Annotated in this window: 51 protein-coding genes and 1 pseudogene; 27 read left to right on the top strand and 25 right to left on the bottom strand. The window is 69.3% G+C overall.

What is annotated here, in order from left to right; translation table 11 throughout:
- Positions 1-187 precede the first annotated feature (187 nt).
- The 3 genes from ACFVH2_RS00425 to ACFVH2_RS00415 all read left to right on the top strand — a co-directional run bounded on the left by ACFVH2_RS00425 (position 188) and on the right by ACFVH2_RS00415 (position 3,726).
- Positions 188-820, top strand: coding sequence for a hypothetical protein (locus ACFVH2_RS00425; RefSeq protein WP_378425871.1), 633 nt, complete (start codon positions 188-190; stop codon positions 818-820).
- Positions 821-1,115: 295 nt separating this feature from the next.
- Positions 1,116-3,440 carry an ATP-binding protein gene (locus ACFVH2_RS00420; protein ID WP_378425869.1) on the top strand — a complete coding sequence of 775 codons (2,325 nt, stop codon included), beginning with the start codon at positions 1,116-1,118 and terminating at the stop codon, positions 3,438-3,440.
- Positions 3,441-3,582: 142 nt separating this feature from the next.
- Positions 3,583-3,726 (top strand): hypothetical protein, encoded by a 144-nt coding sequence (locus ACFVH2_RS00415; protein WP_378425867.1) that lies wholly within the window; start codon positions 3,583-3,585, stop codon positions 3,724-3,726.
- A gap of 131 nt (positions 3,727-3,857) precedes the next feature.
- Here the strand turns inward: ACFVH2_RS00415 and ACFVH2_RS00410 are convergent, their stop codons facing one another.
- The 3 genes from ACFVH2_RS00410 to ACFVH2_RS00400 all read right to left on the bottom strand — a co-directional run bounded on the left by ACFVH2_RS00410 (position 3,858) and on the right by ACFVH2_RS00400 (position 5,005).
- Positions 3,858-4,307 (bottom strand): iron chaperone, encoded by a 450-nt coding sequence (locus tag ACFVH2_RS00410; protein ID WP_378425865.1) that lies wholly within the window; start codon positions 4,305-4,307, stop codon positions 3,858-3,860.
- Positions 4,308-4,374: 67 nt separating this feature from the next.
- Entirely contained in the window at positions 4,375-4,590 is a 216-nt protein-coding gene (locus tag ACFVH2_RS00405) for a hypothetical protein (RefSeq protein ID WP_378425863.1), read from the bottom strand.
- A gap of 58 nt (positions 4,591-4,648) precedes the next feature.
- Positions 4,649-5,005 carry a VOC family protein gene (locus ACFVH2_RS00400; protein WP_378425861.1) on the bottom strand — a complete coding sequence of 119 codons (357 nt, stop codon included), beginning with the start codon at positions 5,003-5,005 and terminating at the stop codon, positions 4,649-4,651.
- Positions 5,006-5,215: 210 nt separating this feature from the next.
- Between ACFVH2_RS00400 and ACFVH2_RS00395 the strand changes: the two genes are divergently transcribed.
- Positions 5,216-8,014, top strand: a complete 2,799-nt coding sequence (locus ACFVH2_RS00395) for an ATP-binding protein (protein ID WP_378425859.1) — start codon at positions 5,216-5,218, stop codon at positions 8,012-8,014.
- A gap of 74 nt (positions 8,015-8,088) precedes the next feature.
- On the opposite strand, the gene helR is transcribed toward ACFVH2_RS00395, so the two are convergent.
- The 4 genes from helR to ACFVH2_RS00375 form a co-directional block, all read right to left on the bottom strand.
- The gene (gene helR, locus ACFVH2_RS00390) at positions 8,089-10,311 is read right to left on the bottom strand and encodes an RNA polymerase recycling motor ATPase HelR (RefSeq protein WP_378425857.1); all 2,223 of its coding nucleotides are present in this window, start codon (positions 10,309-10,311) and stop codon (positions 8,089-8,091) included.
- Between the two features lie 291 nt (positions 10,312-10,602).
- Complete coding sequence (locus ACFVH2_RS00385) at positions 10,603-10,842, bottom strand: hypothetical protein (RefSeq protein WP_378425855.1); 240 nt, start codon at positions 10,840-10,842, stop codon at positions 10,603-10,605.
- A 372-nt stretch (positions 10,843-11,214) separates the two neighbouring features.
- Positions 11,215-12,471, bottom strand: a complete 1,257-nt coding sequence (locus ACFVH2_RS00380) for a hypothetical protein (RefSeq protein ID WP_378425853.1) — start codon at positions 12,469-12,471, stop codon at positions 11,215-11,217.
- 60 nt (positions 12,472-12,531) lie between these two features.
- The gene (locus tag ACFVH2_RS00375; RefSeq protein WP_378425851.1) at positions 12,532-13,293 is read right to left on the bottom strand and encodes an IclR family transcriptional regulator; all 762 of its coding nucleotides are present in this window, start codon (positions 13,291-13,293) and stop codon (positions 12,532-12,534) included.
- Positions 13,294-13,361: 68 nt separating this feature from the next.
- Between ACFVH2_RS00375 and ACFVH2_RS00370 the strand changes: the two genes are divergently transcribed.
- The 3 genes from ACFVH2_RS00370 to dmpG are packed head-to-tail and all read left to right on the top strand — an operon-like array spanning position 13,362 to position 16,152.
- Positions 13,362-14,186, top strand: a complete 825-nt coding sequence (locus ACFVH2_RS00370) for a 2-keto-4-pentenoate hydratase (protein ID WP_378425849.1) — start codon at positions 13,362-13,364, stop codon at positions 14,184-14,186.
- Positions 14,183-15,127, top strand: a complete 945-nt coding sequence (locus tag ACFVH2_RS00365) for an acetaldehyde dehydrogenase (acetylating) (protein WP_378425848.1) — start codon at positions 14,183-14,185, stop codon at positions 15,125-15,127. The genes ACFVH2_RS00370 and ACFVH2_RS00365 overlap by 4 nt, the downstream gene beginning before the upstream one ends.
- Positions 15,124-16,152 carry a 4-hydroxy-2-oxovalerate aldolase gene (gene dmpG, locus ACFVH2_RS00360; RefSeq protein ID WP_378425846.1) on the top strand — a complete coding sequence of 343 codons (1,029 nt, stop codon included), beginning with the start codon at positions 15,124-15,126 and terminating at the stop codon, positions 16,150-16,152. The genes ACFVH2_RS00365 and dmpG overlap by 4 nt, the downstream gene beginning before the upstream one ends.
- A 65-nt stretch (positions 16,153-16,217) precedes the next feature.
- Here the strand turns inward: dmpG and ACFVH2_RS00355 are convergent, their stop codons facing one another.
- Together ACFVH2_RS00355 and ACFVH2_RS00350 are read right to left on the bottom strand one after the other, a co-directional pair.
- Positions 16,218-17,378 carry a hypothetical protein gene (locus ACFVH2_RS00355; RefSeq protein ID WP_378425844.1) on the bottom strand — a complete coding sequence of 387 codons (1,161 nt, stop codon included), beginning with the start codon at positions 17,376-17,378 and terminating at the stop codon, positions 16,218-16,220.
- Positions 17,378-18,328 (bottom strand): metal-dependent hydrolase, encoded by a 951-nt coding sequence (locus tag ACFVH2_RS00350; protein WP_378425842.1) that lies wholly within the window; start codon positions 18,326-18,328, stop codon positions 17,378-17,380. Before ACFVH2_RS00350 ends, ACFVH2_RS00355 begins: the two co-directional genes overlap by 1 nt.
- A 172-nt stretch (positions 18,329-18,500) precedes the next feature.
- On the opposite strand from ACFVH2_RS00350, the gene ACFVH2_RS00345 reads away from it, so the two are divergent.
- Positions 18,501-19,109, top strand: coding sequence for a TetR/AcrR family transcriptional regulator (locus ACFVH2_RS00345; protein ID WP_378425840.1), 609 nt, complete (start codon positions 18,501-18,503; stop codon positions 19,107-19,109).
- Between the two features lie 67 nt (positions 19,110-19,176).
- Here ACFVH2_RS00345 and ACFVH2_RS00340 read toward each other — a convergent pair whose 3' ends face one another.
- Positions 19,177-20,067: a helix-turn-helix domain-containing protein gene (locus tag ACFVH2_RS00340; RefSeq protein ID WP_378425838.1), complete on the bottom strand. Its 891-nt coding sequence runs from the start codon at positions 20,065-20,067 to the stop codon at positions 19,177-19,179.
- A gap of 92 nt (positions 20,068-20,159) precedes the next feature.
- Between ACFVH2_RS00340 and ACFVH2_RS00335 the strand changes: the two genes are divergently transcribed.
- The 3 genes from ACFVH2_RS00335 to ACFVH2_RS00325 are packed head-to-tail and all read left to right on the top strand — an operon-like array spanning position 20,160 to position 22,010.
- Positions 20,160-21,386, top strand: coding sequence for a cytochrome P450 (locus tag ACFVH2_RS00335; RefSeq protein ID WP_378425836.1), 1,227 nt, complete (start codon positions 20,160-20,162; stop codon positions 21,384-21,386).
- Entirely contained in the window at positions 21,383-21,535 is a 153-nt protein-coding gene (locus tag ACFVH2_RS00330) for a hypothetical protein (protein WP_378425834.1), read from the top strand. The genes ACFVH2_RS00335 and ACFVH2_RS00330 overlap by 4 nt, the downstream gene beginning before the upstream one ends.
- A gap of 43 nt (positions 21,536-21,578) precedes the next feature.
- A complete protein-coding gene (locus tag ACFVH2_RS00325) occupies positions 21,579-22,010 on the top strand; it encodes a limonene-1,2-epoxide hydrolase family protein (RefSeq protein WP_378425832.1) in 432 nt (143 codons plus the stop codon).
- Between the two features lie 63 nt (positions 22,011-22,073).
- On the opposite strand, the gene ACFVH2_RS00320 is transcribed toward ACFVH2_RS00325, so the two are convergent.
- The 4 genes from ACFVH2_RS00320 to ACFVH2_RS00305 form a co-directional block, all read right to left on the bottom strand.
- A complete protein-coding gene (locus ACFVH2_RS00320; RefSeq protein ID WP_378425830.1) occupies positions 22,074-22,895 on the bottom strand; it encodes an acyl-CoA thioesterase in 822 nt (273 codons plus the stop codon).
- A gap of 126 nt (positions 22,896-23,021) precedes the next feature.
- Positions 23,022-23,864 carry an SGNH/GDSL hydrolase family protein gene (locus tag ACFVH2_RS00315; protein WP_378425828.1) on the bottom strand — a complete coding sequence of 281 codons (843 nt, stop codon included), beginning with the start codon at positions 23,862-23,864 and terminating at the stop codon, positions 23,022-23,024.
- Between the two features lie 175 nt (positions 23,865-24,039).
- Positions 24,040-24,618, bottom strand: coding sequence for a TetR/AcrR family transcriptional regulator (locus ACFVH2_RS00310; protein ID WP_378425826.1), 579 nt, complete (start codon positions 24,616-24,618; stop codon positions 24,040-24,042).
- A gap of 19 nt (positions 24,619-24,637) precedes the next feature.
- A complete protein-coding gene (locus ACFVH2_RS00305) occupies positions 24,638-25,417 on the bottom strand; it encodes an enoyl-CoA hydratase (protein WP_378425824.1) in 780 nt (259 codons plus the stop codon).
- Between the two features lie 204 nt (positions 25,418-25,621).
- On the opposite strand from ACFVH2_RS00305, the gene pepN reads away from it, so the two are divergent.
- Complete coding sequence (gene pepN / locus ACFVH2_RS00300; RefSeq protein WP_378425822.1) at positions 25,622-28,117, top strand: aminopeptidase N; 2,496 nt, start codon at positions 25,622-25,624, stop codon at positions 28,115-28,117.
- 30 nt (positions 28,118-28,147) lie between these two features.
- Complete coding sequence (locus ACFVH2_RS00295) at positions 28,148-29,323, top strand: winged helix DNA-binding domain-containing protein (RefSeq protein ID WP_378425820.1); 1,176 nt, start codon at positions 28,148-28,150, stop codon at positions 29,321-29,323.
- A gap of 31 nt (positions 29,324-29,354) precedes the next feature.
- Here the strand turns inward: ACFVH2_RS00295 and ACFVH2_RS00290 are convergent, their stop codons facing one another.
- The 3 genes from ACFVH2_RS00290 to ACFVH2_RS00280 all read right to left on the bottom strand — a co-directional run bounded on the left by ACFVH2_RS00290 (position 29,355) and on the right by ACFVH2_RS00280 (position 32,006).
- Positions 29,355-29,867 (bottom strand): sortase domain-bontaining protein, encoded by a 513-nt coding sequence (locus tag ACFVH2_RS00290; RefSeq protein WP_378425818.1) that lies wholly within the window; start codon positions 29,865-29,867, stop codon positions 29,355-29,357.
- Positions 29,868-29,967: 100 nt separating this feature from the next.
- Positions 29,968-31,695 (bottom strand): hypothetical protein, encoded by a 1,728-nt coding sequence (locus ACFVH2_RS00285; RefSeq protein WP_378425816.1) that lies wholly within the window; start codon positions 31,693-31,695, stop codon positions 29,968-29,970.
- Positions 31,696-31,877: 182 nt separating this feature from the next.
- Positions 31,878-32,006, bottom strand: a complete 129-nt coding sequence (locus tag ACFVH2_RS00280; protein ID WP_378425814.1) for a hypothetical protein — start codon at positions 32,004-32,006, stop codon at positions 31,878-31,880.
- Positions 32,007-32,362: 356 nt separating this feature from the next.
- Here ACFVH2_RS00280 and ACFVH2_RS00275 point away from each other — a divergent pair.
- Positions 32,363-32,710: pseudogene (locus ACFVH2_RS00275) on the top strand (transglycosylase family protein); the annotation flags it as partial.
- A 210-nt stretch (positions 32,711-32,920) separates the two neighbouring features.
- Here the strand turns inward: ACFVH2_RS00275 and ACFVH2_RS00270 are convergent.
- Entirely contained in the window at positions 32,921-34,432 is a 1,512-nt protein-coding gene (locus ACFVH2_RS00270; protein WP_378425812.1) for an acetyl-CoA hydrolase/transferase family protein, read from the bottom strand.
- A gap of 136 nt (positions 34,433-34,568) precedes the next feature.
- Here ACFVH2_RS00270 and ACFVH2_RS00265 point away from each other — a divergent pair, with 136 nt between their 5' ends.
- The 6 genes from ACFVH2_RS00265 (at position 34,569) to ACFVH2_RS00240 (ending at position 41,391) form a co-directional block, all read left to right on the top strand.
- Positions 34,569-35,036: an FABP family protein gene (locus tag ACFVH2_RS00265; protein ID WP_378425810.1), complete on the top strand. Its 468-nt coding sequence runs from the start codon at positions 34,569-34,571 to the stop codon at positions 35,034-35,036.
- Between the two features lie 43 nt (positions 35,037-35,079).
- Positions 35,080-35,955: a patatin-like phospholipase family protein gene (locus ACFVH2_RS00260; protein ID WP_378425808.1), complete on the top strand. Its 876-nt coding sequence runs from the start codon at positions 35,080-35,082 to the stop codon at positions 35,953-35,955.
- A gap of 5 nt (positions 35,956-35,960) precedes the next feature.
- Positions 35,961-37,640 carry a DEAD/DEAH box helicase gene (locus ACFVH2_RS00255; RefSeq protein WP_378425806.1) on the top strand — a complete coding sequence of 560 codons (1,680 nt, stop codon included), beginning with the start codon at positions 35,961-35,963 and terminating at the stop codon, positions 37,638-37,640.
- A gap of 109 nt (positions 37,641-37,749) precedes the next feature.
- Positions 37,750-38,553, top strand: a complete 804-nt coding sequence (locus tag ACFVH2_RS00250) for an SDR family oxidoreductase (RefSeq protein WP_378425804.1) — start codon at positions 37,750-37,752, stop codon at positions 38,551-38,553.
- Positions 38,554-38,683: 130 nt separating this feature from the next.
- Positions 38,684-39,088: a VOC family protein gene (locus ACFVH2_RS00245; protein ID WP_378425802.1), complete on the top strand. Its 405-nt coding sequence runs from the start codon at positions 38,684-38,686 to the stop codon at positions 39,086-39,088.
- Positions 39,089-39,267: 179 nt separating this feature from the next.
- Entirely contained in the window at positions 39,268-41,391 is a 2,124-nt protein-coding gene (locus ACFVH2_RS00240; RefSeq protein ID WP_378425800.1) for a thiamine pyrophosphate-dependent enzyme, read from the top strand.
- 10 nt (positions 41,392-41,401) lie between these two features.
- Here the strand turns inward: ACFVH2_RS00240 and ACFVH2_RS00235 are convergent, their stop codons facing one another.
- Together ACFVH2_RS00235 and ACFVH2_RS00230 are read right to left on the bottom strand one after the other, a co-directional pair.
- Positions 41,402-42,088 (bottom strand): rhomboid-like protein, encoded by a 687-nt coding sequence (locus tag ACFVH2_RS00235; RefSeq protein ID WP_378425798.1) that lies wholly within the window; start codon positions 42,086-42,088, stop codon positions 41,402-41,404.
- Between the two features lie 46 nt (positions 42,089-42,134).
- A complete protein-coding gene (locus ACFVH2_RS00230) occupies positions 42,135-43,469 on the bottom strand; it encodes an ABC1 kinase family protein (protein WP_378425956.1) in 1,335 nt (444 codons plus the stop codon).
- A gap of 229 nt (positions 43,470-43,698) precedes the next feature.
- Between ACFVH2_RS00230 and ACFVH2_RS00225 the strand changes: the two genes are divergently transcribed.
- Positions 43,699-45,156 carry a DUF4185 domain-containing protein gene (locus ACFVH2_RS00225; RefSeq protein WP_378425796.1) on the top strand — a complete coding sequence of 486 codons (1,458 nt, stop codon included), beginning with the start codon at positions 43,699-43,701 and terminating at the stop codon, positions 45,154-45,156.
- A 37-nt stretch (positions 45,157-45,193) separates the two neighbouring features.
- The gene (locus ACFVH2_RS00220) at positions 45,194-45,679 is read left to right on the top strand and encodes a hypothetical protein (RefSeq protein ID WP_378425794.1); all 486 of its coding nucleotides are present in this window, start codon (positions 45,194-45,196) and stop codon (positions 45,677-45,679) included.
- A gap of 20 nt (positions 45,680-45,699) precedes the next feature.
- Here the strand turns inward: ACFVH2_RS00220 and ACFVH2_RS00215 are convergent, their stop codons facing one another.
- The gene (locus tag ACFVH2_RS00215; protein WP_378425792.1) at positions 45,700-46,167 is read right to left on the bottom strand and encodes an alpha-isopropylmalate synthase regulatory domain-containing protein; all 468 of its coding nucleotides are present in this window, start codon (positions 46,165-46,167) and stop codon (positions 45,700-45,702) included.
- Between the two features lie 326 nt (positions 46,168-46,493).
- Between ACFVH2_RS00215 and ACFVH2_RS00210 the strand changes: the two genes are divergently transcribed.
- From ACFVH2_RS00210 to ACFVH2_RS00200, 3 genes are all read left to right on the top strand, one after another.
- The gene (locus ACFVH2_RS00210; RefSeq protein ID WP_378425790.1) at positions 46,494-47,267 is read left to right on the top strand and encodes a hypothetical protein; all 774 of its coding nucleotides are present in this window, start codon (positions 46,494-46,496) and stop codon (positions 47,265-47,267) included.
- 264 nt (positions 47,268-47,531) lie between these two features.
- A complete protein-coding gene (locus ACFVH2_RS00205) occupies positions 47,532-48,155 on the top strand; it encodes a hypothetical protein (protein WP_378425788.1) in 624 nt (207 codons plus the stop codon).
- A gap of 304 nt (positions 48,156-48,459) precedes the next feature.
- Complete coding sequence (locus ACFVH2_RS00200; RefSeq protein ID WP_378425786.1) at positions 48,460-49,089, top strand: hypothetical protein; 630 nt, start codon at positions 48,460-48,462, stop codon at positions 49,087-49,089.
- Between the two features lie 56 nt (positions 49,090-49,145).
- On the opposite strand, the gene ACFVH2_RS00195 is transcribed toward ACFVH2_RS00200, so the two are convergent.
- The 3 genes from ACFVH2_RS00195 to ACFVH2_RS00185 form a co-directional block, all read right to left on the bottom strand.
- Complete coding sequence (locus tag ACFVH2_RS00195) at positions 49,146-50,153, bottom strand: NAD(P)H-dependent glycerol-3-phosphate dehydrogenase (protein ID WP_378425784.1); 1,008 nt, start codon at positions 50,151-50,153, stop codon at positions 49,146-49,148.
- Positions 50,154-50,249: 96 nt separating this feature from the next.
- Complete coding sequence (locus ACFVH2_RS00190; protein ID WP_378425782.1) at positions 50,250-50,891, bottom strand: YdcF family protein; 642 nt, start codon at positions 50,889-50,891, stop codon at positions 50,250-50,252.
- 95 nt (positions 50,892-50,986) lie between these two features.
- Complete coding sequence (locus ACFVH2_RS00185; RefSeq protein WP_378425780.1) at positions 50,987-53,215, bottom strand: MMPL family transporter; 2,229 nt, start codon at positions 53,213-53,215, stop codon at positions 50,987-50,989.
- Between the two features lie 139 nt (positions 53,216-53,354).
- Here ACFVH2_RS00185 and ACFVH2_RS00180 point away from each other — a divergent pair, with 139 nt between their 5' ends.
- Entirely contained in the window at positions 53,355-55,097 is a 1,743-nt protein-coding gene (locus tag ACFVH2_RS00180) for a cholesterol oxidase substrate-binding domain-containing protein (RefSeq protein ID WP_378425778.1), read from the top strand.
- A 23-nt stretch (positions 55,098-55,120) separates the two neighbouring features.
- Here ACFVH2_RS00180 and ACFVH2_RS00175 read toward each other — a convergent pair whose 3' ends face one another.
- Entirely contained in the window at positions 55,121-55,636 is a 516-nt protein-coding gene (locus ACFVH2_RS00175) for an Lrp/AsnC family transcriptional regulator (protein ID WP_378425776.1), read from the bottom strand.
- 107 nt (positions 55,637-55,743) lie between these two features.
- On the opposite strand from ACFVH2_RS00175, the gene ald reads away from it, so the two are divergent.
- Entirely contained in the window at positions 55,744-56,850 is a 1,107-nt protein-coding gene (ald, locus tag ACFVH2_RS00170) for an alanine dehydrogenase (RefSeq protein WP_378425774.1), read from the top strand.
- The last annotated feature ends 51 nt before the right edge of the window (positions 56,851-56,901 follow it).

The following is a 56,901-nucleotide window of genomic DNA, read 5'->3' as shown; positions in this document are numbered from 1 at the left end:
GGACGTCGATCGGGAGGCCCGGTGCGGGTAGCCGGCCACCGGTGGCGGTGCAGGGTCCTGACCACAGATTTCGCAGGTGGGTCCCAGTGCGGCGGGGCAAAGTCAGGTAGTTCTCACCTATCCGGGTGTGACCCGCGCCACGGACGCTGATACCTGCCCGAGAAACCCCGCGACACCGAGGTGACCGATGTTCGAATCTGTGACCGAGCTCCACCGCGCCTACAACAGCACGGTGATGGACCCCGCCGGACGGCCCGGCCCGCACGCGCTGGAGTGGGAGGAGCGGCTGCTGAGGGAGCAGCCGACCGTTCGTGAGACGCGGGAGTGGTGCCCGACGGAGCCGGGTGAGGTGGAGGCGTCCCTGTGGATGACGAGCGCCGTGTTCCTGTCCAGGATCGTGCGTGAGCTCGGCCATGCCCGCGACGACCTGGGCGGGTCGGCGATCGCCGACCGGGTGACCGCGCTGTGCGTCGACAGCGTCCTGGCCGGGTACGACGGTGACCTCTCGGCCGCCGAGACGCTGGTGGACCGGGCCGGGCACGTGGCGGCACACCACGGTGACCTCACCCTGGCCGCGCTCGTGGCCGAGGCCGCCGCGTACCTGGCCGTGTTCGACGAAGACCTGCGCGGCGCGGTGTACTGCTTCGAGGACTCGCTCGCCTCGTGCCGGGCCTGCGGAGGCGAGGAGCAGATCTCGACGTTGCTGGGTCTGGCGGCGGCATACGCCCTGATCGGCGACGAGCGTCGGTGCCGCGACCGCCGCGCCGAGGCCCTCGCCATCGCCGGGACACGCGGTGACACCGTTCGCCGGGCGGGATAGCCGCCCACATCGACCGATCCGTGACGAGTTCTCCGATGTCCCGCCACACCCCGGCGGAAGCCGACCCCGCCGACGACCCGCGCGCCGCATTGATGATCCGCCGCAGAGCGCACTGCGACATCCGCCTCGCGCCGGATGCGTGGAGGTGCTGCGGCAGATGCGACATGTCGTGGCTGCCGTCCACGGGCGCGGTGCGCTTCACCCACTCGGATCCCGGCGAGCGATACCCTTACTTCGTCAGGTGCGCCGCGTAGCCGCAGCGTAGCGGCGCCGCGATCACGAAGGGACGTCACCGATGCCGTCGGCGGCGCGCGAGCGGGTGGGTAACCTCCCGCACGAGCTCACCAACTTCGTCGGCCGCCGCCGCGAGCTGGCGGAGGTCCGTCGGTTGCTGTCCGAGTCGCGCCTGGTGACCTTGACCGGCATGGGCGGTGTCGGGAAGACCCGGCTCGCGCTGCGGGCTGCCGCGAACCTGCAGCAAGCCTTCGAGGACGGCGTCTGGCTGGTCGAACTCGGCGGGCTACGCGACCCGGCGTTCGTGGCGGACACGGTCGCGGCCGCGCTCGGCCTGCGTGAGCGGATCGGCCGCCCGGCGCAGGTGCTGTTGGCCGACTTCCTGGCCGATCGGCACCTGCTGCTGGTGCTCGACAACTGCGAACACCTGGTGCACGAGGTCGCGACGCTGGCCGAGTCGCTGCTGCGCGCGGCCGCCGGACTGCGAATCCTCGCGACGAGCCGGGAGGCGCTGGCCGCCGGTGGGGAGGCGGTGCTGCGGGTGCCTCCGCTGACGGTGCCCGATTCCGATCGCGACTCGACGCTGCGCGGGCTGCCTCGCTACGACGCGGTGAAGCTGTTCACGCAGCGCGCCTGCGCGGTGGTCCCCGGGTTCGGTCTCACCGAGGAGAACAAGGTGGCGGTCACCCGGATCTGCCAGCGGCTCGAGGGGTTGCCGTTGCCGATCGAGCTGGCCGCGGCCCGGTTGCGGGCGCTGTCGGCCGAGCAGCTGTTGCAGCGGCTCACCGACCGATACCGGCTGCTGACCACCGGCAACCGCGTCGCCCCGTCACGGCAGCAGACGTTGCGGCTGTGCATCGACTGGAGCCACGACCTGCTGGACGACCGGGAGCGGACGCTGTGGCGCCGGCTGGGGGTGTTCGCCGGCGGCATCGAGCTCGATGCCGCGGCGGAGGTCTGCGGCAGCGACTTCGCCGACGACGAGCTGGTCGACGTGTTGGCCTCGCTCGTCGACAAGTCGATCCTGATCCGCGAGGAGACGGGCGAGGTCGTCCGGTACCGGTTGCTCGAGACTCTGCGCGAGTACGGCCGCGAGAAGCTGCAGGAGGCCGGGGAGTACCCCGACATGCGTCGTCGACATCGGGATTGGTTCGAGGAGCTGGCGCGGCAGGCGCGGGCCGAATGGATCGGCCCACGCCAACTCGAATGGGCCGATCGGCTGACCCGCGAGCAGCCGAACCTGCGCGATGCACTGGAGTTCTGCGTGAGCGAGCCCGGGCAGTCAGGGGCCGGGCTGGTGATGGCCGTCGCGCTGTACCAGTACTGGATCTCGCGCGGCCTGTACGGCGAGGCCAAGAGTTGGCTGGACCGAGCGCTCGCCTGCACCGACGGGCACGGGCCCGCGGAGCGGATACCCGGGCTGTGCGCCAACAGCGTGCTCGCCGAGATGCAGGGCGACATCGAGTCCGCTCGGTCGCAGATCGAGGAGATGCGCGGGCTCGTCGACAAGGTGGACGACCCGGCGACGAAGACGCTGCTCGATCTCGGTACCGGGTTCCTGTCCATGTTCTCCGGCGACCTGCCCCGCGCGGTGGACTGCTTCGAGTCGGCCCTCGCGGGATTCCGCGCCGAGGGCGACCTGCTCCAGCAGGTCGAGGCGCTGTTCGGGCTGGCGCTGGCGCGGGGGGTGTGGGGCGACCCCGACCGCGCCATCGCCTGCCAGGAGGAGGCGCTGGCCATCACCGCATCCCACGGGGAGTCGATGTACCGGTCGTACGTGATGTGGACGCTCGGCATGGCGCTGTTCCAGCGCCGTGAGCTGGCCCGCAGTACGGAGCTGATCGAATCGGGACTGCGGCTGACCCGCGAGGTGGGCGATCCGCTCGCGACGTCCACCTGCCTCGAGACCCTCGCCTGGATCGCGTCGGACGAGGACCGGGCCGAGCGGGCCGCGGTACTGATGGGCGCCGCGGTCTCGGTCGGCGAGGCCGCGGGCAACCCGACGATCGTCATCCGCGACCTGCACGGGCACCACGATCGAGTGTGGGAGAACGCCGGTCAGGTTCTCGGCCCACGCGCCTTCGAGGCCGCCTACCGCCGCGGGCGGGACCTCGACATCGACGCGGCGGTCGCCTACGCCCTCAACGACAAGGCGCCCGCCACCCCCAGGGCCAGTGAACCGGGTGTCCGGCTCACCCGACGGGAGCGGGAGGTCGCCGAACTCGTCGGGCAGGGACTGACCAACAAGGCCATCGCGCAGCGGTTGGTGATCGCGCAGCGCACCGCCGAGGGGCACGTGGAGAACGTCCTCGCGAAACTCGGATTCACGACCCGCACGCAGGTCGCGGCCTGGATCGTCGCGGACGACACGGGCCCGGCCGGATAGGTCCCTGGATTTCCGAAGCCGGCCCCGGGGTGTCCCGACGGGTCCGGTCCCGGTGGGATCCGCCGGTCTTTTCGTTCTGTAACGGAATCGCCTCCGCGACCGACTGTTCTGATGAATTCATCAACGACTGGGGAGGCAACGAATGGGTTCGGCTGTAGATGTCCTGGAATGGATCCGTGAGGGGTACCTGGCCGGTGATCCGGTGCGATCCGCGCTGTTCGTCGGGGCGTCGTTCGTCACGATGCCGCTGCAACTTCTCGCGACGATGCTGGGGCAGCCCTTCTAGCCCGGAGTCGGCATCGAACCGGAAAGCCGCCCTTCCCACCGCGGGACGGGCGGCTTTCGCGTTCAGGGAACCGTCGAGGCTCGACTTCTGATGTGCCACTGGTGCCTTCGCGGCCCTCGGCTGTCCAGTTCTCAGCCGGCCGCCTGCTTCACGAGCTCGCCGATCCGCTGCTCGGCGGCGGCAGTCCACTCCGTCAGCGCGAACGAGGTCGGCCACACAGTCCCGTCGTCGAGGGTGGCCTTGTCCTCGAAACCGAGTGTCGCGTAACGCGACTTGAACTTCTCCGCGCTACGGAAGAAGCAGACCACCTTGCTGTCCTTCGCGTAGGCGGGCATGCCGTACCAGAGCTTCGGCGAGAGGCCCGGCGCGCTGGCCTTGACGACGGCGTGGATCCCCTCGGCGAGAACGCGATCGGACTCCGCCATCTCGGCGATCTTCGCGAGCACGTCCTGCTCCCCGTCCGCCTTGGTGGCGCGTGAGCCGCGGCGCGCGGCCGTCTTCAGCTCCTGGGCGTGTTCCTTCATCGCGGCGCGTTCGTCGTCCGTGAATCCCAGTGCGGACTCGGTCTTCTGAGCGGTCATTGCTCCATCTCCTTCGTGACGGTCTCGGTGAGGGTGATCTCGATCCCGGGGAACGGATGTCCCCGGGTCACTGCATGACGGCGGTCCGCCGCGCACTGCGTCGTGTGTACGGCAGGGCGAACAGGTACAGGCCGCTGAACAGGAGAACGGCGAGCGGGAGCAGCGGCAGGTAGGAGAACCAGATGGCGGCCTGCAGCGCCACGGCGACCGTCGCGATGATGACGGTGACGGTGAAAACGATGGCCGTCCAGCGGTGGATCTGACGGAACCTGGCGTGGTTCATGAGGACTCCTTGGGTAGACGAGCAGCAGTGGTGGTCGAGGGCGGCGGTGGCGCGGGACTCAGCGGTCCTGGATCAGCCCGAGCACGTTGCCGTCGGTGTCGGTGAAGGTGGCCACCAGGCGGCCGCCACCGACCTCGTGCGCGGGTTCCTCGACGGTGGCTCCGGCGGCGGTCACCTCGGTCAACTTCGCCTCGATGTCCGGCACGTGCCAATAGGCCACCGGCGAAGTCATGGCCTGCGGCCCGCCGTTCGGCACCAGCCCGATGTGCTGGCCCTCGGCCTCGAAGCCGACGTAGTAGGGCGAGTCGGTCTGCGGGGCCACGCCGAGCAGAGCCGCGTACACGGCCTTGGCCGCCGCGAGATCCGACACGGGGTGCAGCACGGTCTTGATTCCCTGGGTGGCAGAGCTGGTCATGATCACTCCTGAAGTCGTGGGTCGGATCGACCCGGGCTGTCCGTCCGTCGAGGTGAACCGGACGTGTTGACACCATCTCGTTCGGCGGGGTCGTTCCACATCCGTGGCGACCACGGAAACTCCCACGGATCGGGGCACGGATCGTCGGCGACCGACACGGAGACCGTCCGAAGACCCTGAGCACGCGACGGGTGCTGCAAAATGAGGCCCATGACGGCGACGGTGGATATCTCCGCTCGGGAAGCCGAGGTTCTCGCGCTGGTGGGAGAGCACCTCAGCAACGCGGAGATCGGGGCGCGGCTGTTCATCTCGGTACGGACGGTGGAGAGTCACGTCTCCTCGTTGCTGCGCAAGCTGGATGTCCCGGATCGTCGAGCGCTCGCCCGGCGCGCGTCAGCACCTGCGAGCGCCGACCGGTCGCACCCCGCCCCGGTCCTGCCGACACCGCTGACCTCGTTCGTCGGCCGGACACGGGAGCGTGCCGAGCTGGGCGAGATGCTCGGGGAGCACCGGCAGGTGACGGCGGTCGGTCCCGGTGGCGTGGGCAAGACCCGGCTCGCGTTGACGGTCGCCGCGGACACGGCCGGCGAGTTCCCCGACGGCGTGTGGTTCGTCGATCTGGTCCCGATCACCAGCCCGGACATGAGCGTGGTCGCCGGCACGGTCGCCCTCGCGCTAGGCCTCGGCGAGCAGCCCGGCCACAGCATCGACGAGTCGGTGCCGGCCGCGCTGGCCGACCGCCACGCCCTCCTGGTGCTGGACAACTGCGAGCACGTGCGCGACGGAGTGGCGCTGTTCATCGAACGGCTGCTTGCGAAGTGCCCCCGCTTGACGGTGCTGGCGACCAGCCGGGCTCGGCTGATGGTCCCGTTCGAACGGGTCTTCACGGTCCCGCCGATGTCGCTGGCCGGCGACGGCGAATCGGACGCGGTCGCGCTGTTCATGGACCGCGCGTCGGCGAGTGGGTGGCCGCCGAATCATGCACTGCGCGACGAGGTTGCCGCGTTCTGCGGGCGGCTGGACGGTGTGGCGCTGGCGATCGAGCTGGCCGCTGCCCGCTGGACCACGCTCGGGCTCGACGGCCTCAACGCCGGCCTGTCCGACCAGCTCCGGATGCTCGCCGGTGGAGCCCGCGCCGAGGACCGGCACCGCTCGGTGCGGGCGGCGCTGGACTGGAGCCACGCCCTGCTCGAGCCGGAAGATCGGATGCTCCTGCGCCGGGTGTCGGTGTTCAGGAAGTCGTTCACCATCGATACGGCGGCGGTGGTGGCCGCGTCCGAGAAGGGCGTTGTCGCTGACGGATTGGCCCGGCTAGTCGAGCAGAGCCTGCTGGTGGCGTCGCCGTCCCGGATGGGGACCGAGTACCGGGCGCTGGAATCCATCCGCCAGTACGGGACCGAGCAGCTCGGCGAGGCCGGTGAGCTGGTCGAGGTCCGGGCCCGACACCTGAACTGGTGCCTGTCCGAGGCCGCCGACCTGGAGACGGTGCGAGCGGACTGGCGGCCGCGATTCGACGCGGTGGCCGACGACCTCCGTGCCGCGACGGCGTGGGCTGCGGACCGGCCGGAGCAGCGCGTGGACGCGTGCCGCCTCGCCCGGGACTTGGCGGACCTGCTCTTCACCCGCAACCTGATCGGCGAGTCCCAGTGGCGCTACGAGCAGGCTGCCGCGCTCGCGGACGACCCGGCCGAGAGCGCCGCAATGCTGAGACAGGCTGCGGCCGTGGCGGGATGCCGCATGCGTGGCGACGACATGTACGGCTTCCACCGCGCAGCCGCGGACGCCGCCCACCGGGCCGGAGACCCGGCCGGCGCCGCCCGCGACCTGGCGACCGCCGCCGCCAACGCGTACCGGTTCGCGACGAAGTTCGTCCGGGTCCTGCCGCCGGAGGAGGCGATCGCTCTCGTCACCGAGGCTCGGGAGCTCGCCGGCGACGACCCGGACGCGCGGGCCGCGGTGGCGCTGGCAGAGGCCGGACGGGCGCTCACCGACGCCTTCGCCGACCGGTACCCGCCCGACGACGCCGCATCGGAGACGATCGCGTGCGCCGAGCGTGCGGTCGACCTCGCGCACCGCACCGGCGACCCGCTGGCCGAGTCCGCCGCACTCGACACGCTGGCCGGCGCCCAGAGCTGGGCGGGCGACACCTTCGCCGCGGCGGCCACGGCGCGGCGCCGAATGGCGTTGCTGGAGTACGCGCCGGTCACGCCGGCCGGTACCCACGAGCTGATCGAAGCGCTTGCCGAGGCCAGCGAGGCCAGCCTCGGCGCGGGGGACCTGGTGGGTGCCCGGCGGTGGGCGCGGCAGCTCGCGGAGCATCCGCTGCTGGCGGAGGTCGGCCATCGTGCCACGAGCTGGCTGCTGGTGGCCGACGCGCTGGCCGGCAACGTCGACGACGTGCTCACCGTCAGTGGTCGGTTCCTCGAGTCGTGGCAGAGGGCGGGCAGCCCCGCCCGGTCGGCGCTCGGCCCGCCGGTCGCAGGGGTGGCGATGATCCACGGCCTGCGGGACGACCCGGACGCCCGGAGCGAGTGGAGCCCGATCCTTCGTCAACTCGGTAGCGAACCGGGGCAGGCCGACGGCTACGGCGCGGTCTTCGACGCGCTTGTCCTGCTGCACCGGGGACACGCCGGCGAGGCGCTGGAACGGATGGCGCCCGAGCACGGCGAGGTGTGGCGGTGGGTCACGTGGATCTGGCTGCACTGGTATGTGGCGTTGCGCGCCGAGGCCACCGTGCTCGCAGGCAGCCCCGATGCCGGCGAGCGCCTGGCGGAGGCCAGCACCCTTGTGGCCGGCAACCCCGTCGCCGGCGCCATCGTCGAGCGAGCGGAGGCGCTGCTCGCGGAGAACCAACAGCGGCTGCTCGCCACCGCGGATACCTTCGACGCCGCCGGGTGCCGGTACCAGTCGGCCCGGACCAGGGTGCTCGCCGGTGGCGAGCACGGCGCCCGTGGCGCGGCCGAGCTCGCCGAACTCGGCCTCGCCCCAATGGCGCCTGTCGCGTGGTAGGCGCCGTGCTCGTTGCGCTCGCTGCGGCACTCGTCGGATTGCCCTGAACCCCAGCGGATCCGACGCCGGGATCGCTACCGCCGACGGCTTTCGGCCCGGGCGGGCGTCCCGGTCTCGGCGAGCCCGCTCAGCACCTGCGGCAGCGGCCCACGGTGCAGCACGCCGAGGCGTTGGGTGGCGCGGGTGAGGGCCACGTAGAGTTCGGCCGCGCCGCGTGGGCCGTCGGCGAGAATCCGTTCCGGATCCACCACCAGAACGGCGTCGAACTCCAGGCCCTTCGTCTCCGACGCCGGGACCGTGCCCGGCACGCCCGGTGGCCCGATCACGATGCTGGTGCCCTCGCGCTCGGCTTCGTCCCGCTCGAACTCCTCGATGGTAGTGGGCAGTTCGTCATCGGTGACCCGCCTCGACCACGGCGAGACACCGCACGCACGGACGGACTCCGGCGGCTGGACACCGGGCGCGAACTCGGCGAGCAGCGCGGCGGCGACGGTCATGATCTCCGCCGGCGTGCGGTAGTTGACGGACAGCGCCCGGTAGGCCCAGCGACCGGGTACGTACGGCTCGAACATCGCGCCCCACGACGTCGCACCGGCCGCGGACCGGCGCTGAGCGAGATCGCCTACCACCGTGAAGGATCGGCCCGGGCAACGCCGCATCAGCACCCGCCAGTCCATCGCCGACAGTTCTTGCGCCTCGTCGACCACGACGTGCCGGTACGTCCAGTCCCGGTCCGCGGCAGCGCGTTCGGCGAGCTCCCGGCTGTCGCGCTCGACGAAGCGTTCCGCCAGGTCCTCGGCGTAGAGCAGGTCGGTGGCGAACAGATGGTCCTCGTCGTCCATGTGGTCCTCGCGGCCGACCATGAGGTCCAGCACGCCCGCGGCGTACTCGGCCTCGGCCTTGCGTTCCCTGTCGGCGGTCCGATCCACCGGCTTGTCCCGGCCCAGCATGTCGACGAGTTCGTCGAGGAGCGGTACGTCCGACACCGTCCAGGCATCCCCGTCGGCGCGCCACAGCGCCTGGTCGGCCCCCGCCCCACGCAGTCGTTCTCGAGACGTATACAGCTGTGCCAGAAGTGTTTCCGGTGTGAGTATCGGCCAGAGTTCGTCGAGCGCGGCGGTGAACCGTTCGTTGTCGGCGAGCTCCTCGGTCAGGTCCGCGCGTAACTGCTCCCACGCATCACGGTCCTTGCGGGTCAACCAGCCCCGGCCGATCCGGGCAATCGCCCGTTCGGTGAGCACCCAGGTGACGATCTCGCGGAACACCGCACGCGCCTCGTTGTGCGGCAGCCCGCTCGCGCGCGCCTCCTGGATGGCCCATTCCGCGGTCTCGGCGTCGATCCGCACCACGGCATCCGACAGTTCGATCTGCAGCGGTTCCTCCGGCAGGCGCTGCCGATCGGCGATCGCCGCCGTGAGCACGTCCAGGATCTTCAGCGAGCCCTTGAGTCGCGCGGCGTTCGGAGCGTCCTCGGCGGTGACGTGCAAGCCGGGCACGAGATCACCCGTGGTCGTGAGCACCACGTTGGACTCGCCCAGCGACGGCAGGACGCGTCCGATGTGGTTCAGGAAGGCCGGGTTGGGCCCGACCACGAGCACGCCGTGGCGTTCCATCCGCTCCCGCTGGGTGTAGAGCAGGTACGCCACGCGGTGCAGCGCCACCACGGTCTTCCCGGTACCCGGTCCGCCCTCGATGACCAGCACCCCGGGGTGATTCAGCCGGATGATCTGGTCCTGCTCGACCTGAATGGTCGCGACGATGTCGCGCATCCCGTCTCCGCGCGGCGCGTTGACGGCCGCGAGCAGGGCTGCGTCTCCCCTGTCCCCGCGCTCACTGTCACCGGGCCGGCCGAGACCCTCGTCGGTGAAGTCGACCACGTACCGCCCGCGTGTGTGGAACTGGCGGCGTCGGCTCATGCCCTCCGGGTTCGCCGCGGTGGCGACGTAGAACGCACGCGCGGCGGGCGCCCGCCAGTCGAGCAGCAGCGGCTCGAACTCGTCTGCCTCGTCGAAGATGCCGATCCGGCCCACGTAGGACCGTTCGCCCGACAGGGTGTCCAACCTGCCGAAGCACAGTCCGTCGTCCGCCACGTCCAGCCGCGTCACCTCGGTGGCCAGTGCGTGAACCGCGGCATCGCGCTCGACGAGCGTCCCGCCGTTGGTGACGTCGATGGGGCTCCGCAACGCCGCGCCGTACCTCCCCTTCACTCGTGCGCGCTCGGCGTCGAGCCGCGCGTACAGCTCGGCGACGTAGCTCCGCTCGGCTGCCAGTTCGTCGTCATAACCCTGAGTTGACATGCGCCCCTTACTGTTTCCTGGACAGCCGATCCGCCGTGCTGTGCACGGGCGTTCTCGGCTGACCCGCGTTGCCGCTGCTTCCGGCTCCCCGGATTCCGGCTCGGGTTGACGATTCTGCGGCACGACCGGGGTCTTGCCGCAAGCCCCCCAGTGGGATATAAGTTGAAAGTGGAAGGGGGTTAGTACTCCCCTCCTTCCCTCGGTTGCGACGCACTCGGTGGCGTGAGCGACGAGAGTCGGCCAGTCCCGGTCCGCGGGCGATCGGCCCCGACGACGTTCGAGGAACGAGCGTCAGTTGTTCTCGTTGAGTGCGAGGATGCGATGGGCATCGTCGATGAGGCTCTGCGGCACCGCTCCCTCGACCTCCTCGGTGCGTCGGGCGGACTCGGCGAGCTGGTGACGCTCCTGCTCGGCAGAGATTGTGTTGTCACGGCCGTCGTCCGCTGACTTGTCGCGAATCCACTCGAGTCGGTCGATGAATCCCGCACTGCCCGCATGCTCGCCAGATCGGCAGCTGGCGCCGAGGATCACCCGCCGCGCGTACGGATCGTCGGGGCCCGGATGGCAGGGCTTGACGTGGGGGCTGAAACGTTGTCTGTTCAGTCGGCAGAGGCCCAGTACCCGACCGCGGCAGGTGGGCCAGGCTGCGCGGCTACCGGCAGCGCCACGCCGTCAGAGTCTGTCCACGGTTCGGTTTCCAGTTCCGTAGCCGTCGGTAGTGGATCGGTGTGGAGTTGTACGAACTACTGGTGCTCGGCCGCGGTTGGTCGCTCGAGCGATACGCGCACTGGGCAGCGCGTGCCATCGTGGCCGCACTGACGTGACCGCCTGGCTCGGGACGAGAGTCCTGCTCGCCTCACGCAATTGAAAGGCACTGCACCATAGTTGCTTTCGGAGCTCTCCTCACTGAAGCGCTGCCAACAGGATGGTGAGGGCCTGCACCTCGGTCGCGGGGTCCGGCTTGCCGGCGCGCACCGCGGAGAGGGCGCCGTCGATCCGATCGTCGAGCACGTGCCAGGCCGCCTTGTCCATGGGGCGCAGGGTCGACTCGCCGTCGTCCCACGCGGTTTCGAGGTCCTTGGCCCTGGCTCGGGCCCCGGCCTGGTCGCCGCCCTGCACGTCGGTGAGCGCGTTCTGCGCGATGGTGCGGAAATTCGCGGTCTCGGCCGGCGGGAAGTGTGCGGTCGTCCGACCCGGGTCGAGCGCAGTGGTCACGGACTCCGTGCCGGTTTCCTCGTCGCTCGCCGCCGTCGCATGCGGCTGCCCGGCGGCCCACATGAGCAGAGCGCCGGTGAGGAGAGCGACTACGGCGTAGTAGCCGAGCATGAGCTTCTCGCGCTCCGGACGTGCGGTTGCGGCCGACGTGTGGGTCCGGTCGCGTTCTTCGACCACGTCGCTGCGTGAGCGCGTGAGGTATGCGACCGTCGCGAGGATCGCGACGAGAAAGATCACGCTGGTGAGGGCGGTACCCAGGCCGAGTCCGTGCTCGGTCGACGGGGAGGCGAACCAGTCGCCGAGGTTCGCGCCGAGCGGCCGGGTCAGAATGTACGCAACCCAGAAGGACAGCACAGCATTCGCGCCCAGCCGCCAGCCGATCACGACCAGGACGATCAGCCCGGCCGGCAGGAGCACCGCGGTGCCGGGTCCCCAGCCGGTGAGGTCGAGTGTCCAGTCGCCGGCCGCTGTGCCCAGGGCGAACGTGACCAGTACTGCGAGCCAGTAGAACAACTCCCGCGGCATCGTGACGATGCTGTGGATGGAGAGGGTCCGCTCGCGGGCGAACCACACGCCGAACACGATGGCCAGGACCGCGGCGAACACGCCCGTGCTCACGGCGAGCGGAACGCCCAGATTGTCGGTGAGGATGTCGGTGTAGAGCGTGCCCGTCACGCTGAGCACGACGACCGTCAGCCAGTAGACGAACGGCACGTAGCGGTTGAGGCGCAACTGCCACCCGAGAACCGCGGCAAGTACTGCGGTGAAGACGAGAGCGGTTGCGTTCAGGCCCACACCGAGGGTCATGTTGATCCAGTCGGCGAAGCTCTCCCCCACGGTGGTGCAGAGGATCTTGATGACCCAGAACCACACCGTGATCTCGGGCACCTTGCTGAGCATCACGCCCGGGGTCGGGACGATCTCGGATCTCGTTGTCTCGCTCACAACGCCAGACCGTAGAGAGGTGTGGCTGAACCGACGCTGAGAACGGGACGGGCGATGCCCCTATCGGAGCCGCTCGCGGCGGGCCAAGGTGCTGCCCAGTCCCGCGGCCGCCGCACGAACGGCCCCGACCTGGCTCTCCGGTCGGAACCTGCCGGTCGGTCCGGTGACGCTGATGGCGGCGAGGGGCTCCTCGCCCTGTCCGAACACCGGAGCGGCCACGCAGTTGAGGCCGAGTGCGGATTCCTCGTGCTCGAAGGCCACCCCCGTCTCCACGATCCGCGTCAGCTGGCGGCGCAGCAGTCCGGGCGCGACGACGGTGTGCGCGGTGCGGCGGGCCATCGGCGACGACAGCACCTCCTGCTGGATCTCCGGAGCGGCGTGCGCCAGCAGCGCCTTGCCGATTGCGGTGCAGTGCAACGGATTCCGTCCGCCAGTCCGGGAAGGGGACTTCGCCTGGCGGTGGCCGCCGATCTTCGCGATGTACACGACGTCGTGACCCTCCCGCACGCCGAGGTGCACGGTCTCGTGGGTGCGCTCGTACAGGTCCTGCAGGAACGGCATCGCGACCTCGAGCAGGCTCCGCTCGAGCGAAGCCCGCATCCCCAGTTCGAAGAGGCCGCCGCTGAGCCGGTAGCCGCCGTCGACCCGGTCGAGCAGCCGGTTCGCGACGAGGTCGCCCGCGAGTCGATGCACGGTGGCCTTGTGCAGCCCCGTCCGACGGACCAGGTCGGCGAGGGCGAGTACCTGGTCCTCCGCTCGGAAGGCGCGCAGGATCGTCACCGCCTTGCCGAGCACGGTGTCGAGGTCCGCCGCGTCCGCCACCGGAAAAGTGTATCGCTGAGTGAGACGACAGCCTGGTTCGGGGAGCCGTCGACCGTCACAGTGGTGGCATGAACCAACCCACGAACTCCGTCCCGGCGCGGGAGGCCGACGTCGCCGCCGCGGCGGACCGCCTCGTGTCCGCCGCCGCGGCCGGTGTGCCCTGCGCGCCGGTCCGGGACCTGATCGGCAGCGACGACCTCGCCGCCGCGTACGCCGTGCAGAATCGTGTCAACGGTCTCCGGCAGGAGGCCGGCGCCAAGGTGGTTGGCCGCAAGATCGGCCTGACCTCGGTGGCTGTCCAGCAGCAGCTCGGTGTCGACCAGCCCGACCTCGGTGTCCTGTTCGACGACATGGACTTTCCGAACGGCGCCGACATCCCGATGAGCCGCCTGATCCAGCCCAAGATCGAGGGTGAGGTCGGGTTCGTGCTCGGCGCCGACCTGATCGAGGGTCCGCTGGACGCGGCGCAGGTCCGCGGGGCGATCGAGTACGCCGTCGCCGCGCTCGAGATCTGCGACAGCCGAATCGAGAACTGGGACATCCGCTTCGGCGACACCGTTGCCGACAACGCGTCCTCCGGCGTGTACGTCCTCGGGACCGAGCGCCGCACTCTCGACGAGGTCGCGCCGGTGGACGTCACCATGTCGATGGCGGTCGACGGCCGCGAGGTGTCGAGCGGTAACGGCGCCGCCTGCCTGGGCGACCCGATCGAGGCCGTGGTGTGGCTCGCCCGCACGGCCCGTGAACTCGGCCAGCCGCTGCTCGCCGGTCAGGTGATCCTGTCCGGCGCCCTCGGCCCGATGGCGCCCGTCGGCGCCGGCAACACCGTCACCGTCACCGTGTCCGGACTCGGCACCGTGACCGCCCGTTTCGTGGGAGAGAAGGAAGCATGAGCAAAGTCAAGGTCGCGATCATCGGATCGGGCAACATCGGCACCGATCTGATGATCAAGGTGCTCAACCATTCGGAGCACCTGGAAATGGGCGCGATGGTCGGTATCGACCCCGCCTCCGACGGTCTGGCACGGGCGGCGAAGCTCGGCGTGCCGATCACCGCCGAGGGCGTCGAGGGCCTCGTCGCCCTGCCGAACTTCGACGAGATCGAGATCGTCTTCGACGCCACGTCGGCGAAGGCGCACGTCGCGAACGATGCGCGTCTGCGCCCGCTCGGCAAGCGCATGATCGACCTCACCCCCGCCGCGATCGGGCCGTACGTGATCCCCGCGGTCAACGGCGACGACCACCTCGATGCCGCGAACGTGAACATGGTGACGTGTGGTGGCCAGGCCACCATCCCGATGGTCGCGGCCGTCTCCCGGGTGGTCCCGGTGGCCTACGCCGAGATCGTCGCCTCCATTGCGTCGAAGTCGGCCGGCCCCGGCACCCGCGCCAACATCGACGAGTTCACCGAGACCACGTCCGCGGCAATCGTGTCGGTCGGCGGCGCCAAGCGCGGCAAGGCCATCATCATCCTCAACCCCGCCGAGCCGCCGCTGATCATGCGGGACACGGTCTTCTGCCTCGTCGACGCGCCGGACCCGGCCACCCACGACGAGATCCGCCAGTCCGTCGAGAAGATGGTCGGCGACGTCTCGGCCTACGTCCCCGGATACCGCCTCAAGCAGCAGGTCCAGATCACCGAGATCCCCGCCGACCAGCCGGTCGAGACCCTGATCGTCGACGGCAACCGCCCGACCCACCAGGTGTCGATCTTCCTCGAGGTCGAGGGCGCCGGACACTACCTGCCCGCGTACGCCGGCAACCTCGACATCATGACCTCCGCCGGACAGCAGATCGCAGAGCGGATCGCACAGAAGAAGGAAGCCACCCGATGAGCAACCCCACCATCTTCGTCCAGGACGTCACCCTCCGGGACGGCATGCACGCGGTGCGCCACCGGATCTCGCCGGAGGACGTCAAGCGCATCGTGACCGCCCTCGACGCCGCGGGCGTCGACGCCATCGAGGTCGCGCACGGTGACGGTCTCGCCGGCGGATCGGTGAACTACGGTCCCGGCTCGAACACCGACTGGGAGTGGATCGAGGCCGCGGCGGATTCCATCAAGAACGCTCGGCTGACCACGTTGCTGCTGCCCGGTGTCGGCACCATCGAGGAGCTCAAGCACGCCTACAAGCTGGGTGTGCGGTCGGTGCGCATCGCGACGCACTGCACCGAGGCCGACGTCTCCGCGCAGCACATCGAGACCGCGCGCGAGATCGGCATGGACGTCTCGGGCTTCCTGATGATGAGCCACATGGCGCCCGCGGAGGAGCTCGCCAAGCAGGCCAAGCTCATGGAGTCGTACGGCGCGCACTGCGTCTACGTCACCGACTCGGGCGGACGCCTGACCATGGGCGGGGTCCGCGACCGGGTCCGCGCCTACAAGGAGGTCCTCAACGAGGGCACCGAAATCGGCATTCACGCCCACGAGAACCTCTCGCTGTCGGTGGCCAACAGCGTCGTCGCTGTCGAGGAGGGCGTCTACCGCGTCGACGCGTCCCTCGCCGGACACGGTGCGGGCGCGGGCAACTGCCCGATCGAGCCGTTCATCGCGGTCGCCGACCTGTACGAGTGGAAGCACGGCTGCGACGTGTTTGCCCTGCAGGACGCCGCCGACGACATCGTCCGTCCGCTGCAGGACCGGCCGGTGCGCGTCGACCGTGAGACCCTGACCCTCGGCTACGCCGGTGTGTACTCGAGCTTCCTGCGGCACGCGGAGACGGCGTCGGCCCGCTACGGCATCGACGTCCGCACCCTGCTGCTCGAGGCAGGCAAGCGCAAGCTGGTCGGCGGCCAGGAGGACATGATCGTCGACATCGCCCTGAACCTGGTCGCGGAGCGCGAGGGCGCCACCGCCTGACCCAGGCATCTCTCCTCTCGGGCGCTGTGACCGTTTCGGTCACAGCGCCCGAGGCGTTTCTCGTCCTACGCCGTGCCTGTCGCGGCCAGCTCTGTGCCGGAGGGACTGCCGTTCCGGTCGGACTTCTGCTGGGGCACAGTGAAGGTCGCGACCACGCTGACGACGGCGATCGCGAAGCAGGCGACCGTGTACCACAGGCTTCCGATCGGATCGCCGTCCTCGGTGCGGCCGTCGACGGCGCCGAACCAGTCCGGCAGAGCCGTGATCCACAGGACGGCCATCACCGCGAGGTACACCAGCGCGTACGCCTGCACGAACCCGTTGCGGTACGGCGCTACGTCCGAGGTGCCTGCGCGCAGCGCCGACCACTGCCGAACCAGGACCACGACGGCGACCACCGAGAGCACGGCCAGCTCCGCGGCGTAGAGGAACCCGCGGGCCGTGTCGCTTCCCATGCCGAAGACGGTCGCCGGGAGCGGGAGCACGAACACCCCGACCGAGGCGGTGAGACCGATCACCACGGTGCGCCACACCAATTGCAGACCGGAGAAGCGCCGGCCCGCATCGACGTGCCGGCCGACGAAGAACTGGACGCACAGCGCCAACGACATCGGCCACAGCGCGGCGAACACCACGACGCTCGGCAGTGGAACCGAATCGAAGAAGGGCTGGTTGACCTTGTTGTCGAGCGTCCACTCCCACCAGCGCAGTTGCGGTCCGAGCTGGTCGAAGATCTCGTAGAACGCGTGGTGCACGAAGCCGACGCACACCGCGCCGAGGAGCACGCCGTAGCGCCGGAACACGCCGAGCATCCGGACGATCTCGAACGCGATGGTGGCCATCAGCGGGTAGATCGCGACGATGTACAGCGGCAGGCGGCCCCACAGGAAGTCCACGGTGAACACGTTGTGCGCGAACATCGTGCCCAGGTACTCCTCGGTACCGAAGGCGGCCGGGAAGTAGATCGGCGGCTCGATCACGAACAGGAACGCGGTGGCGCCGAACCACAGCACCAGGTTGGTGGGATCGCCGTGCCGGCGCAGCCGCGCGATCGCGTAGACGAGCGCGAGCACCGCCCCGAGGACGATGGTGAACTCGAGGACCGGCAGGGTCCAGTTCTCCAGCGCGACCGGGTTGCGGACCTCGGCGAGCCCACCGGCCTCCTCGCACGAGAAGCCCAGGCGGGTCGCGAGATCCGCGAAGGTGGGCGAACAGTGGTCCGACATCAGTTCGCCCCCGCCGTGACCGGCTCGGCCCCGGGCTTCTGCGGGTCCGCGGTGTACCAGCGGGTGCAGTCGTAGCCGGCGTCGTAGCGGGTGAACCACTCGTCGGCGAGGACGGGCAGTTTCTCGTGTGCGGGCTTGTGTCCGGGCATCTGGCTGCGAACGGCGCCGGACAGGGCGGTGAGTTGCTCACCGATCGGCAGGCCGTCGAACGCGCGCGGCATCGGCCCCTTGGTCAGGTACGGCGCGAAGGCGGTGAGTACCTTCTGCTTGGCCCGGTGCCGGGCGAACATCGACATCGAGTCGACCTTCCGCTCGGACAGCGGAACGTGCTGGTTGAAGCCCGCGCAGGCAATCCGGATCGACTTCATCACGTGCGCGAAGATCGAGGGCGCCATTCGCATCCGGTACAGCTCGTTGCCGACGACGGCGTTGTAGATGATCAGCGCCGAACTGCGGTGCTCGACCTCCTCGACGAAGTGCCAGAGGAACAGCGACGCGACCCGGTCGTCGCCGGGCCGGAACAAGGTGGCCTCGTTGTCGAGCATCAGTTTGAAGACCGGGGTGAAGGTGGCCTCCAGGTCGGCGGTGTACGCGAGCCGGTAGTTGATCGAGGTCCGCTCGGTGAGGAGGTCGAACTCGCCGACGACCGCGTCGAGGGTGTTCTGCAGGCCGGGGTACCGCCGGATCAGCGCGTTCACGTGCTGGCGGTGCGCGGTGGAGTGGTGGCCCTCCTGGCGCATGAACGCCACCGCCTCCGCTGCGACCTCGGGATCGGTCATCAGCGGCTTGGCCTGCAGGATCAGCTTCACGATCATCTTCTCGAAGCCGATCGCCAGGAACGAGACCGCGTTGGACATGCTCGACCATGCGGGGTTCTCGGGGTTCCACAGGAAGGGGACGTCGTGGTCCTCGAATCCGAAATCCATCTTTCGGGGCTGAAGGTTGGTCACTGCTCCGATACCTCGTCTTTCGCAAGTGGGCTGCTCGGTGGCCCGCTCGGATACGTCGAAGCCACGATGGCGGTGATCATACGCACATGCGAGCACGTGTATGGTCACGTTTCATCGATCCCGTCGCGAAGCGCGGACGGGCGACCCGCCGTGCTGTGATACCGTCCGCCCGGTGGCACGAAGGCGTGGGTGGGGCGGCAGTCCGCCGGACAGCGATGACGAGGCGTCCCGTCGAATAGTTTCCGCCGCAGTCGATTTGATCGGACAGACGGGTTCGGCCATCAGCATTGCCGACGTCGCGGAGTCGCTGGGTGTCATCCGTCAGACGGTGTACCGGTACTTCCCCAGCGCGGACGCCCTGATGAGGGCGGCGGCGATCGCGTCGGTCGACGGGTTTCTCGATCGGCTGACGCGACAGGTGAGCGGCATCGAGGATCCGGTCGACGCGATGACCGAGGGCGTGGTGTACACGCTGGCCGAGGTGCGTCGGACGCCTCACCTGGGCATTCTGTTGACGGGCACCTACTCGAACGTCCACCCCGACGGCCTCACGTCCGAGGAGGCACGAACCTTCGGCATGGCGATGATCAAGCGCTTCGACGTCGATTGGGAGCGTCACGGGTACGACGACGCGTCACTGCGTGATCTCGTCGAGTACGTCCTGCGAACGATGCAGTCGTTCTTCGTCTCCCCTGGTAATCCGCCACGGAGCGACGACGAACTCCGGCGCTACCTGCGCCGCTGGATGGGAAGTGCTATCGCGGCTCAGGCGAAGCCGTGAATTCCGCTGTGTCCGAGTAGCTTCTCGGATCCCGAGTGGCCGCCGAGCCCGATCGGCGTCGCGGTAGTCAGTCCCAGGTGCTGAGTTCGTTTGCGGCCTGGGTTATCTCGCGAATGTAGTGTTGGCGCTCGCGAGCCGAGACGGCCGACCGGAGGGGACCGATCTGCAGTTCCCACAACGGTTCCCCGGCCGAATCGAAGACCGGCGCGGACAGGTAGCTGATGGGCAGGTCGCGGTCGGACGCGAGCGTGGCGCCGTCGTAGAGGTGTCCGCTGGTGTCGGTGATGATCGCCTGCACGCTGTCCCGGAGTCGCTGACTGGCCGGGTCCGCCGAGAGATGCGAGACCACCTGCGCCAGAACGTCGATGCGATCGATGTCGGCGGCGTCGGCCCCCCATACGCCGACGCCGTCCTCGGCGATCTGCGCCAGGGTCTTCGCGAGCTGCGCGCGGCGATCGGCGGGGACGGTGTCGAGCCACCGCTGTTGGAGTGCTCGATCCGAGACCGCGACGACGGCCGCACCGCCCGGCGCCTGCATGGGCAGTCGCAGGCCCACCTCGATGCCCGCCGGGATGTGGCCGAGGCCCTCGGTCATGGCGACGAAGACCAGCCGTCCGTCCTCGACGAGGCTCAGCGCGGCACCGCAACCCACGCGGGCCGCCAGGGCCTCGATGCGCCCGGTCAGTCCGTCGGGCACCGGCAGCTTCCCCCGGGCCTTCTCCGCGATGGCGGCCAGCGCCGGGCCCGGGACGTAGCGCAGGTCCGCCAGCCGGCGCACCCATCCACGTTCACGCAGTGCGCTCAGGATCGCCCCGACGGTCGACCGGCTCAGCCCGAGTGCGTCCGCCAGGTCGGCGGACGTGGCCGGCCCGTCGAGCGCGGTGAGCATCTCGACGATGGACACGACCCGGTCCGTGGGCGGAGACGGGCTGGTGGCGCCGCTCTTGTCATCTGCCATGAAAGCTCCTACCCTCGGGCGCAATACCAATAAACGTATCGCATCATGCGAATATTCGCATCCGGATTTTCGCATCAGCCTGAGGAGTGCCGGTGACCGCACCATCCGTTCTCGACGACCTCGACATCGAGGGTGTCGACTTCGCGTTCGAGGACAACCCGAACATCCACGCCGTCCTGGCGGAGCTGCGCGCCAAGAAGCCCTACGCGATCGTGCCGTTCGCCGGCGTCCGCGCCGTGCTGCTGCTCGACCACGAGCTCGTCACCGCCGCGTTCAAGGACGAGGAGACCTTCCCCGCCTCGGCGATCTACCCGATGACCACCGGACCGGTCCTGGGCAAGACCCTGCAGTGCATGGCCGGCTCCGAGCACCGCAAGAACCGCTCGCTGATCTCGCCGCCGTTCCGCCGCAAGGTGGTCGCCGACTACATCGAGCCGCTGCTCGTGCCGCTCGCGCACGAGCTGATCGACCGGTTCGCCGACCGCGGCACCGCGGACCTGGTCGCCGAGTTCACCACCCGCTACCCGGTGCTGCTGATCAGCCGCCTGATCGGGTTGCCCGTCACCGACGAGGCGCAGGTGCACAAGTGGGCGCACGACCTGTTCTACTTCCCGTTCGACCCCGAGGCCGCGATGCGCGCCTCGCAGGAGTTCACCGACCTGCTCACCCCGATCCTCGCAGAGCGCCGCCGCAACCCCGGCGACGACCTGATCTCCACCCTGGTCACCGAGGTGGTGCACGACGACGACGAGCTCGACGGTGCGACGCTCAGTGACGAGGAGGTGCTCTCGTTCCTGCGGCTGCTCTTCCCCGCCGGGGCCGACACCACGATGCTCGCGCTCGGCAACACCCTCTCCGCGCTGCTCACCCACGACGACCAGATGGAGATGCTGCGCTCGGACCTCGATGAGCACGCGCTGTGGGCGGTCTGGGAAGGACTGCGCTGGGAGCCCCCTGTCGGCCTGCTCCCCCGCGCCTGCCCGGAGGCCACCAACTGGAACGGCATCGAGATCCCGGCCCTGACGCCGATGATCTTCTCGATCAACGCCGCCCACCGCGATCCCGCCCAGTGGCCGGACCCGCACCGCTTCGACATCACCCGCCGCAAGACCGCGATGCTCTCCTTCGGCCAGGGCGCGCACAGTTGCGCCGGCAACTGGCTCGCCCTCGCCGAACTCGAAATCGCCCTCAAGGCCCTCCTCGAACGACTGCCCGGGCTACGCCTGCAGGACGGCGCCGCGGACCGCGCGAAGGTCACCAGCCAGGTCGGCGTCGCACTCCGAGGACCCAACGAGCTTGCCGTGCAATGGGATCTGTGACACTGAACCGAATCTCCACCCAGCAGGAAGAGGAATTGATCATGGAAAAGCTCCGCAACTACGGCTTGCTCGTCAAGTACCTGGTCACCACCCAGTGGCGCAAGCTGCGCGGTACCTCGGGCAACGAGGGATCGCAGAACGCCGGCTGACGGCGGTCCAGTCGCGCCGCACGATCGACAACAGGAGGACCGCATGGAGCCAGTCGAAGTGGTGCACCAGTTCCTGGGCCGACTGTCGGGGGGTGACCTCCGGGGAGCTCTGGACCTGGTCGACGACGGCATCGTCTACACCAACGTCGGCTTCCCGACGGCGCGCGGCCGCCGCCAGGCGGCCTTCGTGTTGAAGCAGTTGGACAGGCCGTTCATGGGCTTCGCCGTGCAGACGGTCAACAGTGCCGCCGACGGACCGGTCGTGCTGACCGAACGGGTCGACGAACTGCGCGTCGGACGGCTGCGCGCGCAGTTCTGGGTGTGCGGGCGGTTCGAGGTCAGGGCCGGCCGCATCACCGTGTGGCGCGACTACTTCGACGTCTTCGACATGACGAAGGCGTTCGCCCGCGGACTCGTCGCGCTGGTGATCCCGTCAATCCAGAAGCCGTTGAATCAGGTCGACGCGACGCGCTGACCACCGCCGAGATCGCCCCGACCGTCGTTGACGGCGGGGCGATCTCGGCTTCTCGCGGAGCGATCAGCCCTTGAAGTACACCAACTGGTGCGTCGTCGCGAGCAGCACCCCGTCGCGGCCCCACAACTCGGCGGACTGGTCGAAGTACCCCTTGCCGAACCGCTGCGCGCGGGCCGTGCCGAGTACCGCGTCACCGGACTGGTCGGCGAGTGCGGCCGCATCCGCGTGGAAGTACACGGTCAGCGTGACGGTGCCCGCCGGCAGATACTGCCCGCGGCGCAGGAACACTCGGGGAAAGAAGATGTCACTCATGGCCGTGAGGGCGGCGAAGTCGAGCGGACGGGGCGGTTCGTCGCGCATCCACAGGGTCGACGTCGAGTTCGGGTGCTCGACGGATTCCGTCTTCGGGATTCCGCCCTCGACGAACCGCATCTCGTAGTTGCGGGCCCACGCGATGAAGTCCGGGAACGACTCGGGTGCAACGGAATCCGACTCGGGAACCGCCGGAACTGCGATCTCGTCGGAGGACCAGGTGTCACGGCGGGTGCCGAACACCGCCGTCGCGGTGGTGGCGACGACCCCGTCCTGGGTCAGTTCGAGTGCCCAGTGCTGGGTCGATCGGTTGGTCCGCACCGGGCGGGCGGATATGTCGAACGGGCCCTCGGCGATGGGGCCGGCGAAGTTGACGGTCAGCGACAGCGGGTCGCCGAGCCGGTCCGGGTGTTGCTCAACCGCGCGCAGCAGGGTCGCGGCGGTGATGCCGCCGAACGGACCGACCATGTTCGCGTAGTTTGCGGACGTTCGACCGGTGTATCGCCCGCCGTCCGTCGGGGTCAGTTCGACGGCGTCGTCGAACGGGTGCGGCGGTGCGACGGTCTCGGTCACTGAGGTCTCCTCGCGGTTGCGGACGGGGCGTGTTCGATTATGACGGACGTCATAATCGGTCCCGTATCCGCCCCGACGCCCCGGTCGGAGCGGACCGGACGCCGGGGCGAACCGCGACGGCGACAGCTACCGTCCGAGCGCCGCCATCACCTGATTCGCGAGGGCGCGCTCACCCTCGGCGTTGGGATGCACCGGGACCGGCTGCGTCGCGAAGATCATCGGCTCGACCCAGCGCTGCCCGACCGGCTTGCAGCCGTCCCGGCCCTCGGACACCTGCGACATGTCGACATAGGTCGAGTCGGTCTCGGCGGCGGCGCGCGCGATGGTCTCGTTCAGGGTGGCCTGCAGGTCGCGCAGGTACCCGACATCGCCCTCCGCGATCGGCATCTGCGGCAGGCAGCCGCCGTTCGCGGGCAGCAGCCACGGGTAGCCGGCGATGAGGACGCGGGCGCGGGGCGACTTGGCATGGATGTCGCGCAGCGCGGTCACCAGCGCCGGGTAGGTCTGGGTGGCGATAGGTTCGGCCAGGGTGTTGCCGTACTGCGCGTGGCAGGGATCGAAGGCGCCGGGATGCGACACCATCGCGCCGATGCACTTTGCCATCGCGCCGCCGAAGGTGTCGTTGTTGTTGCCGCCGATCATCAGCGTCACCAGTTCGGTCGACGGCGTGAGCGCCTCGAACTGCGGCCGCGTGCCCTGGTACTGGGCCTGATAGAAGTCCTCCGTCTTCGCGCCCCCGCAGCTCACGTCGGTGAGTCGGTAGCCGAGCCGTGCGGCGACGAGATGGGAGAAGTTCTGCTCGGACTGCCAGCACTGAAACGGCTGGCCGGGGGCGATCGGCGCGACGCCGGAGGCCGCGCTGAAGCTGTCGCCGAGATTGACGTACTCGAGGCCCGGCCCCGGATCGGCCGATGCGGATGCGCCCGACGCGATACCCGTCATGACGGCGGCCGCCCCCACAACCGCCATGAACCGCCTGACTCCAGCCCTCACCCTCACAGTGCCCTCCCCCTTGGTCGAATGCCCGTGCGCTGCGTCGGCAATGCCCAGGTCATCGACCGTGAGCCCGATCACAAGCGGAAACCGTATATCGCTCGGTGTTCGAAGACAAGGGTCGGCCGCGGCAACGATCCGGGCGGTTCGGTCAGGTCTGCCGGCGGCCGGTCAGCTGGTTCCAGTACCGCTCGAGGTGCGCCGCCATGTCCACGGTCGGGTCGAGAAGCCACTGGACCTGCAACCCGTCCGCGAGCGCGAACAGCGACGTGGCCGTGGACATCGCGTCGATCTCGGGCGCGAGCGTGCCGGACTTCTGCATGTCGCGCAGCGCCGTCGCCAGGTACTCCGTACCGGCCCGGTACCGCTCGAGCATGTACGGGTGGGCGGGGTGCTGCGGGTCGGCCGCCTCGGCCGCCATGTGGGTGAACAGTTCCACCAGTCCGGGTACCGAGGCATTGCGGCGGACCACCTCGATGAACCCCAGGCCCGGGTTCTCGTCCTGCAGCGCAACGTAATCCACCTCGTCGCGTCTGCGGAGCACCGCAATGAACAGCTCTTCCTTCGAGCCGAAGTAGTGCAGGACCCCGGTCTGGCTCAGCCCGACCGCAGCCGCGAGCTCGCTGACCGACGTCCCGCGATAGCCCAGTTCGGCAATCACTCGCAGCGCGGCGTCGAGGATCTGCTCCCGCCGTTCGACTCCCTTTGCGTAGGGACCCCGCTTTGCCACCCGCCCAGTCCCGCCGCGTCTACTTTCCGACCCACGTCGGTTTGCGCTTTTCCAGAAACGCGCTCATTCCCTCCTGCGCGTCGCAGGTGACGGCATTTGTGGCCATCGTCTCGGCCATCGCGGTGTACGCCTCGTCCTGCGGAAGGTCGATCTGCCGGTAGAACGCCTGCTTGCCGATCTGCAGGGTCGTGGCGCTGGCGCCGGTGATCTTCGCGGCCAGCTCGCGGACCTGCGCGTCGAGATCCTCGGGGGCGACGACGAGGTTCACGAGTCCCCAGGCGGCGGCGGTGTCCGCGTCGATCGTCTCCCCGGTCAGCAGCATCTGCATGGCCCGCTTGCGGCCGATCGACCGGCTCAGCGCGACCATCGGCGTGGAGCAGAACAGCCCGATCCGCACACCCGGGGTGCCGAACACCGCCGCCGAGGACGCGATCACCAGATCGCACGACGCCGCCAGCTGGCACCCGGCGGCGATGGCCGGTCCCTGCACCGCCGCGATCACCGGCTGCGGGATCTGCTGGACGGTGTCCATCATCTCCACGCACGCGGCGAAGATCTCCCGCTCGTCGTCGAGGGTGCGGTCGATCATCTCGGACAGGTCGTGGCCCGCGGAGAACGCCGGGCCGGCGGCGGCAATCGCCACGACACGCACGGCCGGGTCGGCGGACAGCTTCCGGAGAGCCGCAGTGACCTGACACATCATATTGGTGGACAAAGGATTTCGTTGTTCTGGTCGGTTCAGCACGATGGTGCCGATTCCCGTCACGACATCGATCTCGGTCCGGACAGCGTCGTCCATGGCACACCTCTTCCGCGGTCACTGGATTCGGTTCGATGCTACGTCTGCGCGGACCCCGCTGGATGCCCCCGAATGGGGGGATCGGGCGGGGTGGCGGCGACGGTGCCGTGGAGTTTCCCCGGTGCCTTCGTTCGGTCGCGCTTTCGAACACTTCCCGTGGCGTATCCCGGCGATCCTGCCGGGCGACCTGGCAGGATCGACTCGGTGAGCACCGCGAACCTGACCCGTGCCGAGACCGCCGCGCGATCCGCCGCGGTCACCGTCCGCTCCTACCGCGTCGAGCTCGACGTCACCGGTGCCGCCGACCGGTCCGGTCCGGGTTTCGGGACCACCACGACGATCGAGTTCGACGCGACCGCCGAACAGACGTGGATCGACTTCATCGGGCCGTCGGTCGGATCGGTGACCGTCAACGGCGAGCCCGTGGAGGTGGAGTACGACGGCGCCCGTGTCACCGTTCGAGCGTTGCGGCCGTCGAACGTGGTGGTCGTGCGGGCGGTCGGCGAATACAGCAGTTCCGGCGAGGGGCTGCACCGTTTCCTGGATCCCGTCGACGGTCGGACGTACCTGTACACGCAGTACGAGCCCGCGGACGCACGCCGGGTGTTTGCCTGCTTCGAGCAGCCGGACATGAAGGCGCCGTTCACCTTCAATGTCACGGCTCCGACCGGGTGGGAGGTGATCTCCAACCGGCCGGTGGCAGAGCGCGAGGAACACGGCACCCGGCAGGCCGTCGAGTTCTCGCCCACGCTGCCGATCTCGACCTACATCACCGCCATCGTCGCCGGTCCGTACCATCGCGTCGAATCGATGTGGAGCCGAGGCGATCTCGCAGTCCCGCTGGCCGTTCTGTGTCGTGCCTCGCTGGCTCGGCACCTGGACGCCGACACCATCTTCGCCGTGACGAAGCAGGGGATGGACTTCTTCGCCGACCAGTTCGACTACCCGTACCCGTGGGGAAAGTACGACCAGGTGTTCGTACCCGAGTACAACCTCGGAGCGATGGAGAATCCGGGCTGCGTCACCTTCACCGAGGCCTACGTGTTCCGCGGCGCGGCCACCGCCGCGCAGTACGAGGGCCGGGCCAACACGATCCTGCACGAGATGGCGCACATGTGGTTCGGGGACCTCGTCACGATGGTGTGGTGGGACGACCTGTGGCTCAAGGAGTCGTTCGCGGACTTCATGGGCGCCCTCGCGAGCGCCGAGGCCACCGAGTGGACCGACGCGTGGGTCGCGTTTGCGAATCGTCGCAAGGCGTGGGCGTACTCACAGGACCAGCTGCCCACCACGCACCCGATCGTCGCCGACATCGTGGATCTCGAGGCCGCGAAACTGAACTTCGACGGCATCACGTACGCGAAGGGCGCGAGTGTGCTCAAGCAACTCGTCGCCCACGTCGGCCGCGATGCGTTCTTCGAGGGCGCGCGCCGGTACTTCCGGGCACACGCGTTCGGCAACACGACGCTGGCCGATCTGCTCGCGGAACTGTCTGCGACGTCCGGACGCGACCTGCAGGCCTGGTCCAGCGCGTGGCTGCAGACCACCGGAATGTCGACGCTGACCCTCGAACGGCGTGGCAAGCGGTACGAGATCGTGCAGACCGACCCGCGACCGCACACCCTCGGAATCGGACTCTACGACTTCGACGGGTTCGGCTCGCTGGTGCTCACCGAGCGCCACACCGTCGACATCACCGGGGTGCGCACGCCGGTCGAGCTGACCGAGACCCCACTGGTGCTGCTCAACGACGGCGACCTCACCTACGCAAAGGTCCGGCTCGGTGGGTTCTCCGTCCGCACGGTCGAGGCCTCACTGGACCGCATCGTCGACCCCCTGGCGCGCGGTCTCGTCTGGTCGGCACTGTGGAACGCCACGCGGGACGGTGACCTCGACCCGAACCGATACCTCGGCATGGCTCGTGCCTTCGCGCCCGCCGAGTCGAACACGGCACTGTTGACGGCGGTGCTGGCGAACGCGTCGTTCGCCATAGGGCACTACCTTCCGCCCACGGCGCGGGACGAGTGGCGAGGAGACTGGCTCGAATCATGCTGGGCGGCAATGCACACTGCCGAGCCGACGTCCGGCGGGCAGTTGGCGTGGGCGCGGGCCGTCGCGTCCGCGGCCGCGGTCGACGATCGGCGGGCCCGCGAGATCCGGGAACTGCTCGACGGTGCACTGCCCGCGCCCACCGGACTGGCGCTCGACCCCGACCTGCGGTGGGCGCTGTGGACCGCGCTCTCGGCCACGGGCCACGCGGTCGCGGCAGACCTCGACATCGAACTCAGCTTCGACGCAACGGCCTCCGGGCGCACCGCACACCTGAGGGCCCTCGCGGCCCGGCCGGATCCGGGCGTCAAGGCCGACGCGTGGTCGGCGGTGCTCACCGACCACGGGCTGACCAACGAGCACCTGGACGCCGTCATCGGTGGCTTCCGCACCGGGGAGCGCCGGGACTTGATCGGCAGCTTCGACGCGGAGTACTTCGAGGCGATCCGCCCGGTCTGGGAGAGGCGGAGCATCGAGATCGCCAAACGCATTGTGCTCGGCCTGTTCCCGGCCGCCGAGTCGCTGGATGCGGTCGACGGATGGCTCGGCGCCAACGCCGATGCACCGGGCGCGTTGCGACGGCTGGTGATCGAACAGCGCGACCACCTGGCCCGCGACCTGCGCGTGCGAGGCGGGGTGTCCCAGACCTAGGACCCGCGGGCGCCGGGGCACAATGGTGCGGTGCCCATCCGGATAGAGGTTGCCGAACGCCGTGCCCGCCTGGGCCGCCGTCACCATCTCGCCCGCGAGGCCCGCGCCGTCGACGTGGCGCACGCTGCGAGAAGCCTGGTGGGCCTGCACGGCACCGATCCCGCGACCATCTATCTGTCCGCACGCGCCCGGGTCGCGGGCCTCACCGTCGACGACCTCGACCGCGCCCTCTACACGGACCGCTCCCTCGTCAAGCATCTCGCGATGCGACGCACACTGTTCGTGTTCCCGACCGAGTCGCTGACCTACGTGCAGGCGGGGGCGAGCAATCGGGTCGCCGACACCGAACGTCGCCGGCTGGTCCGGGAGGTGGAGAAGGCGGGCCTGTTCGACGACGGACAGCGGTGGCTGCGTGAGGCCGCCGATGCGGTGCTCGATGTCCTGTCCGGGGGCGAGCCTATGTCGTATTCCGCACTGCGCGAGGCCATCCCGATACTCGACGGGTCGATGACCTATGGCGAGGGAAGAAGCTGGGGCGGGCAGGTGTCGATCGGGCCGAGGGTGCTCACCGTGCTGTCCGCGGAGGGGAAGATCGTGCGCGCCACCAACGACGGTGCGTGGCGGGTGTCCAGGAACCGCTGGGCGACAACGCAGTCGTGGCTCGGGAGGCCCATCGAGCCGTGCGCCGACGGGGAGGGTGTGGCGTGGCTGGTTCGCGCCTGGCTGCGGGCGTTCGGGCCGGGGACCGAGGACGACGTCAAGTGGTGGCTGGGCGCCACGGCAACGGCAGTGCGAAAGGCATTGGCCGCCTCCGACATCGCCACGGTCGACCTCGACGGTCGGACCGGGTACCTGCTCGCGGACGACCTCGACCCGGTTCGGCCGGTCGCGCCGTGGGCGGCCCTGCTGCCCGCCCTCGACCCGACCACCATGGGCTGGCGTGCCCGGGACTGGTATCTCGGCCCGCACAAGGAACTGCTGTTCGACACCAACGGCAATGCCGGGCCAACGGCCTGGTGGGACGGCCGGATCGTCGGCGGCTGGTGGCAGGACGAGGACGGTCAGGTGGTGCTGCACCTGCTCGAGGACGTCGGGTCCGAGGCGCGTCGCCACCTCGAGCAGGAGGCGGAAGGGTTGGCGCAGTGGCTGGGCGGGACCAGGGTCATGCCGCGATTTCCCTCGCCACTCGCCGCCCGGCGCGGGTGATCGATCGCACGGGCCGCGGTGTGATGTGGATTCACCCAGGCTCGGACCCGGCCAGCTGAGCGACGACGACATAGTTGTCGTCCGTTGACTTTCCGTTCCGTACATCGCAATTGGCGAGAATCAGGCGGCCCGCCACCGGCTCGCGCAGCTGGTGGTCGCCCAGCAGGGACCCCTTGGTCAGGGGACCCACGGTCTGTACGCGGTACTCGAGGACACCCGCAGAGGTACGGAGCGCGACCCGATCGCCCGGCTCGACCACCCGCAGGGCCCGGAAGGGTGCCTCCCGCTCGGTGTAATTGTGTCCGACCACAACCACCGTCTGGTTGGTTTCCGTTCCTGGTAGCCCACTTTCACCCCACCACACCGGAAGCTCGTCGACCGGGTTCAACACCTGTCCGCTCGCGCCGCCGCGCGCCAGCGGCTCGGGGCTCAGCGGGCTACTGAGGTAGGTGACACCGGCGCCGGATCGCAGCTCGATCTGGACCGGTTCGGCCCGTGCCATGAACGAGCCGGCCGGTGGAGCCGCAGCGATGTGCGACTCCACCGGTGAACGATTCGGTGGCGGCGCCCCGGATCCGGGGGCTGGGCCCGCACAGGCGGGCCCGATGAGGGCCAGGGCAGCCGCCACCCAGAGGCGGCGCGCCCTACGACGAGGCAGCGCCGTCCGATCCGCCGGTGCGCCTGCGGCGCAGGACAACCGCGGTTCCCGCCACGGCAGCGCCGAGAACACCGACCCCCGCGACCACGGCGGGGACGCTGATCCCGTCGCCCGTCGACGACGAGTCGCCGAGTGCGAGGTCGACCGGCGGCAGGGTGCCCGCGAGCGCCTGGTGTCCGTCGGCGTCGGTGACGTAGTAGTCGACCACCTCGAACGACCCCTTCTTGTTCACGAAACCGACGAGCTTGACGTCCGTCTTCCGCACCACTGCAGTGGTGTCGTCGACCTTCGTGACGCCGTCGCCGTCGCGAGTCTCTTCACCGATGGTGACGGAGCCGTCCAGGCCGGAACCGTTCTCGATTTCCTTCTCGGCGGCGGCCTTCAACGCATCCAGTGCCTTCTTGGCCTTCTCGGCGTCGGCCTGCGCCGCCTCCGACTTGGCCTTGGCCTCGGCGGCCTTCGCCGCGGCGGCGTCGGCCGCGGCCTTCGCCTCCTCCGCCGCCACGTAGAGGGCCTGCGCGTCGAGGCCGGCCTTCTCCGCGGCAGCCGCCTTCGCCTTGGCCTCCTCGGCCTTCGCGACGGCGTCGGCTCGCTTCGCGGTCGCCGACTCCCCGGCGGCGTCCGCTGCGGCCTGAGCCTCGACGGCGGCATCGGCGGCTTCCTTGGCCGCAGCCTTGGCCTGTGCGGCCTTCTCTGCCGCGTCGTCGGCCGCCTTCCTCGCGTCGGCCGCGACCTTGACCTCGGTGGCGGCCTCGGCCTCGGCGGTCTTCGCGGCGCTGTCGGCCGCCGCGGCGCGCTTCTCGGTGTCCTTGGCGGCGGCAGCGAGCTGCTTGGCCTTGACGATGGCGGCTAGTGCGTCCGCCTTCGCGGCCGCGGCTTTGGCCCAGTCTCGCTTCTTCCAGGCCTCCTCGGCCTCCTTCTCCTTGTCCGCGACCCGCTGCTGCATCGCCGCGGCGTCGGCCTTCGCCCGGTCGGCCCTGGCCTGCAGGTCGACGGCCCTGGCACGGGCCTGCTCGGCCTCGGCGGTCTTCGTGCCGGATCCCGCCGCCGCGGCTGCCTTCTCGAGCTCGGCGGCTTCTGCGGCGGCTCGATCGGCCTCAGCCTGCGCAATGTCGGCGGTCTGCTTCGCGGCTGCTGCCGCCGATTCCGCGACCTTGGCCTCGGTCTCGGCGGTCTGCGCCGCCTGTTCTGCGGTCACGGCCTGGTCCTTGGCCCGTGTCGCCTCCACGGCGGCCTTCGTTGCCTCCACACTGGCCTGTGTCGAGACTTCGGTTGCCTGAGCGGATGATTCGCTCGCCTTGGCGGACTCAGCGTCCGCCTTCGCGGCCTCGTCGGCAGCCTTCTTGGCTTCCTCGGCCGTGGCCGCGGAGTGGGCCTCGGCCTCGGCGATCGGGTCGGTAGCCTCCTTCGCCCCGGTCCCGCTCTCGGAGGCGGGCGGGTCGGCGGGTTTCTCGGTTTCCGTGGTGCCCGCGCCGGTGGCGCCGGTGATCGTGTTGTCCGGGACGGTGTTTCCGGTCTTGTCGCCCTCGACGACCGCCATCGGCGAGCATTCGGTGCCCGCGGTGGCGTCAGGTGTGCAGGTGGCGTCGCCGCCGGCGCCTTCCGGCTGGGCCAACGCAATTCCCGGCACGCTCACCGCTACGCCAAGCGCGAGAAGGGCACCGGCCGCGGCGGCGCGGACTCTGCGCGAATTGGCAATGGACTGTTCCGACATGGGCGCAACCTTTCGGTCTCCGCTACGGAGACGCAGATTCGTGTCGATCCTGGAACCCGCCGAACCGGCCGCACCACACCCCCGTCTCGGTTCCTGTGGGCAAATGCGGCCATGGGTTAGCGTTTACTTCGCCATTGCCTTGAGGAGCGTTACGCGCAGGGCGGAGGACCCGCGTTGGTGGCCTACGAGACCCTTCGGGCGAATCGTGCGTGTGCGACGGCGGGCGAGCCGACGAACTCCACGCACTCCTCGCCGCCCACGCCGAGCGGGTTGTCGGTGGCCTGGCCGGGTCCGGCCACGGACGTCCGCACGCCGGTGCCGACGAGCGTTCTCAGGGCCGATAACCCGGCCGAAATGTGATCTGCCTCACTATAACGTAACGATAACGAACGCCTACGCGATAGATCACGATGCGCCACGACCTGCGGGAATCGGGTGTACAAATCCCGGTATTTGGACACGTGTCGATATCGGTCCTCTTCCGGCGGGTGGTTTTCAGGGCGATGCGCCGTCCGTATGGTCGGTGACGGCCCGGAAGTCAGGGCCGCTGCCGGACCGCCGCTCAACCTGCCCCGCGGATCCGGCCCCGAGAACCGCAAGTGGGGCAGCGACGAGGTCCTCACGACAGACATCGACCTCGTTTGCGGGTACGAAAGGATTCTCCTAGATGACCACCAACCGCGTTCAGAGCAAGGCCGGCAAGGCGAAGAAGACCCTCGGACTGGTCGCCGTGACCGGAGCCCTCGTGGCAATCCCGATGGGACTCGCCGCAGGTACCGCCAACGCGAGCGGCCACAACTGGGACGCAGTCGCGCAGTGCGAGAGCGGCGGCAACTGGAACACCGCTACTGGCAACGGTTTCTCGGGTGGCCTGCAGTTCACCCCCAGCACCTGGGCCGCCTACGGTGGTACCGGTTCGCCGCAGAACGCCTCGCGTTCGGAGCAGATCGCAGTGGCCGAGAACGTGCTCGCGGGCCAGGGGCCCGGTGCGTGGCCGGTGTGCGGCCAGTACCTCTGAGCCACAAAGACATTGCCGTGACATGGCCGTCGTCCCACCCGGGGCGGCGGCCATGTCACGTACGGGGAGATCCTGGGACGACCTCGCTGCAGCATGCCTGTGGCCTCGCCGCCCGCTGTCACTGTCGAGCCCTTCACTCGCGTAGCGCATCGCCCAGTGCCCTGACCTTGGACGGGCAGCGGCCCGGAAGGGCTTCCCGACGCGTGTCTACGGGAGCATCGATCCTGTCGCGTTGAACCGTTCGTGGAACGAGAACGCCTCGCCGAGCAGGTGCGGCGTGTGACCGATGCCCGGCGTGGCCTGGGCCCGCTGGACGTAGTCGTGCAGCAGCGGCCGGTATTCCGGATGCGCGCAGTGGTCGATGATCACCAGTGAGCGCTTTCGTGGCGACAGGCCGCGCAGGTCCGCGAGACCCTGCTCGGTGACGAGCACCTGGGTGTCGTGCTCGGTGTGGTCGACGTGCGGAACCATCGGAACGATCGACGAGATCGCTCCGCCCTTCGCGGTGGAGGGGCTCAGGAACATCGACACGTAGCCGTTGCGGGCGAAGTCGCCGGACCCGCCGATCCCGTTCATGATCTTCGTGCCCATCACGTGGGTGGAGTTCACGTTGCCGTAGATGTCGGCCTCGAGCATGCCGTTCATCGCGATGATCCCGAGCCGGCGGACGACCTCGGGATGGTTGCTGATCTCCTGCGGGCGCAGGGTGATGTGGTTGCGGTAGAAGTCGACGTTCGACGTCAGCTCGGCGAGGCCCTTCTCCGACAGGGCCAGGGAGGTGGCCGACGCGTGCGCGACGGTGCCGTCCTTGATCAGTCGCAGCATCGAGTCCTGGATGACCTCGGAGTAGCAGGTCAGGTTGCGGTAGCCGCCCCGGTCGAGTCCGCCGAGGACCGCGTTCGCGACGTTGCCGATGCCTGCCTGCAGCGGCAGCAGGGTGTCGGCGGGCAGTCGACCGGCCTTGACCTCGTGCTCGAAGAAGTCGAGTACGTGCCCGGCGATCGCGAGGCTGACCTCGTCCGGATCCGTCAACGGGCTTGCGCTGTCGGGGATGTCGGTCTCGACCACGGCGACGACCTTGGCGGGGTCGACGCGAAGCGTCGGCTGGCCGATCCGGTCCTGCACGTGGGTGAGCTCGAGTGGCGTGCGGTGCGGCGGCAGCGCGGTGCCGTAGTAGACGTCGTGCATGCCCTCCATCGCGGCCGGCACCCACGAGTTCACCTCGAGGATGATCCGGTCGGCGACGTCGAGCCAGGTCTTGTTGTTGCCGACCGACGCCGACGGCACGAGTTCGCCCGACTCGGTGATGGCCGCGACCTCGACCACCGCGACGTCCACCTTGCCGTAGTAGCCCTCCCACACCTGCTGAGCCACGTGCGAGAGGTGGATGTCGACGTAGTCCATCCGGCCGTCGTTGATCTTGCGGCGCGCGGTCGCCTCCGACTGGTACGGCATCCGCAGCGCGATCCCGTCGATCTCGGCGAGGGCCCGCTCGGTCTCGGCGGAGACGGACGCACCGGTCAACAGGTTGATGGTGAAGTTCGAGCCCGCCCCACGGGACGCGTGGATGCGCTGCGCGAGCGCAGGAATGATCGCCTTGGGGGTGCCGGCCGAGGCGAATCCGCTGATGGCGACGGTGTCGCCGGGATTGATCGCCGTGACCGCATCGGCAGCCGTGGTGACCTTCTGCTGGAACGTCGAGTTGTGGATCCGATTCATCGTGGACTCGATCCTCGTTCGTTCATCCGCAGCAACACGGCGACCATGTTATCTGGTTGACATAACTGTGCCGACTGTGGGTCGGCGCACAGGTCAGGTCTGGCTCCGGCACAATGCGCAGGAAACGGAGGTGTCGATGAGTGACGCGGAGAACCCCCTCGGTCTGCTGGCTCGATTCGGTGGGCGCTGGGTCGGCGGCGGTGACGGGCACTACCCGAGCATCGGCGACTTCTCCTACGAGGAGGAGATCGAGTTCACCGCGACGCCCGGCAAGCCGTTCCTGACCTACCGCTCGCGCACCTGGTCGCCCGGACGGGAGCGACCGATGCACACCGAGAACGGATACCTGCGCAACTCCGGCGGGCAGGTCGAACTGCTCGTCAGTCAGCCGACCGGGTTCGTCGAGATCCATCGAGGCGAACTGCGGGACGGGGTGCTGGAGCTGTCGCAGTTGACGCTGGCCGCCTCGCCGGATGCGAAGCCGGTCCACGAGATCCGCCGCAGATTCGCGGTGGCCGGGGACGAGCTCGGTTACGACCTGTGGATGGCGCACGCCGACACGCCGCTCACCCATCATCTGCAGGCGCGGTTCACGCGGCAGTAGCGGACCGGTTCGACGGCAACGTGTTGACAGGGGAGGGTGCGACATGGCGACACTGGCTTTGGTGCTGGCGGGCGGGGGAGTCGCCGGCATCGCCTGGGAGACCGGCTTCCTGCGCGGCCTCGAGGACGAATCACCCTTACTGGCAAAGGAATTGCTCGACGCTGACGCGCTGATCGGGACCTCGGCGGGCTCGACTGTCGCGGCACAGGTCAGCAGCGGAGTGACCCTGGCCGAGCTGTTCGAGATCCAGGTCGACGGGGTCAACCACGAGATTTCCGCAACGGCGGACCTCCAGTCGATCGGCGCGATGTTCGCCTCCGCGCTCGCGGACGACTCCGGGCCGACCCGGCAGCTGCAGCTGATCGGCGCGGCCGCGCGGCAGGCGCAGACCGTCGAACCGGCCCGCCGCCACGCCGTCATCGCGGCCAGGCTGCCGTCGACGCAGTGGCCGGACCGCCCCCTGCTGATCACCGCAATCGACACCGACACAGGTGAACTCGTGGTCCTGGACAAGAGATCCGGCGTCGGCCTGGTCGATGCGGTCGCGGCCAGCTGCGCGGTGCCCGGGGTGTGGCCGGTGGTCACCATCGGCAACCGCCGCTACATGGACGGGGGCGTGGCCAGCACGACCAACGCCCAGCTCGCGGCCGGGAGCGACGCCGCGGTGGTGCTCGTGCCGGCCGCCGAGCCCGGACCCTACCTGCTCGGAGGCAGCCTCGACGAGGACCTGGCCCGTGGCGCAGGGGCCACGGCGAACCTGGCCGTCTACGCCGACGCGGAGTCCGTCGACGCCATGGGACTCAATCCCCTCGACCCCGAATGTCGTCGGCCGTCGGCGATCGCCGGTCGCGATCAGGGCAGGCGTCAGGCCGCGCAGGTCGCCGAGTTCCTGGCGGGCGTGCGCCGGACGGCCGGCTGACCGGGGTGGCGGCGAGATCCAGGCGCGCGGCGAGCACGAAGCCCGACGCCCCCGTTGCCGCTGCGGGAGAACACATCTGGGTGCTCGACGTGCCGTTCCGTGCCCCCGCTCCCGGGGCACGCTACTACGGTGCGATCAAGGCTCACGCCTATGTCGGTGCCCGCCTGCCCGCCGATCTGGCCCGATATGCGGCCAAGCCGTACTCGTACCAGCAGTGGACGGAGGACGAGCTCAACGGCACCCGCGGCCCGTCCGCCACCGCAGCGGAGAAACGACTTCGCCCCGAGCAGATCGACGGCGCGGACGCCATCGTGGCCGCTGCGGCCGCCGGCTCGCGCGGGTTCTGCCTGTCGGACGACCCGGGTCTGGGAAAGACGCTGACCGCGGTCGCGGCGGCCAAGGCGGTCGCCGAGCAGCGCGGCGGGTCGACCATCCTGGTCACCGTCGACCGGCCGACCTCCATCACCATTCCGCACTGGCGGGCGTCGATCGCCGCGGTAGGGGACGGTGGATACCGGTGGCTGATCATCTCGCCCGATCAACTGAAGAAACTGATCTCCCGCAACGGCCGACCGAGGTTCCGGTTCGACGTCGTGATCAACGACGAGGCGCACCTCTTCCGGCACGACTCGCAGCGAACCGACTTCCAGCGGAGGGTCAACCGGCACCTCGACCCCGCGGACAAGGCGCCGTTCGTGATCTCGATGACGGCCACGCTCGGACATCACCCGGGTGAATGGCGTTATCTTTCATCACTTCTCGCACAGGTCCACGAGGAGCCGCCCAGTCGTTGGGACGATCTCGGTGCGCGACTGGCCGAGTCGGGTGTGCCGCTCGAGCGGCACATCGGCCGGTGGCAGTGGACGCCCGAGGCGAAGGCCTCGGCACGTGTCCAGGCGAGTGCGGTGGCCAGGGTGCGGGAGTGGATGACCTCGGCAGATCCCCCGGTGATGCTGCACCGGGCCGCGCCGTGGGGGCAGGCCCCGGTCGACGGTCTCGGGGTCGAACTCGGTGTGACCGAACGCGAGCAGTACGAGATGGACTGGGGTGAGTACCGCCGCGAGATGCACATCGCCCGAACGGGTTCCGACGGTGCGCGGGGCAGGGCGGCGCTGATGCGGTTCCGGCAGAAGGCGGGCATGATCCGCGCGCCGCACACGGCGGAACTCGTTGCGGCCACCGCCGCCCGCGGTTACCAGTGCCTGGTCGCGACGGAACTGGTGAGCACCGGAGCCGAGCCGGTGGCCGACCTGCTCGAGTCGCGTGGCGTCAGCGTGTCCCGCATCTTCGGCGGCCGCCGCGACGCCGAAAACGAGCGGCTGCGCTTCCAGCGGGGTGACTCTCAGGTGGTCGTCTTCAACACGACCTCCGCGATCAGCCTGCATGCGGCCGAACACCTCGCGGACGGCTCCCGCGCGACCGCCACCCCGCGGATCGGGTTCTTCCACCAGCCCCGCTACTCCGGGATCGCCGCCCGCCAGACCATCGGCCGAGCCCACCGCGACTACCAGGTCTGTCCGTGGTCGCTGCTGTACGCCGTGGACACAGTGGAGGAGCACGCGGCCGTCACGATGGTCGACCGGCTGATGGTGCTGTCGGCCGGTGTCGACGGGGACCTGGGTGCGCTCGCCGCGATCGCCCGCCTGTTCGATGCCGACTGGCTCGGGGAGCAGGGCTTCGACTGACATTGCCCGATCGTCGTACCACTGGATGGGAGGAAGACCGCCGCGAGTCTCGCTGATGCGCCTAGCGTGGGAATCGAATCTGTCAGGAATTCGACTCGATGGGAACCCCATGGCGACATACGTACTTACCGGCGCGGCCTCCGGACTGGGCGCGGCCACCAAGGCACGGCTCGAGGCCGACGGTCATCGCGTCATCGGTGTCGACATTCACAATGCCGACGTCAACGTCGACCTGAGCACCGCCGAGGGGCGTCGCGAGGCGATCGAGGCCGTCACCGGTCTGCTCGACGGCAAACTGGACGGGTTCGTACCGTTCGCCGGTCTCGCGGCCGCCACCGGTCGTCCCGCGGGCAAACTGATCGCGGTCAACTACTTCGGCGCCATCGAACTGCTCGAGGGCCTGCGGCCGCTGCTGGCCGCGGCGGGGCAGCCGTCCGTGGTGCTGATCAGCTCCAACTCGACCACCAGCCAGCCCGGCTGGCCCGTCGCCCTCGCCGACGCCTGCCTCGAGGGCGACGAGGCGAAGGCCAACGAGGTCGCCGACTCGTTCGGTGACCTCGCCGCCATCCAGGCGTACCCGGCGACCAAGGCCGCGCTCGCGTACTACGCGCGAACCAAGTCCGCGGAGTACATCGCGCAGGGCATCCGTCTCAATGCGATCGCGCCCGGTTTGATCGACACCCCGATGACCCAGGAGGGCCGCAAGGACCCGCTGATCGGGGCAGGCATGGAGCAGTTCCTGGCCACCATTCCTGCCGGTCGCGGTGGTAGGCCGGACGAGGTCGCTTCCCTGGTCGCCTTCCTGCTGGGGCCGGAATCGACCTACTTCGTCGGCTCGGTGGTCTTCGTCGACGGCGGCACCGACGCCGCGTTCCGTGGGCGGGACTGGCCGAAGATGTGGGACATCGGCTGACGCGAAGGGGTATTCGACGACCGGGGCGCGACCGCCGCGATGAGTTTTCGTCGCGGCGGGAGTCTGTACAAGCGACATCCTCACGCCGAGGATGTGACCAGACGCCCGCCCGAACGGAATGGAGCTCCCCATGTCCCGAATGCTTTTCGTGAACCTGGCAGTGAAGAACATCGACGCGACCCGGAAGTTCTTCGACGGACTCGGATTCGGGTTCAACGAAACGTTCAGCGACGAGAACTGTGCCTCGATGTTGATCAACGACCTGACCACGGTCATGCTGTTGCAGGAGGCGCGGTTCCGCGACTTCATTTCCGATGACATCTGCGATACCTCGAAGTCGCGCGAGGCCCTGCTGTGCATCTCCGCAGACAGCCGAGAGGAGGTCGACTCGCTGGTCGACACCGCCATCGGCGCGGGTGGCTCGGCCTGGATGGAGCCGCAGGACCAGGGCTTCATGTACGGCCGCGCGTTCCGCGACCTCGACGGTCACGTCTGGGAGGTCATGTGGATGGATCAGAGCGCGATTCCGGGCTGAGCTCGCAGGACACGGGTCGCTCCGCCGGCTCCGCTCCTGTCGATACGGGTCGCTCCGCAGGCTCCGCTCCTGCCGACACGGGTCGCTCCGCAGGCTCCGCTCCTGCCGATACGGGTCGCTCCGCAGGCTCCGCTCCTGCCGATCCCACCGCCGAGCACTTCGCCGGCGCCGTCCGCGAGATGACGGTGCCGGCGTACTCGCGTGCCGCGTCCGATCCGATCCGGGACGGCTCGGCGCTGACCGTGCGCAGGTGCCTCGAGCTGTTCGACGCGCAACTCGGCAGCAGACACCTGGACCTGGCCGCGCGGCGGCTCCGGGCCCTCGGCCGCGGCTACTACACGATCGGCTCGGCCGGTCACGAGGGCAATGCGGCGGTCGCCGCGGCACTGCGTCCCACCGATCCGGCGTTGCTGCACTACCGGTCCGGCGCATTCTTCCTGGAGCGGGCCCGCCAGGTCGGGGGCAGCGATCCGCTGCGGGACGTCCTGCTCGGGGTGGTGGCGGCCGCGCAGGATCCGATCTCCGGCGGACGGCACAAGGTGTTCGGACGACACGATCTCGCGGTGATCCCGCAAACCTCCACCGTGGCATCGCATCTACCGCGCGCGGTCGGGCTGGCCTTCGCGATCGCGCGCGCTCGGCGGCTGGGGATCGAATCGGAATTCCCGACGGATTCGGTGACGGTGTGTAGCTTCGGCGACGCCTCCGCCAACCACTCCACCGCGGTCGGGGCAATCAATACCGCCGCCAACATCGCGTATCGAGGCTTGCCGCTGGCGCTGCTGTTCGTATGCGAGGACAACGGACTCGGGATCAGTGTCCCCACCCCGCCGGGCTGGATTTCCGCGGCCTGGTCGAATCGCGTGGGGCTCGAGTACTTCGCCGCCGACGGGTGCGACATTGCCGAGACCTTCGACGTCGCCGAACGCGCCGCCAACTGGGTTCGCGCACAGCGTCACCCGGCCTTCCTGCATCTGAGCACGGTGCGGCTGCTCGGGCACGCGGGATCGGACGTCGAGTCCGCCTACCGCTCGCCGGCCGAACTCGCGGCCGATCTGCGGCGCGATCCCCTGGTGGCCACCGCCCGACTCCTGGTGAGTGCCGGAGCCCTGACGCCCGCCGAGGTACTCGACCGGTATCGGCACGCGGACGCGGGGGTGACGGCTCTGGCGACGGAGGTGTCCGGCGCCGCGCCGCTGCGCACGGCGGCCCAGGTGATGGTCCCGCTCGCCGTGCCGGACCCGGATCGGGTCGAGGCTGCCGTCAAATCCGGCTCCGGCGCAATGGGATCCGCGGAGCCGTTGACCCTCGCCCGGGCGATCAACCGGGCGCTCGCCGAGGTGCTGTCAGCCCACCGCGAGTCGATCGTGTTCGGCGAGGATGTCGGCCGAAAGGGCGGTGTCTACGGGGTGACCCGCGGACTCGCCGACCGCTTCGGGTCCGCCCGGGTCTTCGACACCGTGCTCGACGAGCAGGCCGTGCTGGGGCTGGCGGCCGGCGCCGGCCTCGCCGGGCTACTGCCGGTGCCCGAGATCCAGTACCTGGCGTATCTGCACAATGCCGAGGACCAGATTCGCGGCGAGGCAGCGACACTCGCGTTCTTCTCGGCAGGGCAGTACCGCAATCCGATGGTCGTGCGGGTGCCGGGGTACGGCTACCAGAAGGGCTTCGGCGGGCACTTCCACAACGACGACGCGGTCGCGGTGCTGCGGGACGTGCCCGGGATCGTGGTCGCCTCGCCGGCCCGCCCCGACGACGCGGCCGCGATGCTGCACACCTGCGTGGCCGCGGCGCGGACCGCGGGCACGGTGTGCGTCTTCCTCGAGCCGATCGCCCGGTACCACACGCGGGACCTGTACGAGCCCGGCGACGACGGCTGGCTGGCGGCCTTCCCGACCGAGCACGTCCCGCTCGGTCGGGCGAGAACCTACGGCGACGGCGGGGACCTGACGATCGCGACGTTCGGCAACGGCCTCTACCTGAGCCTGCGGGCGGCGCGAACGCTGCGCCGCAAGGGCATCGGAGTCCGAGTCGTCGACCTGCGCTGGCTCGTGCCGCTGCCGGTCGAGGACCTGTTGCGGGAGGCGGGCGCGACGGGTCGACTGCTCGTTTCGGACGAGACCCGACGCTCCGGCGGCGTCGCGGAGGGCGTGCTCGCCGAGATGATCGACCACGGGTTCGGCGGCGTGATGGCTCGAGTCGCGAGTGCGGACAGCTTCGTGCCGCTCGGTGACGCGGCCGCGCTCGTGTTGCTGTCCGAGGAGGCGATCGTCGCGGCGGCGCTCGAACTCGTCCGGAGGTGAGCGTGGGCGGTCATCCCGCGTGCAACGCCGCCGGTACCGACCGGAACGTCGCGACGGGATCCCAGACGCCCTGCCTCGAACGGACCAGCGGATAGCAGGCGAGGCCGATCAGCACGGCCGAGAGGTGTCCGACATCGGTGAACGTCGCCCCGGAGAAGAGCGGAATCGCGAAGAACACGAGGACGCCGGCGAGGTAGAGGTAGCGCCACGGCTTGGCGATCCGGTAGGTCAGCACCGCCACCACGCCTGCGAGCGCATAGCTGACCCCGACGTCGAGGGTGAAGGCGGCCTTGGCCGGGGCACGATCGTCGTGGATGGCCCAGTACAGGACGCCCTCGCTGAGGTAGGTCGCGCCCACGTGCGCGATCACGCACACGCACACCCAGCGCAGCGTCCCGAGCCAGCGCTCGGCGGGCACGTGGAAGATGTTGAACACGACGAAATAGGTGATCCAGCCGCCACCGGAGAGCCAGAACGCGCTGGTCACCAGCACGCGGAATGGATCTTCCCGAAGGTGGTGCAGGTTGGTCGACCGGCTGCCGAGCACGTGTCGCTCGGCGCCGGGGGACAGATGGTTCACCACGATCGTGGTCACGAGCAGGATGGCGAGCCAGATGAAAGTGCCGGGGGCGCGCCGGATGTACGCCCACACGGCGTGGGGGAGCGCAGCGAGTCGTTGCCTGGCCGTGGCCGCCATCACACCAGTGTGACCTACGCGGCCCGGATCCGCGCCCGCTGCGCGGTCAATCCTCGGGAAGGGCGACGTCGAGTTCGGCCGCTCGTTTCGCGACCGCTTCCGGGAAGACGTTCTTGAACAGGAACAAGTCGCTGCCCATCACCCAGCCAGGTGCGAGCCGGGTGGCGTAGCGCTCGAAGTAGCCGAGCTGCTTGCCGAACAGGACGAGCTCCTCCGGACTGGCCACACCCCACTGCTTGCCGATCTGGACCAGGCTCATGATGAGGTCGCTGAGCCGGAGCTCCGCGAGGTCGCGCGCGAACACCGGCGCGAGGACCGCGGCGACCTGGCTCCCGATCTCCTCGTCGGTGGCCGCGACGTCGGCGGTGTAGCCGAGCGCGCGGACGCGACTGGCCATCCGGGAGTAGTCGCCGTCGATCAGCGTTGCGTAGAACATGTCCCGCAGGATCGTCCGCCACACCTCGGGCAGCTCGCCGACGATGCCGAAGTCCAGCATCGCGATCCGGCCGTCGTCGAGCATCCACAGGTTGCCTGCGTGCACGTCGCCGTGGAAGGGGCCGTGCACCAGGATCGATTCCATCCAGGCCTTGACCCCGCGACGGATGAGCAACTGGGTGTCGGCGGTGCCGTCGGCCTCGATCCGGTCCAGGGGGGTTCCGTGCATCCGCTCCATGCAGATCACGTGTGGGCCGCAGTACGGCCAGTACACCTCGGGCGCGGTCACCCCGCGGTTGTCGCCGAACGCCCACAGCGCGTCGCGGAAGCGGGTCTGACGGTCCGCCTCGACGGCGCTGTTGAGCTCGGTCATGGTCGCGTTGTGCAGATCGCGGATGATGGCGGTCGCATTCGCGATGCGGAAGAACTCGGCGAACCGCTCGAGCATCCGGGCACCCCAGTACGCCGTGCGCAGGTCGATCAGCATCCTGCGGTAGATGCCGGGTCGCTGCACCTTGATGACGGCTTCCGTCCCGTCCGGAAGCACGCAGGCGTGCACCTGAGCGACGGACGCGGCTGCCAGCGGCTCGTCGTCGAAGCTCGCGAACAGCTCCTCGACCGGCCTGCCGAGGTCTGCCGCGACCACCGCGCGCGCCTGCTCTGCGGGGACGGGAGGGACGTCGTCGAGGCAGCGAAGGCACGCGTTGGCCAGCGGGGCGGGAAACACCCCGGAGGAGGAGGCCATCAACTGCCCGAGCTTGACGAACGTCGGTCCGAGAGCCTCGAACGCGTTCACCACGCCCTCGGAGGCCGCGTCCGCCCAGCCCATCTCCCGCCGCGCGAACGGCTTGGTGACCACGGCGACGAGCGTGCACGCCAGGATGACCGTCCCGACGACCAGCGCGCGCCAGAGTTGTGCGAGGCCGAACCGGTCGAGCCGGGGCATGTGCACGGACAGTGCTTCCTGCGGCGGCCCCGACGAATACGGGCCGACCCGACAGGGCAGGGATTCGGGCACGGAGTACACCTCGCTTCTGGTCCAGCCCGACACACTAGGCGGGCGACAGCGATCCGTCGATCCTCGGTCACGACGCGATCACTCGCGGAGCTGCCGCGCATGTCGGCTCTGCGAGTTTCGGGTCGATCGGGCACTCTGACACCCCAGGAGGTGTCGGATGGCGATGCGAGCGGTGGTGGCGGCAACGGTCCTGACGGTGGTCGCGGCGAGTGGGGTCCTCGGGACCGGGCCCCGCGCGTCGGCGGTTCCGGTGGTCGGGACCGGGCCGTGCGCCGGCGACCCGCCGCCCGTGCACGAGTCGGTGGTCCCGAAGAAGCTCGACATCCCGATCCCGTACCCGGCGGTCGCGCCGGTCGCGTATCCGGCTCCCGAACCGGTGCCGGTGCGGATCACCCCGCCGCCGCTGCCCGCGGACCCGTGCACCAATCCGTGCCCCGACCTGACCGACGGCCCGGACCTGTCCCCGAGCGGCTTGTCGTCGACGCTGGGGTTGCCGCAGATCGGGGTGGACTTCAACCCGTTCGTGTTCGGCATACCGGTGCCCGGCCCGGACACCGGCCCGAAGCCGGAGCCGCCGCCGACCGCGCACCCACCGGCCGAGACCGCGCCGCGGTCGCCGCAGCGTCCGGCCCCGCAGGTGCGGGAGGTGAGCACGGTCGCGAAGGTGACCGGTGCGAGCTCCACCAACCGCACCGACAAGCGGTGGCAGGTCAACGGCACCGATCTCGGGATCATGTGGGAGAGCGAACCCGGCAAGGTGGCTGTCGCGTTCGGCGACACGGTCGGACGCGGGTTCCACCCGCCCGGCGGCCAGGGGGAGGACTGGCGCAGCAACGTCCTCGGATTCAGCTCGGACCGTGACCTCGCGGACGGAATGACGATCGACAGCTTCGTCCAGGACAGCCGATGCCACGCCGCGGAGGTGCTCAGCAGCCGGAAGATGGACAACGTGGAGATCACCACGATCCCCACCTCCGGGTTCGCGGTCGGTTCGCGGCAGTACATGAGCTACATGTCGATCCGGACCTGGAACAGCGTCCCGGGGACCTGGTTCACCAACCACGGCGGCATCGCCTATTCGGACGATTCCGGCCAGACCTGGACCAAGGACCCGTATGCCCAGTGGGACAACATCTTCGGGCTGTCGAAGTTCCAGGTCGCGGCGATGGTGCCGCAGGGCGGGTACGTGTACATGTTCGGCACCGCGAACACCCGCCTCGGCGAGGTGGGTCTGGCGCGCGTTCCGCAGGACCAGGTGCTGAACAAGTCGGCATACCAGTACTGGAGCGACGGCAACTGGACCGCGGTCGGTGGGTCGCGCTCCGCGACCTCGATCGTGCGCGGCACGGCGGCGGAGTTGTCGGTCCGCTACGACGAGTCGCGCGGCCGGTGGCAGATGTCGTACCTGGACACTGCGCGGACCGGGATCACGCTGCGCGAGTCCGACTCCCCGCAGGGTGCGTGGTCCGAGCCGGCCCGACTGGTGGGCGTGGAGACCTTTCCGGAGTTGTACGGTGGCTTCATCCATCCGTGGTCGACCGCCGACGACCTGTACTTCACGGTGTCCACGTGGTCGGACTACAACGTGTACCTGATGCGCGCCGAACTGGGCTGAGCGACAGCGCTTCCGGCGCCCGACCCGAGGAGTGACCGTGCAGCAGTGGCCCGCGGACTGGCCGCGTCCGGCGAAGGAGATCGCGTCTGCCACCGGTGACGCGATCCGCGCGGCAGCGGCGGCGGACCGGGAATCGTTCGCGGAGGCGACTGCGCGCCTGCTGGTGGCGGAACCCGACCAGGTGCGCGCGGTGCACTCGGCGATGGTCCGCTCACTGCTCGAGGACGTCCACCCCGACGGCCTCAGCGGTGAGGCCGTGCAGGCCGTCCTCGAACGGTGCGCACGTGCCGCCGCCGCGTGGGTGCCGGACCTCGACGTCGGTGCCCTCGCCGTCGTTCTGACCGGGTCGCTGGGGCTGTCCGACCCGGACGAGGACGCGCACCGAGTCGGACGATCCGCGATCGTCGGGCACGCAGCCCTCGTGATCGCGGACCTGTTGGCGGTCGCGCAGGCACCCGTGGACGGATACCTACGGCGAGCGATCGGCGAGATCGCCCGCACCGAGACGATCGAGATGCCCTGAACCGCTGCGCCTTCCGGTGATCAGCCGTGCAGGAGGTTCGCGCCCGCGACCATCGCCTCGATCGACGACTCGGTGGCGTCGTGCCCCATGCCGAGCGCCCAGTGCCGGCGTCCCTCGTGCTCGCACAGCAGGAAGGTTGCGGTCCGGTCGGTACCGATGCGCATCTGGTGGAACGAGAGGATCTCCATCTGGAATCCGGCGTCGTACAGCATCGAGGTGAGCGCGGACACCGGGCCGGACGCGATCGCGGTCCTCTGGTGGATGGCGTCGCCGATGCCGAGGGTGGCCCTGAACTCACTGCGGCCCGCACCGAGCGGGGTGACCGACCAGCGGCCGAACCGGATCGGACCGCCCGACGGTGAGTACGAGGCGAGGAAGGTTCGCCAGCTCGTGCCGGCACACTCGGCGCGCATCTCACTCGGCAGCGGCATGCCGAAGCGGGCCGAGAAGGGGTCGGTCGGAAAGGTGAAGGCGTGAGTGCTGTTCATTGGGGATGGTCTTCCTGAGCGAAAGGGAGGACCAACGCGTAGCTCAACGACCCGCAGCGAGGGGTCGGTCCGAATCAGACCCCGCTACGGCGGCGAACTACGAGGATGCGCGTCATGGCCGCCACAGTAGGCGCCTTCGTGAGGTTGCGCAACAATCCGGGCTCCTGGATGTCGGCGGACGGTGACGCAGGCCACACTGGGTTTCATTCGCAAAACGGACATGGAGTTGGACGCTTGTCCTATATAAAGAACGCGAAGGCGACGGGGGTCGAGTGATACGGCAGCAAACCGTCGTGCACGTTGTTCCACTCACCCGGAGGATCTGCATGTCACGTAAGTCGATGCGCCGCACCGCATCCGTCGTCGCCGCTACCGCGCTGCTCGCGGGCGGTCTCACCCTCGGTGCGGGCACCGCCGCTGCCGCCGGCTCTGCCGACCTGGGCAGTGCGGGCACGTCGGACCCCGCCACCACGCCTGCCGAGCAGAAGCCGCACTCGGCCACCAAGAAGGCCGACAACATCTCCGTGACCAAGCAGGTCGTCGGCGACGGCACGGTGGCGCCCGGCGGCAAGGTCACCTACCGGACCACCTTCTCGGTGCCGTCCGGCCTCGACCGGTCCATCACCAAGATCACCGACTTCCACCCGGCCGGCTTCGAGTACGTCGAGGGCAGCGCGAAGGTCAACGCCTGGAGCCTGCTCAACGGCCAGCAGGACTCGAAGGTCACCCCGGTGGTGAACGCCGCGGACAACAGCCTGACGTTTGCGAACGCCGGCTGGCGGATCTCCGTGATCGGAGACGCGACCCTCACCCTCGAGGTGACCTACCGGGTCCCGTCGAGTGCCAAGGTCGGGACCGCGCTCGACAGCGGCCTGTCCTTCGACGTCTTTGCTTTCGCAACCACCCAGAAGTTCAACCCGATGGGCGTCTTCGCCACCGTCCGTTCCGCGAACCTGGTCGAGGGTGTGACCGGCGGCTCCGCGGACCTCGGTCTGGGCTCGTCCGACGGCGGTAGCGGTTCCGCCGGTTCGGCCATCATCACCGACCCGGCCGGCTTCGTGGCCGACGTGATCAGCGGCGTCATCAAGAACGGCAGCTAGTAGCACTACCGAAAGGGGTCGTCCGGCGCGCCGGACGACCCCTTTCGTGTGTCCGGGGGCGGGCCAGGCCCTGGGCGTCCGAGTCCCGGTCACCCGCGCCAAGCTCATGAACATCCATTAGCAGAGCAAACGAAGAGTCAAGTGCTGCAACATTTTTGATTCTCCACCGGGAGGCTGTGCGCGTCCATACGATGGCGCGACGCGCGTTCGTCGAGCTCGGGGGCCGAGGTGCCGCGTACCCACCCCAACGAATGGAGACTCTGCATGTCCCGTACCACGATGCGCCGCGTCGCGTCCGTCGTCGCCGCTGCCTCGCTGCTCGCCGGTGGTCTCGCCGCCACCGCGGCCACCGCGTCCGCCGCTTCGATCCTGTCGGACTTCGGCTCCACGGCGAGCGTCCCGGACATTCCGGCCTCGGCCACCGTGACCGTCGACAATCTCGTCGTGACCAAGTCGATCGTCGGGAGCAACCAGATTGCGGTCAACGGTCAGGTGACGTATCGGACCACGATCTCGGCCACCGCCGGCCCGGACCGGCTCATCACCAAGCTTGTCGACCTGAATCCCGTCGCGCTTCTCTACGTCGACGGCACCGCGAAGGTGACCTCCTGGCAGAACGGCGCGATGGCAACCGAATCCGTCACGGCGACCGCGTCGGCGAACGCCGGTGTCGCGGTGAGCAATGCGGCCGGATGGTTGGTTTCGGCGATCGGCAACAAGACCGTCACCTTCGACGTCACGTACTCGGTGAAGTCCGTCGGCTTCAGCACCGGCATCTTCGACAGTGGCCTCGCCATCGACGTGGCGGGCATGGCCGAGCAGCAGTGGCCGGCGATGGGCGTCAAGCTCGACCTCGTCGGATCGGTCGCTCCCACCTTCTCGAGCTGATCCGGCCGGTACTTCCGAGGAGCGGGTCGTTGTCGGGACAACCGTCGAGTGCGGTCCCCGATGACGGCCCGTTCACGGCGGGCTCAGTCGGGGCATGACGTAGGTGGGCTTGCCCGATCCGGTTGAGCGCGGAGGTCGGCCCGTTTCTTTCTGTCTAACGGTTCATTCAGTGCAGCAACGATATTCGGAACTTTCGGACAGACTGGACGTTCGCCCATACGATGACTTGACGCGTGTTCGGGGCCGGGGGAGTTCAGCGGTACCGAGGTGCCGCGCGAGCATCCCTACAGAATGGAGTTCGTCCATGCTTCGTCCCACGATGCGCAGGGTCGCATCCGCAGTCTTAGCCTCGGCTTTGCTGGTCGGTGGTCTCGCCGTCGGGTCCGGCACCGCCGCGGCCTCAATTGGCGACAACAACATATACAGAACGGCCGAGAACGTCACTGTCACGAAGTATGCGTCGCACTTCGCAGATGGGGTGGTGAACCCTTGGTATGTCCCCGCTGGGGACGTCGAAACCATTCACAACCGCTTCACGGTCGCCGAGGGTCACGAGCGACTCCTCACCCGTATCACCGATCACGGGCCGGCCGGCTTCACATACGTCCCGGGCAGCGCCACCATCCGTATCGGGTATGCCGACAATACTTCGCAGTCCGAACGGATTACTCCCGAGGTGGGGCCGGGCACGGTCTCGGTTGCGGCACCCGGGGCGGGGTGGTCTGTCCCACTCGGCGGGTACGTCATCTTCTCTGTCGAATACCGTGCCCCGCTGACCGCCCCCAGCGGCACCATGTCGGGCAGTGGAGTCACGTTCGACGTGGCCGGACACGAGGGCAGCCTGGGATGGAATCCGATGGGCCTGAACTTCATCATCGGCAGCCGGCCTGTCGCTCCCAAACCTGGCTCTTCGGAGCTTGGCTTCGGTAGCTGACAACGCTCGAGCTTCGACGGGGTCGCCCGGGATTCTCCCCGGGCGGCCCTTGTCGCTCAGGCCATGTCGTGCTCGTCCCCGGGGGCGACCTTCCGCAGTCCGCGGTAGGCGTCCGCCGGCGTCCGCCGGCCCGCCACGACGGCCTCGACCTCGGCCGCGATCGGCATCTCGACGTCGAAGTCGCGTGCGAGTTCCATCACCGTCGGCGCGGTCTTCACCCCCTCGGCGACCTGGCCCAGTTCGGCGACCGCCTGGTCCACGGTCAACCCTCGGGCCAGGGCTTCGCCGACCCGACGGTTGCGGGAGGCGGGGCTCATGCACGTGGCGATGAGGTCGCCGACGCCGGTGAGCCCGGCGAACGTGCGTGGGTCCGCGCCCATCGCCTCGCCGAGGCGGGTCATCTCGGCGAGCCCGCGCGCGAGCACCATGGCCCGGGTGTTGTCGCCCACGCCCAGGCCGTCGGCCATGCCCGACGCGATCGCAACGATGTTCTTGAGCACCCCTCCGAGTTCGCAGCCGAGCACATCGGTATTGCGGTAGACGCGGAAGACCGGTGAGGCGAACAGCGGTTGCAGGGCGGTGGCCACCCGATCGTCCTGCGTCGCGACGACCGCCGCGGCGGCCATGCCGTCGGCGATCTCCTTGGCGATGTTGGGGCCGGCCAAGAGACCGACGGGATGGCCGGGAAGGCATTCGGCAATCACCTCGGTGGGTCGTTGCCGGGTACCGGGCTCGAGGCCCTTCGCCAGGGACAGGACGGGCACCCAGGCGCGGACCTCGTTGCTGATCTCGCTCAGGGTGCTGCGGACGGCGTGTGAGGGCACCCCGACAACGAGGACGTCGGCCTCCCTGGCGGCCTCGACGACGTCGTCGGTCGCCCGTAGGCCGGCGGGCAATTCGCGGTCACCGAGATAGCGCGAATTGCGCCGCTCGGTGTTGATCTCCTCCGCGGCCGCCGAACTTCTGGACCACAACAGGGTTGGCGTGTTGTGGGCGGACAGGCCGGCCACCGTGGTTCCCCACGATCCGGCGCCCAGCACGACCACCCGCACCGGTCGCGCCATCACCGATCACCTCGTGCACGATCGACACCTGAACTCATCGTCTCAGGCTCTCACCACGATCCGGCCCGCGGCGGAGGTTTGTCGGAATCGTTACTCCTAGAAGGGCGCAACTACCCCGGCGACCGGGATCCGTCCGCCGACCGCGACCCGGAAGTCGACCATCGCTCGCTGCAGATGGTCGGGTGAGGTGACCACCACGGCGCTGGTGGCGCCGCGCTGGGCGAGGATCGCGTTGGTGTTCTGCGCGTTCTCCACCGTCGAACGCGAGGTGTACTCCTCGGTGATCCGGAACGGGGGGATGCCGTGTGCGATCAGCCAGTCGCGCATCGCGCGGGACTCGGTGATGCCGTTCTGCGGAACCCCGCCGCTGACGATGATCGGGGACAGCGGGTAACGGTGGGCCACCTGCAGAGTGGCCTCCAACCGAGACACGAGCAGCGGTCGCATGCTGCCGTCGGGGAGCAGTCCCGCACCCAGCGCGACGATATTGGTGCCGAACGGATTCAGGTCGAGGACCACCGGGAACTGCGTGGTCAGGGTCTCGAACCGGGTGCAGGTGAGGATCACCTCGCGGAAGGGGGTCTGGCAGCCGCCGACGGTGGAGAGCACGCCGTTCACGAGTGTGGTCGGTGTGACGTCGGCGCTGGCGGTGGCGGGTAGGGCAGCGCCGGCGGCGGCGGCGAGTATGGCGGCGGCGAGGATTCGACGTGATCGACCTGATGACGAACGAGACGACATGACACTCCTTTTCGACCCGGTGAGTTCTCTGCAGGAGGCGGCAACCGCCATCGAGTGTGCCGTAGGTTCGGCGACTTCGTGAGACTTCCGAAGGATTAGTCGACCGAGCGGGCCAGCGCCGAGGGCCACCAGATGGCGCGGCCGATGTCGTGCGAGAGGGCGGGCACCAGCACGCTCCGTACGACGATGGTGTCGAGCAGGACGCCGAACGCCACCGCGAAACCGATCTCGGCGAGGAACACCAGGGGGAGCACGCCGAGCACCGCGAAGGTGGCGGCGAGGACCACGCCTGCCGAGGTGATGACGCCACCCGTGACCGCGAGTCCGCGTAGCACGCCGGTGCGAGTGCCGTGACGGAGGGACTCCTCGCGGACCCGGGTCATCAGGAAGATGTTGTAGTCGATGCCGAGGGCGACGAGGAACACGAACGCGAACAGGGGGAACGCCTGGTCGGCGCCCGCGAAGTGGAAGACGTGGGTGAAGACGAACCCGCACACACCGAGGGTCGCGGCGAACGAGAGAACTACGGTCGCGATCAGGATCAGCGGCGCGAGGAGGGCTCGCAACAACACCGCGAGCACCACGAAGATGACCGCCAGCACGATCGGGATGATCAGGTTCCGGTCGCGCACCGAGGCGGCCTGCACGTCCACGGTGGTCGCCGAGCTGCCACCGACCAGCGCGTCGGCCCCGGGAACGGCGTGCACCGCCTCGCGCAGACGGGTGACCGTGTCGAGGGCCTGCGGGGAGTCGTAGGAGTCGGCGAGGGTGACGTTGACGATGGTGCGCCCGTCGATCGGTTGGACCGTCAGTATCGATGGCGGGCAACCGGTTTCGGGACCGCCCGCGGCCGGTACGGTGCCGAGTTTGGCGAGTTCGGCCAGCTTGGCGTAGTCCACCTGCAGGCACACCGAGCCGGATTCGGTGGCCACTCCGGGCACCGTGCTCGCGACGGCAATCACCTGGTCCACCCGATCGGCGTTGGTGGTGATCACGGCGGGCGCGCCGGTGCCCGGATCGAACTTGGCGTCGTAGATCTGCTGCCCCTGGACCGCATCGGGGTTGTTGGTGAAGTTTTCCGTGTTGGTGAGCCCGTTCGTCTGCAAGCTGCCGATGCCGACCGCGAACAACACGATGAGCAGGGCCGTGGCGCCGATCCACGCCGGTCGGTCGCGTCGCCCGACGGCAGCCGCGATCCGGCCCCACAATCCGTGGGTGGCCAGGTCCGCGGCGTGGTCGACACGGGGGGTTCGAGGCCAGAACACCCAGCGGCCCGCGACGGCCAGGAAAACCGGCAGGAACGTCATCATGACCAGGTAGGTACAGCCGATGCCGATCGCGGCGACCGGTCCCAGGCTCTTGTTCGAGTTGAGCTCGGAGAAGCTCAGGCACAACAGGCCCAGGATCACCGTGAGCGCGGAAGCGCTGATCGCCGGGGCGGATTCACGCCACGCCCGGATCATCGCGTCGAACCGGTTCGGGTAGGCGTGCAGTTCCTCCCGGTACCGGGATATCAGGAGCAGTGCGTAGTCCGTGCCCGCGCCGAGGACCAGGACCGAGAGGATGCCCTGGCTCTGGCCGGTCAGTGTCAACAGGTCGTTCTTGGCGAGGACGTAGACGACCATCGACGACAGTCCGAGGGCGAGCACCGCGGACAGCAACGGGAAGAACCAGAGCACGGGCGAGCGGTAGACGATCAGCAGGATCAGGATGACCACGAGGACGGCCGCGCCGAGCAGGGCGCCGTCGAGCCCCTGGAACGCGTCGATGAACGCCACCAGCAGTCCACCCGGTCCGGCCGGCAGCACCTCGAGTTCGCTTGTCGCGGCGGACTTGGCCGCGTCCATCACGTTCTGCTCGTTCTGAGCCAGGACGTCGCCCTGGATGTCGGCGCCGTTCGACTTGGCGACGAGAGGAACGTACTGCGAGGCGGCGGTGCCGTCCGCCGAGTACTGGGTGGGTGTCATGCCGGACCTGTCGACCCCGTCGACCGCGGCGATGGCCTCCCTGGCGCGGGCGATCGACGCCTTGTCCTCGGCCGTCAGCAGGCCGTCGCGGTGATAGACGACGAAGCCGGGAATCGTCGTCACGGTCACGAACTTCGCCGACTCTTTGGCGACGACGGTGGACTCCGCGGAACTGGGCAGGTACGAGGCGTTGTCGTTCTTCTGGACCTCGGTCAGCTTGCTCTGGAAGGAGCCGCCGGCGAGACCGGCGAGGAAGGCGAACCCGGCGAGCACGATGATCGCGACAACCGGCCAACCCCGCCGGACGGGCGGGGGCCCGGCAGGGGCAGGTTGGGCGTCGAGGTCCGTGTCGGTCATTGGTTTCCTCCGAATGCGCATTTCGGGTAACGCCAATGCGGTCCAGTACACCACGCGACGGCGGCCGACAGCGCGGTGGTTCCCCGAATCGGCGGCATTTCGATGCCAGTGGCCTCGTATATGTTCTAGGTTGTCCCGCATGACTGATCGGAAACTCTCCCGGCGGGGCTTTCTCTCCGCCGCGGCGGGCGCTACCGCGCTGACCGGACTCGCATGGACCCCGGCGCACGCGTTGTCCTCCGCCGATCCGCGGGCGACCCTGCCCGTGCCGCCCGGCTTCCCCGACGGCATCGCGCTGTTCCAGCAGGGCTACGAGAACTGGGTGCAGGAGATCGTCTTCGACCAGGTGTGGACGTGCACCCCGCGGGACGCGAGAGACGTGGTCCGGCTGGCCAACTGGGCGAAGGCCAACGGATACCGGCTGCGGGCGCGGGGCACGATGCACGGCTGGAGCCCGCTGACCCTGGTGCCGGGCCAGAACGTCGAACGGGTGGTCCTGGTCGACACCCTGACCCGGCTCGACTCGATCACCGTGGACGTGTCCGCCGACCCCGGACGCTCGACCGTCACCGCGGGCCCCGGCGCGATGGTGGGCGCGGTTCTCGGCGAACTGCAGAACCACGGCCTCGGCTGGGCGAACGCGCCCGCCATCGGGGAACTGTCCATCGCCGGCGTGCTGGCGATCGACGCGCACGGTGCCACGCTTCCCGCCGACGGCGAGAAGGTCGTTCCCGGGGCGTCGTTCGGCTCGCTGAGCAACCTCGTGACCGCGTTGACCGCGGTGGTGTGGGATTCCGGCGAGGGTGAGTACGTCCTGCGGGACTTCCGTCGCGACGAGCCCGCGATCCGCCCCCTGCTGACCCACCTCGGCCGCACCTTCGTCACCTCGGTGACCCTGCAGGCCGGCGCGAACTACCGACTGCGGTGCGAGTCCGTCATGGACATTCCGTGGCGTGAGTTGTTCGCCCCGGCAGGCTCTCCCGGCCGGACCTTCGAGAGCTACGTCGCCCGTTCCGGGCGGGTGGAGGCGATCTGGTTTCCCTTCACCGAGACGCCCTGGCTGAAGGTGTGGACGCCGACGCCGACCAAGCCTCCGCAGTCCCGGGAGGTCGCCGGCCCGTACAACTACCCCTACTCCGACAGCATTCCGAAGGCGATCACGGACCCGCTCGGGCAGATCACCCGCGGGATCGGGGCCGCGACCCCGCTGTTCGGTCAGGCCCAGTTCACCACCATCGCGGCGGGCCTGGCGGCGACCGGCACCGCGGACCTGTGGGGCTGGTCGAAGGACGTGATGTTCTACCTGCGCGCCACCACCTTGCGGATGACCGCGGGCGGCGGTGTCGTCATCACCAGGCGGGCGAACATCGCCCGGGTGATCAACGAGTTCACCACCTGGCACGACACGCGCCAGCGGGAGCTTCAGTCGAAGGGCCGGTATCCGATCAACGGGCCGTTCGAGGTCCGGCTGTGCGGGCTCGACGATCAGTCCGAGGTGGTGGTGGAGACCGCGGGTCCGCCGACCATCTCGGCCCTGCGGCCGCGCCCGGACCATCCCGAATGGGACACCGCGATCTGGATGAACGTGGTGGGGGTGCCGGGCACCCCGGGGCAGGCGGCCTATTTCCGCGAGATGGAACGGTTCATGCGGTCCAACTACAGCGGCGACTACGCGACCTTCCGGCCGGAGTGGGCCAAGGGCTGGGCGTACACCGACGAGGCCGGCTTCACCGACGGCGAGACGATCGACACCGTGATTCCCGAGACGTACCGGGCCGGTGTGCCAGACGGCGACGACTGGGACTCCGCGCGTGCGGCACTGAACGCGCACGACCCGTATCGGGTGTTCTCGAATCCGTTGCTGGACAGGCTTCTTCCGTGATTCGGTCGCTGCCCTCGACGGTCCTAGGTGCCCGATCGAGGTCGGATGTGCTCGAACACCAGGATGGTCTCCGTCGCCGCGACCTCGGGTCGTGCGGACAGATGGTCGAGCACGAAGTCCCGCAGGGCGGCGGTGTCGCGCATTGCCACGTGCAGCAGGTAGTCGTCCGCTCCGGCGATGAAGTAGACGTCGAGCACCTCGGGGACCACCGACATCCGCTCGGCGAACTGCGCCATGTGGGGGCGTGCGTCGGCCCGCAGCCGAACCGAGATCATCGCCTCGAGGTCTCGGCCGAGTGCGGCGGGATCGACGTCGGCGTGGAAGCCGCGGATCACCCCGCGCTCGACCAGCGAACGCACCCGGGCCAGGCAGGTCGACGGCGCGATGCCGGCCATCTCGGCCAACGCGTTGTTGGGAGTGCGGGCGTCGCGGGTGAGCTGGGTGAGCAACACGTGGTCGGTCTCGTCCAGGCGCGTCCGCCGAACATCGTTCGGTCGGGCGGGCGTCTGCTGGCGCGGTTCCGAATCATCGGCTGCCATAAGCCGATTCTAGAGAATTTTCACCAGGGTTCTAGGCATGAATCACGAGGAAATTCATACTGGTGTCGGCGCCGATCGCGCCGTTCCCCACCCCGAGGACACCACAGATGAGAATCGGCATTCCCCGAGAGATCAAGAACCACGAGTACCGCGTCGCAATCACCCCGGCCGGCGTCCACGAACTCGTCGCCCACGGGCACGAGGTGCTCGTCGAGACCGAAGCTGGTGCGGGTTCGTCCTTCGCCGACGCCGACTTCCGCGCCGAAGGGGCGCGGATCCTCTCCCACGCGGAGGACGTGTGGGCGGACGCGGACCTGCTGTTGAAGGTGAAGGAGCCGATCGCGGAGGAGTACTCACGGCTCCGCAGGGATCAGGTGCTGTTCACCTACCTGCACCTGGCCGCCTCGCGCGAGTGCACCGATGCGCTGGTCGACTCGGGCACCACGGCCATCGCCTACGAGACGGTCCAGTCCGCAGACGGGTCGCTGCCGCTGCTCGCCCCGATGAGCGAGGTCGCCGGGCGGCTCGCGCCGCAGGCCGGGGCCTACCACCTGATGACGAACTCGGGCGGCCGGGGAGTGTTGATGGGCGGGGTCCCGGGAGTGCGCCCCGCCAACGTGGTCGTGCTCGGCGGTGGGGTGGCGGGACAGAATGCGACCGCCATCGCGACGGGGATGCGCGCCGACGTCACGGTGCTGGACGTCAACCCGGTGCGGCTGCGTGAGATCGACGCGCAGTACCAGGGGCGGGTCCGGACGATCACCTCGAACCGGCTGGAACTCGAGCAGGCCGTGCTCGGCGCGGACCTGGTGATCGGGGCGGTCCTGATCCCGGGCGCTCGGGCGCCGAAGCTGGTGTCCAACGAGCTGGTCTCGCGGATGAAGCCGGGCTCGGTGCTGGTGGACATCGCGATCGACCAGGGTGGCTGTTTCGAGGATTCACGACCTACCACCCACGCCGAACCCACGTTCCGCGTGCATGATTCGGTCTTCTACTGCGTCGCGAACATGCCCGGTGCGGTGCCCCGCACGTCTACCTACGCGCTCACCAACGCGACGCTGCCGTACGTACTCGAGCTCGCCGACCTGGGTTGGCGCCGTGCCACCGCAGCCGACCGCGCGCTCGCGGCCGGGCTGAGCGTCCACGACGGCGAGCTGCTCTCCACCGCCGTTGCCGAGGCCCACGGATACCGGGCGCACGCACTCGCCAGCTGAGTTCGGCTCCGCCGACCGTGCGCGATCGGTACCCCGGTCGGGGTACCGATC

This window comes from Rhodococcus sp. NPDC127527 (assembly GCF_042672245.1).
Classification (GTDB): Bacteria; Actinomycetota; Actinomycetes; order Mycobacteriales; family Mycobacteriaceae; genus Rhodococcus_G.
The sequence above is the reverse complement of the archived record's forward strand: the minus strand, read 5'-3'. Positions and strand labels throughout refer to the sequence as shown.

Excerpts from the sequence above, each read along its gene's own strand:
- ACFVH2_RS00425 (WP_378425871.1), top strand. The coding sequence starts at position 188 with ATGTTCGAATCTGTGACCGAGCTCCACCGCGCCTACAACAGCACGGTG.
- ACFVH2_RS00420 (WP_378425869.1), top strand. The coding sequence starts at position 1,116 with ATGCCGTCGGCGGCGCGCGAGCGGGTGGGTAACCTCCCGCACGAGCTC.
- ACFVH2_RS00415 (WP_378425867.1), top strand. The coding sequence starts at position 3,583 with ATGGGTTCGGCTGTAGATGTCCTGGAATGGATCCGTGAGGGGTACCTG.
- ACFVH2_RS00410 (WP_378425865.1), bottom strand. The coding sequence starts at position 4,307 with ATGACCGCTCAGAAGACCGAGTCCGCACTGGGATTCACGGACGACGAA.
- ACFVH2_RS00405 (WP_378425863.1), bottom strand. The coding sequence starts at position 4,590 with ATGAACCACGCCAGGTTCCGTCAGATCCACCGCTGGACGGCCATCGTT.
- ACFVH2_RS00400 (WP_378425861.1), bottom strand. The coding sequence starts at position 5,005 with ATGACCAGCTCTGCCACCCAGGGAATCAAGACCGTGCTGCACCCCGTG.
- ACFVH2_RS00395 (WP_378425859.1), top strand. The coding sequence starts at position 5,216 with ATGACGGCGACGGTGGATATCTCCGCTCGGGAAGCCGAGGTTCTCGCG.
- helR (WP_378425857.1), bottom strand. The coding sequence starts at position 10,311 with ATGTCAACTCAGGGTTATGACGACGAACTGGCAGCCGAGCGGAGCTAC.
- ACFVH2_RS00370 (WP_378425849.1), top strand. The coding sequence starts at position 13,362 with ATGAACCAACCCACGAACTCCGTCCCGGCGCGGGAGGCCGACGTCGCC.
- ACFVH2_RS00365 (WP_378425848.1), top strand. The coding sequence starts at position 14,183 with ATGAGCAAAGTCAAGGTCGCGATCATCGGATCGGGCAACATCGGCACC.
- dmpG (WP_378425846.1), top strand. The coding sequence starts at position 15,124 with ATGAGCAACCCCACCATCTTCGTCCAGGACGTCACCCTCCGGGACGGC.
- ACFVH2_RS00355 (WP_378425844.1), bottom strand. The coding sequence starts at position 17,378 with ATGTCGGACCACTGTTCGCCCACCTTCGCGGATCTCGCGACCCGCCTG.
- ACFVH2_RS00340 (WP_378425838.1), bottom strand. The coding sequence starts at position 20,067 with ATGGCAGATGACAAGAGCGGCGCCACCAGCCCGTCTCCGCCCACGGAC.
- ACFVH2_RS00325 (WP_378425832.1), top strand. The coding sequence starts at position 21,579 with ATGGAGCCAGTCGAAGTGGTGCACCAGTTCCTGGGCCGACTGTCGGGG.
- ACFVH2_RS00315 (WP_378425828.1), bottom strand. The coding sequence starts at position 23,864 with ATGGCGGTTGTGGGGGCGGCCGCCGTCATGACGGGTATCGCGTCGGGC.
- ACFVH2_RS00305 (WP_378425824.1), bottom strand. The coding sequence starts at position 25,417 with ATGGACGACGCTGTCCGGACCGAGATCGATGTCGTGACGGGAATCGGC.
- ACFVH2_RS00285 (WP_378425816.1), bottom strand. The coding sequence starts at position 31,695 with ATGTCGGAACAGTCCATTGCCAATTCGCGCAGAGTCCGCGCCGCCGCG.
- ACFVH2_RS00270 (WP_378425812.1), bottom strand. The coding sequence starts at position 34,432 with ATGAATCGGATCCACAACTCGACGTTCCAGCAGAAGGTCACCACGGCT.
- ACFVH2_RS00265 (WP_378425810.1), top strand. The coding sequence starts at position 34,569 with ATGAGTGACGCGGAGAACCCCCTCGGTCTGCTGGCTCGATTCGGTGGG.
- ACFVH2_RS00260 (WP_378425808.1), top strand. The coding sequence starts at position 35,080 with ATGGCGACACTGGCTTTGGTGCTGGCGGGCGGGGGAGTCGCCGGCATC.
- ACFVH2_RS00250 (WP_378425804.1), top strand. The coding sequence starts at position 37,750 with ATGGCGACATACGTACTTACCGGCGCGGCCTCCGGACTGGGCGCGGCC.
- ACFVH2_RS00245 (WP_378425802.1), top strand. The coding sequence starts at position 38,684 with ATGTCCCGAATGCTTTTCGTGAACCTGGCAGTGAAGAACATCGACGCG.
- ACFVH2_RS00240 (WP_378425800.1), top strand. The coding sequence starts at position 39,268 with ATGACGGTGCCGGCGTACTCGCGTGCCGCGTCCGATCCGATCCGGGAC.
- ACFVH2_RS00235 (WP_378425798.1), bottom strand. The coding sequence starts at position 42,088 with ATGGCGGCCACGGCCAGGCAACGACTCGCTGCGCTCCCCCACGCCGTG.
- ACFVH2_RS00230 (WP_378425956.1), bottom strand. The coding sequence starts at position 43,469 with ATGCCCCGGCTCGACCGGTTCGGCCTCGCACAACTCTGGCGCGCGCTG.
- ACFVH2_RS00225 (WP_378425796.1), top strand. The coding sequence starts at position 43,699 with ATGGCGATGCGAGCGGTGGTGGCGGCAACGGTCCTGACGGTGGTCGCG.
- ACFVH2_RS00215 (WP_378425792.1), bottom strand. The coding sequence starts at position 46,167 with ATGAACAGCACTCACGCCTTCACCTTTCCGACCGACCCCTTCTCGGCC.
- ACFVH2_RS00210 (WP_378425790.1), top strand. The coding sequence starts at position 46,494 with ATGTCACGTAAGTCGATGCGCCGCACCGCATCCGTCGTCGCCGCTACC.
- ACFVH2_RS00205 (WP_378425788.1), top strand. The coding sequence starts at position 47,532 with ATGTCCCGTACCACGATGCGCCGCGTCGCGTCCGTCGTCGCCGCTGCC.
- ACFVH2_RS00200 (WP_378425786.1), top strand. The coding sequence starts at position 48,460 with ATGCTTCGTCCCACGATGCGCAGGGTCGCATCCGCAGTCTTAGCCTCG.
- ACFVH2_RS00195 (WP_378425784.1), bottom strand. The coding sequence starts at position 50,153 with ATGGCGCGACCGGTGCGGGTGGTCGTGCTGGGCGCCGGATCGTGGGGA.
- ACFVH2_RS00190 (WP_378425782.1), bottom strand. The coding sequence starts at position 50,891 with ATGTCGTCTCGTTCGTCATCAGGTCGATCACGTCGAATCCTCGCCGCC.
- ACFVH2_RS00185 (WP_378425780.1), bottom strand. The coding sequence starts at position 53,215 with ATGACCGACACGGACCTCGACGCCCAACCTGCCCCTGCCGGGCCCCCG.
- ACFVH2_RS00180 (WP_378425778.1), top strand. The coding sequence starts at position 53,355 with ATGACTGATCGGAAACTCTCCCGGCGGGGCTTTCTCTCCGCCGCGGCG.
- ACFVH2_RS00175 (WP_378425776.1), bottom strand. The coding sequence starts at position 55,636 with ATGGCAGCCGATGATTCGGAACCGCGCCAGCAGACGCCCGCCCGACCG.
- ald (WP_378425774.1), top strand. The coding sequence starts at position 55,744 with ATGAGAATCGGCATTCCCCGAGAGATCAAGAACCACGAGTACCGCGTC.